Source organism: Paenibacillus sp. J22R232 (assembly GCF_056269165.1).
On record NZ_JBWDNK010000011.1, the window covers coordinates 1 to 57,671 of the forward strand.

Here is a 57,671-nt window from a genome sequence, read left to right on the forward strand (position 1 = left end):
GCCTGTGCCCTCTGGGTGGCCGGACAGCGTCTGGGCAGCATCCACCAACAAGTCTTCCAGATCCGTCGCATCTCCTACCGGAATAATCACGGCTTCGAACGTATCTATTGCTGTTTCCAAATCGGCGACGGCTTCATCCAACTGATCCTGAGTTTGGTTCAGCGCATCGTCGGCGATCGCCTGCGCAGTGTTGATCGCTGCCTGCAAAGCGCTGCGATCGTTCGCTGACGCTTGTCCTACGCCTGTGCCTTCGGGATGGTCCGTCAATGCCTGACCAGCGTTCGTCAACCGCGTATTGAGCATCAATGAATCGCCAACCGGCACAATGGCTTGCTGGAATACCGTGATTGCCGCATTCAATACGCTTGTTGCCGCATCCAGCTGACTTTGCGTGTAATCGCCCGCGTTATCCCGTATTTGCCGTGCCGTATCGATGGCTGTTTCCAGCGCGCCGCGATCGCCACTTGACGTGTGCCCTACTCCCGTGCCCTGCGGATGATCTGTCATCGCCTGTTCCGCAACGGTGATCGCTGCACCAAGCGCCGTCGGATTGCCGGGTCCGATGATCGCGGCATTGAAGGCTTGAATCGCTGAATTTAACGAGCTGACGGCATCATCCAACTGACTGTGCGAGTATTGGCTAGCGTTCTGGAGAATCTGCTGCGCCGTATTGATCTCCGTCTGCAACGCAATGCGCGTTCCTGACGACGTTTGCCCCACGTTTGCGCCTTGCGGATGATCCGTCATCGCCTGTTGTGCATTCACTAGGGCATTGCCGAGTGCCGTAGGATCTCCGGCAGGTATAATCGTAGCCATGAACATATCCATTGCCGCATCTAACTCAGCGACTGCAACGTCCAGTTCATCCTGCCGATAAATGCCGGCCTGATTAAAGATTTGCCGCGCAGCGTCGATCGATGTCTGTAGTGCGCTGCGATTGCCCTCCGATGTTTGTCCCGCGTTCGTGCCCGCTGTATGATCGGAGAGTGCCTGATCCGCCTCAGTCAGCGCCGTCCCCAATGCCGCAGGATTTCCCGCCGGGATAATCTGCCCCTCGAATGCCGTGATCGCCGCGGACAATGGGATTGCGGCGGCAACCAAGTCGGAGGCGACGGTCGCGTTCCCGATTCCGTAGATATATGTCGTGGCGGTGTCATACGCCGCGGTCAAATCGCTATAAGCATTGGCCGGCACTTGTCCTACGCCGGTACCCGGCAAGTAATTTTTCAAAGCTGCCTTAGCAGTCGCGACCGCTTGAAACAACGCCGTTCCGTCAACAAACGTGTGACCGTTATTCGCTGCATAAGTAGCTGCAGGAGAATTCGCGATTCCGAATAGTTTGAGATTCCCTGGATTGCTAGAAAAGACGCCTGTCCCAAAAGTTGTCCCAGCGCCTAACACCGTTACGCTGGTCAAGCTATTATTGTAGAATGAGGAACTGCCGACATTCGTTACACCGGCCGGGATGACCAGTTTCGTAATGTGATTGGTGTCGAAAGCCCCGCCATTAATCGTCTTCAAATTTTCCGATAATTTAATCGATGTCAAACTATTCATATAAAAAGAATAGTTACCGATAGTCGTCACACTGTCCGGGAAAACGACGGTTGTAAGCGGATTGTTCTCGAAGGCGCTGGAGCCGATCGTTAACAAGTTGTCCGGAAGGTCTATTGAAGTGAGTCTAGTATAACGGAAGGCATACGTTTGAATCTCCTTCACGCTATTCGGAATAACGACGCCCGTGAGTTGGGGTTTGCCCGTCCCATTGGTATCGAACGCCGATCTTCCGATCGAAGTTACCGCCACCCCCGATAATGTGGCGGGAATGACCACGTTTAAATCCGTACCCGAGTAACCTGTAACGGTGGCGCCATTGCTGCTCGTGGTGAAAACAAATTCATCTTCGGCTGCGTGCGCGATTTGAATCTGCGATAATGAAGTTCCGAACGCTAATAATGCAATCAATAGGAATAATAGTGAATTTCTCATGTTTTTTCTCCTTTACGATTGAGCTTGTCGAATAAACGGGTAGCACATTTCATTATAGAGACGGCCAATAAATAAATAATGAAAGAATTAGCCGAATCCGCGCAGTATCAAGCTTTGCGAGGATTTGAAGTTTTTGTGAAGTTGATATTCGATTCATATCGGTTTATCTGTGAGGAGATAATGGAGAGTCTCGCATCGATTATTCCAAAACCTTCCTTTATATAACAAACGGCAGCTCATCGTGAACTGCACCCCAATTGTTAGACACCATCTAACAATCTGGAGGTGCAGTTTTTTTGTCTAAGCTTAATATGAATTTGAAAATAGAGGCTATTCATCGTTATTTGTCAGGGAATGAAGGAGTGAAAAGCATTGCGAAAGCAATAGGCATCAATCATGAGGTCTTACGAATGTGGATAAAGCAATACGAATACCACGGTGAGAAAGCTTTCGAAAAATCCTATACAGCTTACAGCATCCCATATAAACTAGACGTACTCAACTTTATGAAAGAGAATGGGACGTCACCAAATGAAGCAGCTGTCATCTTCAATATTTCTTCTCCAGGGGTTATCCGCAGTTGAAGCTCTACAAGCTGAATTAGAACGTTTGCGTATGGAAAACGCCTATTTAAGAAAGTTGAATGCCTTAGTTCAAAACAAGGAAAAATCACCAAACATGACAAAGCTCATATAGTCTATGAATGCCAACAGGTTACATAAAAATATTTGTCTAACTTTAAGGGATCACTTCACAGCAGAGCCTGCTCATCCATATGTATTAATCAACTATCTTTATCCGATAGCGTAATCGTCACTCAATACCCACGTTTTAATTGTCATATATTCAGACGAATTCCTTTAAGTTATTTTTCAAAATTTACGCATCCAAATCCATGAGACCGATGAATTCCCGGATCGACTGTCGTCTATATAAACGAAGGCATAAATGAACACAAACTAATTTGACGAAGAGGTGTTTTGAAAATGGCATTAACGTCCGCATTCACGAGCTTCAACCTGCCTGTAAAAAATGTGGAACAATCGAAAGCGTTTTTCACCGGACTCGGATTCGAGCTCAACCCGCAATTCCCCGAGAACGAGATTTCGGTAGCCATCGTGATCGGCGACAACCTGCAGGTCATGCTGATCAATCAAGCATTCTTTAATACGCTCACGGAGAAGGAATCCGTCGATACGAGCAAGTATGCGCAGATGACGATCGCATTGGCCTTTGAGAGTCGGGAAAAGGTCGATGAAATCGTGAATACCGCAGTCTCCTTAGGCGGGAAATTGCACGCTGAACCTGAAGATCATGGGTCCATGTATCATTGGGGCTTCGTGGACTTGGACGGTCATCTGTGGGCCATTAACTACATGAACATGGATGCTGCACAAGGTTAAGACAAACGGAGATCTCTCCTACTAGGGTTCAAAAAGAAAGACGCCGGGCATCTTCCCCAGCGTCTTCTTCGCGATAATTAATTTTGTTCGGTAAAGGTTTTGAAATTGTCCACGATTGCTTGCCAGCCTGCTTGCTGGATCTCGTCGGGATTTGAGCTTTCCGCGTCGAATGTTTCAATGACCTTCGTCTCATTCCCTTGATCGACGAAAGCAATCTCCACTCTTCTTCCGTCTTCCATGGTGTAGCCGATGCTTTCATGCCGGTTCATGACATCGTTGACGCCGCAAAAATCAAAGCCCATGCTGCCATCCTTTGCTACCATCCGTGTCAGAATCGTGCCGCCGACCCGCAGAGCGTTTTCGGCTCTCGGCGCATGCCAGTCCGTTACATGTTGGTATTCTCGGCAACAACTAGCGGTATTAGCCACTTAAATACAATTAGCGGATATGCAAGCGCAGGTATTGAAATTACCAGTCCATAAAACACATATAGCCATGAAACTCTGCTTTTGCGGAGCTTCATGGCTTTTTTCACAAGAGCCAACCTCCATAAGAGATCTATACGAGGACAGTCCCTCCTTAAGACTCAAAATAAATCCAGCTGCTCCATCACGGGGGAGGCGGCTCATGTAGCTTTAAAATAAATTTTGATAATTTTAAAGCTGCTTACCCTTGGTTTATCGTTAAGGAGATCAAGTGTTATCAAAATAAAGTTTGATAAAAACTGAACTTAACGACGTAGGGCTGCCAATAGGCAGCCCTTTTGTTATTCAACTACCGTTTCCCATTAGGGAGTGTAATCACCTAAAGTGAAAAGGTCATCTTACTGTCTGGTAAACGAGACCAATGGCTCCAGAATCAAAGGTTTTGTTCTCGATTAGCTTAAGATTGGTCTTATCCTTGAGACCTTGGAATAACGGCAAACCCTTACCGATCAGGACGGGAGAAACCGTAATTTTATACTCGTCAATTACATCAAGCTGCATAAGGTGGTGTGCGAACCTAGGACTGCCGAGGATGACCATATCCTTGCCTCGCTGCTGTTTGAGGTTATTGATCTCTTCCTTGACATCTTCTTTCACGAGTCTGGAATTATTCCATTCTACTTTCTCCAGCGTCTTGGAAAAAACGATTTTGGCTGTCTTTTCAATCCACTCGGCGTGATTCCGTTCATGCTGCGAAGCTGATGGGTTCGAAAGCATAGTTGGCCAATAACCGTGCATCATCTGGTAAGTCCCACGTCCCCAAATGACAGTGTCGGCAGTACTCAGAATTTCATTAGCGTGTTTTTCCAAATCAGCATCGTAGGAAACCCAGCCAATGTCCATTTCACCATTCGGACCTTCTACAAAACCGTCAAGCGATGCATGCAGAAATAGAATGAGTTTTCTCATGTACGTTTCTCCTTCGATTTTAAATTTATTTTGTTCCATTTTTTTGGCCGATAGCCCGCGAATCATGCTGCTGTTACATTCATAATAAATCATTACGTTACGTAAGGTTCAAGTGGAAATCCGAATTTTTTTGAATACTACAATGTTGCACAAAACTGCCAGTTAGCTCGACGAGGTTGCCGTTCTATGCCTGCAGCCTCGTTCTGGTTATTATTGTGCTATAGTTCCCATTCCGTTTACTATATTACTAAATTTGAATCAGGTTCTCCACCTACATTACTTCTTCTAATTACCTCAGAAAAAACGAGAGAACGAATGACCGCAAGGATTAAAATAATGTGTTAATCATTTTAGAAGTATGGGAAAATAACTGTTCTCGAAGTTGCGTTAATACGCTAGGTAAGAACTACGACTAACTGAGCTATTCTGCCGGTTAGCGTAATGAAGCAGCCGATCATGTATCGGTTGCTTACGTGTTTTTTTGAAATATCGTTCCTCGTTTGTTTAATCATGAATCTTCACATAACTCTAATGCGTCATAAAAGGCTGCATCTAGAATAGTTCAATAAAATAAAAAAAGAGTTGTCATCATGACAACTCTTTTTACATCGTAACAAGATGGATTACTTCACAGATACTGCAATTCCAATACGTACATCCGGAGTAACTCTGCTTCCTATTCGATTATCACTAGATATACAGTATTGCAATCCGTGTTTATATTCTAGCCCTTTGGTTCCATCTCATCAAAACTACTAGCTACTTTAGAAAAGTAGCCGTCATTAAACATTAACTGATTCTGGTCTCTTGATAAGTAAAGGAGGCGGAACTAGCCAACCTTTATCCTTAAGCATTCTAAGGGTTTTACCACCAAGTACCGTTTTAGCGGCAGCATATTTTGCAAATATTGCACCAATATCTTCGCGTATACACATTGCCATTGCTTGAGTGCTAGCAACAACACCCGTTGCTGTGTCGGCAGATATCGCAGCGGCAATTTCTTGATCCGCTAAACGAGCACCCACGGGGATATCTTCGAGATTGGCTTTTGGTCTATCAGCCATTATTGGAGCAGGAGCGATACCATTCGCATTTAGTATTTCATCCAGTTCTTTTATTTCTTGTTTTGCTTGATCAATGTAGTCCTCAATCAAATTCCTTAGGTCTTTGTCACCAGCATGATTTAAATAGGCTTGATAAAAAGAAACTGCTCCTTTAGCTGTAGTAGAAGCTGCCCAGACACTGGATACTTCACCGAAATGCATTGGCTCATCTTTTGGATTACCGCTTAAAATTCCCACGAAAAAGTTGCCTCCTTTGATGTCAAATCAAATTTATTCTGTCCATCATCCAGCCCAATCTTACATTACAATCGCATACTCATTTTTCCAGATAAGATTAGCTCGAATTAGTTGAGATTGAACAATGATAAGAAATAGCCAATGTCTCTGCCGCAGCAAATCAAATACCGGTTCTGGAATAAAAAGAAGAAAGCAAAAGAACTCTCCTTTGATGAAGAGAGTTCTTTTGCTGTTCCTTGCAATAATATGGTTATGCGTGTTCGCGATCGCGGCTACGGCTTCTCATTCCGGCAAGACCCAATAAGCCAAGCAGACCAAGCCATCCCCAATCGAAACCAGCATCGTCTACAGCATCAGCATTGGCCCGGTAACTATTCGTGCCTACCGTATTACCGTTGTCGATGCGGTTTATGTCAGTGCCCAACGAGCGGTTTGTTGCATTAATTCCTTTATTTATTCCATGTCGCATCTCGCCGCTTGACGTATTATCCATCCTTGTCACGTTATCGGCAAAAGCAGGTACAGCGGAAAACATCATCAAGCATGCTGCAAGGCTAAAAAACACGAACCACTTCTTCATCTTATTACCTCTCTTCAGGTCATAGTAAAAGCCCCTTTATTTTTCATCAAGGACTTACTGATTATTCTCAGAATGGATTTACACCTTCTACTACGACTTTTTCCGTAAATTAATTAGTTTAACGACCATGTTTAATATGGCAGACCTTTAGATAACAAAAACGTCGACATCCCAACCGAATGCCGATATGATGAACAGCACCGAAGACAATTTAGTAGAATAGCTTATACCCTTTGAAGGTACATAAATCTAGGCATAATGGATAAAACCCATTAACGCTGCAAAAAATAAATTATCTTGAACATAAGGAGAATGATTGATTATGTATTACTACAAGGAAGAGCTAATCAACATCATCGAACCGGATGAGCCGGATCCAGCCGCGGCCAGAGTGCTGCAAGAAGCGCTAGGTGGCCAATTCGGCGAGATGCGCACGATGATGCAATACTTTTTTCAATCCTCCAATTTCAGAGGAAAAGAAAAGCAGTTCAGAGACTTGCTTCGAGGTGTGTTTCTAGAAGAAATCGCACATGTGGAACTTGTGCAAAATACGATCAATCAGTTGCTAAATGGCGCTGGCTTATCAACGCCTGGCGATGCTGGAAGAGATGGCGCACCGATCGACGAAGCAATCAAACACGGCAATCCTCATCATTTTATTATGGGCGCCAAAAGCTCGTTGCCGGTCGATGCGGGAGGCAATCCATGGAATGGCTCGTGGGTATACAGTCACGGCAACTTGATCAGCGACATGCTGAACAATGTCGTTCTGGAATCGACGGGCGTTTTGCAGAAAACAAGAATTTATGAAATGAGCTCAAACAAGACATTCCGCGAAACGCTTGGTTTTCTTATCGTACGGGACAACGCCCATCAGAACGCGTTTGCCAAAGCCCTTGAGACCCTCGGCGTGAACTGGGCATCGTTGTTACCTGTGCCGAATTACGATATTAACAAATATCCGGAATGCCGCAAATATATCGATATGGGCTACCACAACAAGCAGTTTAATTTCCGATTGGATCCGACGCGCATTGGCGAGATCTTCCAAGGCGAGAGCCCGAGCCGTAACAGCGGACCATTATCTGTCGTAGATCCGCCAACAGGATTTCCGGTTCCACAGATGCCCGATATGCCTAACGAACATAGTCCAGGACTGAGCGATATGACGAGATAACAATCAAATAAATGTATTCGCCCTCCGCTTCGGAGGGAAGCGCAGGGCGATTTACAATCGAGAGCTCGATATGACGATTAACCTTGTAGACAGGTTCGTAAGTAATTTTGGTTATTCGGACTTCACTTATGGAAGAAGATATTTATTTAGTATGGTTGTAGCTCCTTGGTTTGTTATTGGGATCCTTCAGCAAGCTAGCTTTTTGGACTCCATAACATCATACCAAGTAGTCTTTTTATTTCTCAAACTCCGTAATTCTTCAAAATAGGAATGCTGACCGTTCGCTTAATGAAGTATCGTCAGTCTAATACTTTATTATCTCAGTCTAGAACTTTATTTTCTTCTGACATCCAATGATCCGCATAATCCTCCGAAAACTGCCGGAACGTTGTCGGCTTCCTGCCGAGTAATCGTTCAAGCTCGTCGGTCACTTTGTTCGCCATGCCTATCTTGGTGGTCAAGTACAGCACCGTAATGACGGAGGCGAACTCCTTCGGGATTCCTCTAGCGATCATGGTCTTCTTGAACAAGCCCGATGAAGGATTGGAATACGTAATTCGTCTTTCCAGCACCTCGGCCAAAATATCCGCGGCTTGCTGGTAAGTAATCGCTTCCGAACCGGTCAGCGTGTACCCCCGGTTCAGATGTTTCTGTGAATTCGCCAGCACGTTCGCCGACGCCTCGCCGATATCCCGCGTGTCGATGAAGCTGACCTTCGCTTTTCCAGCCGGAATGAACAAGTCCCCACTCTCCCGGATGTCTTCCCGATGCGTCGTGTTCAGGTTCTGCATGAAGAAGCTTGGTCGCATGAACGTATAGGGAATGCCGGAAGCCTTGATCATCTTCTCGATCTTGTAATGTGGCGGGAACGGATTTCGTTCGATGCCCATCAGCGACAGGAAGACGATATGCCTAACGCCTCTCGCGGTACACCGTTCGATGAACGGCTTCATCGCAGCCGCGTCCGACATGGCCGGGGGACGAATAAGGAAAACTTTGCACGCACCCTCCAGAGCCGAATCGAACGTCGATGAATCCTCGAAGTCGAAGCGTACCAGCTCGACCTCGCTGCCTACGCCTTTGATGGCAGTGTCCGGCCGGCTAGTCGCGCCTTTGACCGGGACGCCGAGCTTCACGAGCTGTTTGGCGACATAGAGCCCCACATTGCCGGTCACACCGGTGACGAGAACTTTGTCCCGCGCCTCTGTCATGCTTGGCGCACTATAAACCATAATCATCCTCCTCGATTGAAATGCTCATCTACTTATTTTCCTCAAAATTCCGGTTCATCATGTGAAGCGTTCGGCGCAATGTCCCGACTTCCTCCGGTGTCAGGCCTGTCAAGGCAACCTGCAGTGACCACTCGCTGAACGGCTCGATCTGCTCGTACAACGATTTCGCTTCATCCGTCAGCGAAACGCGGAATGATCTGCGATCCTTCGGATGAGGATTGGACAGGAGCAAGCCTTTCGCTTTCAGCCTCTCCACGATGCCCGACATCGTCGGCCGGTCCATATGCATGCGCTCCGCAATTTCGGCGGACGTCGCGCGGCGATGCTCCTCCTCCAGATGCTCTTGAGCAAATAAATACCGAATGACCCCCCATTGCGCGACCGTAAGGTTTGCCTCTTGCAATTGTTTGGATAAATGCGTTTTCATCTGCTGCGTAACCAGGTTCAGTAAATAACCGATGTTTTCTTCGTGCGCGCTCACGCTTTCTCCCCTTCAACTCATTTAGTTTCCATACATATGATAAGCATACTAACTATATATTGAAAATTCAATCCCTTATTCGCTGGTTAATAAGGGATTGGATTATCTGAACATTTGCCGGTATTGCGAAGGGGAAAGATTGGTCCAGCGCTTGAATTGCTTGCTGAACTGGGACGTGTCCTTGTAACCCAGCTTATCCGCGACGGCCTCGATCGTGAGCTCTCGATTCAATAGTAGCAGGCGCGCTTCCCTCAGCTTCAGCTTGGACAAATATTGCCTTGGAGATACGCCGAACACTTTGCGGAAGATTCGATTGCAATATGCCGCACTGTAGCCCAGCTCCTGCGCGATGGCGGATATGCGGTAATCGTCGTCGGCTTCGGCATGGCGTTCCGCGAGCAGTCCGTTTAACCGCTCCGCCATCCGGCTCGCGATTCCACTCGATTCCTGCGAATCTCCCCGTAAGCCTTCCGGCGCCTTCGAGAGCAGCTGGCTAAGCGCTGTCAACAATTGAAATAAGAACGGAAGCGCCTCCCACTTCGTCATGGGCTTCACCTCGGCAAGCTGGCCCAGAATCGGCCGAAGCGCGTCCGCGAACGGAGAATCCGCCGAATGGAACGTATGACGCATCCCGCAGAGCGCTTGGCGCAAGGCAGGCTCGTCCACGTCGAAATGGACGCAGCAATAACGCAGCTCCCGCTCCCCCGCAGCCTCGCACTCGTGCTTCGCTTCCGGCTTCAGAAGCACAAAATCCCCCGGTCCCATCTCGAACCGTTCGCCCTCCGCGAGGCAAATTTGATATCCCGAGAGCACCATATTCAGTTCGAACATCGGATGATGATGACTCTGGAACGACCAGCCCGGCATGACCGTACGACTGTGCGCGGCGTAGGACCTTACGGCGACATCCACATCCGTCAGGAAAAATTCCTCTTGCATAATACCGCTTGCATTAGGTAGCTTTCGGTGCATCGATAAACCGCCTTTGAATGAAATCATGTATGCTCTCTATTATAGCCGCTTCACTTTCGATTAGGTACGCTTTGTCCATAAAGAAGCACGTTTTGCCCATCCATATTCCCGCGATCCCTTAGTAACATAAGTAGAATAAGAAAGAAAGGATGGATGACCGAATGAAGACTTCCCGATTTTTTAACGCGCATCATTCCCCGATCGGCGCTTTCTCGAGCTTTACGCTCGGATTTCCCGGCGCAAGCGGAGGCTTTGATATCGAGCGGGGCCAGCCTCCCAAGGAAAACGTGTTCGTATTGCTAGAGGATGCGGCCAGCAGCGGCGCTTATCAAGGTCTCCCCTTCTTCGAAGCAGGTGAAGACGAGAGCAAACGATACGACACGGAGCAGGCCGCGGACGACCCATCGCCCCCGGGGCTACTGCGGGCATTCGGCCAGGACGATATTAGCCGAAACTTCGACGTCGGAAGCGACGTATGGTCGGCCGGCGACTTGACCTTCTCGATTTATACCCAAATGCGCCCCGTTCCCGATCCGGAGCAAGCGGGCGAAGACGAGCTGCGCATGGCGCTTGTACCGGCCGTATTAGCGGAACTGACGGTCGACAATACGAAAGGGAATCTCCCGCGCAAAGCATGGTTCGGCTACCAGGGCGCCGATCCTTACAGCGTCATGAGAAGGCTGAAGCCGGAGCTGTCCGGCGGAATAAGCGGCGTCGGCCAAGGCCGCATTTCCGCAATCGCAACGCTAGACGAAAGCATACGCCCCACGCAGCATTTCTCGATGGAGAAGCTAATGACGAACGTTCACGAGGAAAATTACGATTTCGGCTTAGGCGGAGTCGCCGCGCTGCTTATGGAAACGCCTGCCGGCACCAAACGAACGTACCGGTTCGCGATCTGTTTCTATCGTGGCGGATATGTGACGTCCGGCATCAATGCCGGCTACTGGTATACGAACTGCTTTGCCGATATCGAATCCGCCGCGCGATTCGCCTTGGAGAATTTCGACGAGCTGAAGTCAAGTTCCCTTGAGGCGGACGCCTGGATGACCGGTACCGGATTGTCGGACCAGCAACGGTTCATGACGGCGCACGCTATCCGCAGCTACTACGGCAGCACTCAGTTGCTCGACTGGAACGGCAAGCCGCTCTGGATCGTGAACGAAGGCGAATACCGGATGATCAATACGTTCGATTTGACCGTCGATCAGTTGTTTTACGAAATCCGGATGAACCCCTGGACGGTTAGGAACGAACTGGACCTCTACGCGGAACGTTACAGCTACGGCGACCAAGTCCGGTTCCCGGGCGACAATACACTGCATCCGGGCGGCATTAGCTTCACGCACGACATGGGCGTCGGCAACGCCTTCTCGCGTCCCGGCTATTCGGCATATGAGCTTGCGGGCCTCGAAGACTGCTTCTCCCAGATGACCCACGAGCAGCTGGTCAACTGGGTATTGTGCGCCGCGGTGTACGTTCATCGCACGAACGATGCCCCGTGGCTCGAGAGACGGCTTCCGCTTCTGAAGCAATGTCTGGCTAGCATGCTGAACAGGGATCATCCCGATCCCGCGAAGCGGAACGGCATTATGGGGCTCGACAGCTCCCGCTGCAAGGGCGGCTCGGAAATAACGACCTACGATAGCCTCGACCAGTCGCTCGGACAAGCGCGCAACAACATCTACTTGGCCGGAAAATGCTGGTCGGCCTATGTGGCGATGGAGCGGATCTTCCGCGAGACCGGCAACGAATCCGCCGCCGTCCTAGCCGCGGAGCAGGCGGACCGATGCGCCTCGTCGATCGTCTCCTACGCCAAGGAAGACGGCTATATTCCCGCCATCGTAGGCGAGAACAATGATTCCAAGATTATTCCGGCCATCGAAGGACTCGTATTCCCGTACGCGTTCGGCTGCATGGAGGCGCTCGACGAGAACGGCCGGTTCGCTACTTACATCGCCGCGATGAAACGCCATCTCGAATATGTGCTTCGTCCGGGCGTCTGCCTGTTCGAGGACGGCGGCTGGAAGCTCTCTTCGACCAGCGACAACTCGTGGCTGAGCAAAATTTATTTGTGCCAATTCGTCGCTCGCCGCATTCTCGGCCTGCCTTGGGACGAGCAAGGCCATAAGGCCGACGAAGCGCATGCCGCATGGCTGACGGATCCCCGGAACGCGTTCTGGAGTTGGAGCGATCAAATATTGGCGGGCACCGCGGTCGGCAGCAAATATTATCCGCGCGGCGTTACTTCGATACTGTGGACGGAAGAAACCAGCGAATAGCGCTTCTCGTATTACTCGTTCCTCAGACAATCCAAACTGGAACAGCCTCCCTTCAGGGAGGCTGTTCCAGTTTGCCTTGGCTTCCTCGTGATCCCTCATTTGCGACATTCTCATAATGAAGGCAAGGCAATTGTACAAGAAGCGGGGATTAATCTAAGATTGCAGTTGCACTAATTCCGCTTCCCGGATCCGGAGCTTATCTTCGTACACCTTCTCGATAAGCTCCTGAATTTGCCCGGCCGTCTTATTAAAGCTCTGGAATACGAATCCGAATTCGCTGCCGTTTGCTCAAGGAATTCTTACAGAGAAGTCTCCGCGTCGAAGAATGCGGATTCTTCGGATGAAAAATGCGAATGGGTATCTGAACATGCCGGTAGAGCATGTAGGATGCTCTATAACTGAGAATAAGCAGCAATAATGAGATCAAGCGAGAATGAGCATTAATGAGGTGGACTGCCCGTTTTATATAGAAAACGGTAGAGCCCTTCTCCATCGAAACGGATCTTAAGAAATTGCTTTGAGGATCAAAAGGGAGCGGAGCCATCTCTATTTTGTGGATGGTTCCGCTCCCTTCAACTCTACTCTTTTACTTCTCTGAAATCTTGTTGAACGATAATGGAATGCGGGAATGTTGCCAGCGGAAGATAAGCAAATATTGCCGTCATGGCAAGGGAGAAACAGCATCAGATACAAGGGCTAATTCCGCGTAAGATGCGAATTGCGTACCCCTAATTCAATTGTTAGTGAAGAATTCTACTTCATTCGTCTCGTCTCGTGTACATGGTTATTTGTACTTTTATCTTAAAGAAACAACCATGCGTTAGATACGATAACATTTTAGTTTTTTTGGGGGGAATTCTAGACTTTTTAGTTTATCGATCCCTCGAAATATCATTTTTTATAGTGTCTGCTTCCGACGATATTGAATAGATCAGGCGGTAAAGCTCGGCTCCATGCATTAACGGCATTACCCGAAGCTTGGCGATATCCACGTCCGCGGCCTAGACGCCAGACTTGACGGCGAGTCCGGCGGAGGCACCCGCCGTATGCCTGGTCACCATGCTGCTCGGCATCTGTCAGGTCGTCGCAAGCACCTATTGGAAAGTTGGGAGGAATCGGCCGGCTGTCAGCAAGTTGCCGATCCGCTTTGTACAAATGGGATTATTCCATTTCCGACATAAAGTTATTGGTAATCGTTCCGTTTCGTCGTACTTTTATATTCACAGCCACCGAAATCTTCGCTTTCGCAAACGTCTCATCCCATTTTTTCCCTAGATCACGATAAGCCTCATGATGCTGACGCTCCATCGTTTCCCCGAAGCCAAATATATCGACGCCATACTTCCGTTGAACCGTCGTGATGGTTTCCTCCACTCGTTGTTTAATAGTTTCGTTTACGCGCCGCTCGATGGCATCATAGACTTGCGGCTTCGACAAATCCTCGTCGCATTCGAAGGAATCGATGTATCCTTCGCCTCGAAGATTAATCTCAAAAGCTGGCAGAACTCCATCCACGCCGGCATGAATCTCGGCATGCGGCTCGAGCAAAGAGATGACTGCCACTTTACGTTTACCGCACTTCATCGTTACTTTCGTGTTGATTAATTCGTTCTGCAGCCACAAATAATGGCTCGTATCCTCCGCGTTCAGAAAGCCTAGGAGTCGCAAATGGTTAAATACGCCGATGCCCCGGCTTTCTACCAGTGCAGGCAATATCGTTTTCATGTTGGATTCATTGTCGATTCCTTTAGCAATCAATCCCTCAATCGTAACGGCAGGCAATACGGGCTGACGGCCGCTAGTTAATAGATCTTGTATAAAAGATTTCAAAGAAGTTTCAGGCACGAAACCTCCCTGCTTGTAGCCGCGTTCCAGTTGATCGGATATTTTGAACGCCGATACGGGCTCAAGCGGATGCGTAATGCTCAGCACGTCCCTCGCGGTATGGCCTTGGGCTAATAGGATCGGTGTCCGCGGCCGGACATCCTTGCTGCTCTGCAGGAAATCCAGAAATTCCAGCCACCCGTTCCTAGCGAGTTCTTCTCCAAGCACAATGACTTTCAGTTGCGTGTAGACAACCTTCCGCGAAAGCCCCATGTTCATTTTGCTGCTAATGTCCGCTATCGAATCGCCTTCCATTGAATACGCCACGACGGTCGTTTGTCCCTTTGCCAGCTTGCTGGTAAGCTCGGTCGGATTCAGCATGGCCACAGTAAGCCGATACGTATGCTTTACGCCTTTATCGATGCCGATCCCCACCACGATGCCGAGCTCGTTAAGCTCCATATGGTCCCAACAAGCGGTTTGCGTAGCCAGGAATAATAGCGCAAGCAGCATAGCAAAAAACCGCTTCATGATTGTTGCTCCTCCTCTTGCCGCTCGCTTCGGCTTGCCGTACGCTCGGACGGCGCATCATCGTTGAGATAGCCCGGCTTGCGCTTGTTCCGCCATATAGGGAGACGCAAAAATACATCTTCTTGTTCATTCGGCATAAATGGCGCAATCGGGGTCAAATAGGGCACGCCGAATGAGCGTAAGCCGGCAAGATGCGTCACCATAACGATCGTGACAAGCAGCACGCCGTATAGACCTAGCACCCCGCCGCTCATGATCAAGATGAACCTTAGAATGCGGGACGTCGCGGCGAAGTTATAAATCGGCGACACATAATTGCATATGCCTGTCAAAGCCACGATGATAACCATGACGTTCGACACGATACCCGCCTCGACCGCGGCTTGACCAATGACAAGCGCGCCGACGATGGATATGGTTTGCCCCACCGCGCGAGGCATACGCGCACCCGCTTCGCGCAGCAGCTCAAAGGTTACTTCCATCATGACGGCTTCAAGAATAGCTGGAAACGGCACGCCTTCCCGCTGGGCAATCAGACTGACAAGCAGCGTGGCTGGGATCATTTCATGGTGATAAGTCGTTATGGCTACATAGAGCGCGGGCAGCAATAGCGAGATCAAATAAGCCAAATAGCGAAAGATTCGAACGACCGTGCTTACCAAGAAATGCTGGTAGTAATCTTCCGAAATCTGAAAAAAATCGTTAAATACAGTTGGCACTAGAAGCACGAACGGCGACCCGTCTACCAGAATGGCTACTTTGCCTTCGATAATTCCCGCCGCCGCGCTGTCCGGTCGTTCCGTATTGAACACGGTCGGATACGGCGTCCCGTTCGCCGCCAAAAACTCCTCGATATTTCCCGAGTCCAAAATCTTGCTCGTCCGAATCCTGGCGAGCTTTCGGCGCACCTCATCGACAATCTCTTGACGAACCGTTCCCTCCATATAAGCGATATACACGGCGGTGCGCGTATCCTGACCGATATAAATAGCTTCGAACCGGAGCTTCGGGTTTTTGATTCTGCGGCGAAATAGACTGACATTCGTTCCTATGGATTCGGTAAACGCGTCTTTCGGACCACGAATCACCGTCTGAGTAGATGGCTCCGAAATGGAGCGCCTTTCCATGCCGCCTACATGAACGGCAAGCAGTTGGTCCATTCCCTCGAATAACAAAATGCCGTAGCCGGACAATAAATTCCATACGGCGTCATGCTCGCGGGCCATGATTTGGAAGTTCACGCCGGCGAATCGCTCTTCATAGAACTGTTGCAATTGTTCATGGCTCCGCAGCGCTTCTTTCGGCCGTTCTCCATGCGTCAAGGGCATCATCAGAATATCGCTGACCAACTGAGCATTTGTCATGCTCTCCAAATAAATCAATAGGCCGGGCTGTTCGCCGATTCGAAACCTATTCATTCGGAGATCGGCGGAATCGCCGAAGACGGTTTGAATGCGCTCTCGGTTTTGCGACAGACTGGTCGTGAATACCGCCTCGTTTTTCTCATCCGATACGGGTGGAGGCATGGAAATACCGTCATCCATCCGTTTCTCATTAGGACTGAACCAGTCGAATACCTTCACTGCGGCTTCCCTCCCCGCTTCGCCAAAACCAACATGACTAGCGCGAACGCCGGAATGTATAGCTGAAAAGGCATATGAAAATATAGCGTTAAAGCAGAATATCCTTTTTCAATATGGTCGGCAATCGACTCCGCATTGGCTATTGAACAGAATGCCACCAACAGGCACATAGGCAAGGCAAATGAACGATAAGGCATTCTGAAGGCATGCTCCAGTCCTCTTACTCCCCCAAACATAAAAACAAAAATTTTGATAAAAATCCCGATCATCATAATAAATACGATAACCGGATCGATTCTTTCCAAGAAATCGCCAATGGTTATAAGCTTGGCTACGCTCATAAGCGGGAAGTTGTATTGTTCCCGCAGCTTGTAGCCCGCGGCCAATAATTGAAGCAAAACCGAAAACACGAGGAGCAGGCTGCTGACGATAAATGCGGCCAATACGACCCGTTTAGCATGACGCTTCTCATTGTCGTTGATATTCCCAATCAGCAGCGAGAACAGCAAGGGGACTTCACCAATCGGAAAACCAAGCAAAGTCGGGAACGCCGCTTGCATAACCGGCTTCACCCCCTCCGCCATCACCGGACGAAGATGCTTCCATTCCAAAATTCCCGAAAACACTAGCAATAAGGCAACGCCGAATATAAACATAAAAAAATAAGGAAAAAACACTTCCGTCACCCGAGCGCCCGTTTCAATGCCAAGATGAAGCATATAGGCGACTGCCAGCATCATCGTAATGGCAATTACTTCGGAGGGCGTTCGCGAGTATATCGCCACTCCCATCATTTCCACGAAATCCCTCATGACAAATGCAGCCAAATAAAATAGATAAACGGAATAAAGAACCGCCAGTCCCTTACCGGCTAACAGACCGAACGCTTCGTCAAATACTTCAAAAAGCTGCTTGCCCGAACTTCTGGTCAGCAACAAATGATACATAACGAACATTCCGAATCCGGCAATCATGGCAATCAATAAGGCGAGCCAAGCATCGCGCTTAGCCCCGAGCCCGAGCGACATGACGACGGCGCTCCCAAGCTCAAAGGTCACTATCAACACAAATAACTGCCACAGCGAGATCGTTTCTTTCTTCATTCCGGCGACTCCGCAGAGCCGACATCGATTGCGTTGTTTGCTCGCGCACGGGTGATGTCTCCCGCTATACTAACGGCATACCCCGCAAGTAGGGATAACAAAATCCAGCGCTGCTCAACCATCCCTCGTAGCGCAGTCCATAAGTCCGGCTTGTTTACGGCTATTTCAACGAACGCCATCGAACCTAGAAGCAGGAGAAATACGAGCGAAAAAACGATCGTCCCCATCTTGAACATCCACCTCATCGTTGTAGGGTTTACGGGTGGCGATTTAACGAACATCGCCTATGATTTGCCGGTATCGTTCTTATATCGTTTCCTAATTTTCCATTTCTATCCGACCGGTCTTCTTATATTAGTGAAGTGATGCCATGTGGAAAATTAGGTACGGCGTAGAAAGCATCTTGTAGTCTCGTTGGTTTGTTATTGGATCCGTTCGTTCGCCAGCTCTGGGACTCACTTATATCATCCCAGGAGTCTTTTTATTTCTCAAACTCCGTATTTCTTCATAATAGGAATGCTGCCCTTTAATTTTAAAACATGTTTAAGCATGTACAATAAAAAACCTCCCCGCAGCACCCTGCAGAGAGGTTCCCTCTAATAAAAAATCTTCTCATCCCGCTTTTCTTTAAGGATCTCGACCGCTTCCCTGAAGCGTAGCGAATGCACGATCTCGCGCTCCCGCAGAAACTTCAAACTATCTTGCAGATCCACGTCATCCGTCAGGTCGATCAGCCACTGATATGTAGCGCGTGCTTTTTCCTCTGCCGCAATATCCTCATACAGATCCGCAATCGGATCGCCTTTGGCTTGAATATAGGTAGCCGTAAAGGGTACGCCACCTGCGTTCTCATAGAACAACGCGCTGTCATGGGCAACGTAGTGTGCGCCTAGACCCGCTTTCTTCAATTGCTCAGGCGTTGCGTCTTTCGTTAATTTATATATCATTGTTGCAATCATTTCCAAATGTCCGAATTCTTCCGTTCCGATATCTGTCAGCAGTCCGACTACTTTATCCGGGATCGTGTACCGCTGGTTCAAATAACGCAGCGCTGCCGCCAGCTCCCCATCGGCACCGCCATACTGCTCCATAAGGAACTTGGCCATTAATGGATCGCATTTGCTTACGCGAACGGGATACTGCAATTTTTTTTCATACACCCACATGAATGGCTTCCTCCTCATAAAAAATAATCAATCCGTCTCGTTACACTTGCCACGGCCAGGGTGCTTCGTTCCAAGACCAAGGAGTGCCGGATAAGCTTTGACCAAAATTTTTTAACGGGCCGTATTTAGATTCATAACGATAAGCGATTTGCTGTCTTAGTTTTGCGTACTGGTTATATTGCTGAATGGCATTTGCATCTGCCGGATGTGTATCCAAGTATAAGTTCAACTCCACCAAAACAAAATCCACAGCCTGTAATTCATGCAAGAGCTGGTAATACTCCTCGTTTAATGTAATCGCCATGATTACTCCCCCTCTTCCTGTCTCGCATTCTTCGTATCATAAGGGCTGTATAATGCTGGCCATAAGGTGCCATATTTCAAAGCCTCGAATGGCGAGAATTGGGGAAGATTGGGTGGTTGAAAGGCAATAAACAATTGCGGAGGCGTGCTGTAGCTTTTCACTAAAATCGGCGGGCAAGGATCGAGCGGGCTAATAAACGGCTTATAAGAGCGTACCTGATCATTCACGATAATGTCTCCTCTCACTCTCTTCTTCCAATTAATATATGTAAGAGTACTTGCCCAACATTACACCTAGTTAACTTCGATCAACTACCATGCCAATGGTATTTCTCGAATCACAGTATTCATGGCGTTTATTATGACTCCACTAAATGCCCGATTTTCACGGTAATTTGTGATCAAAAAAACGATGCTAATCAACAAAGAGGTTGACTCAAAAGAGGTACGCTCGCTGTAGAAACAGCTCGCACAATCGAAGATAAGAAGAATATTCCATAAAAAAGCATTGCAGAAGGTTATCCTGTACAGTTTTTTTTGACTTTGGTCTATTGCTTTGCTGATTTCTTCAGCACATGATGGTAAACAGAGCATTTAAATGATTCTGGAGAAGCGACAGCGGTCGTTTTTGTAAAGGGATTAAGGCCACTCCTCGTTGATTCAAAGAAATCCCTGAGCAATGCGATCTGAAGAATATTTAAATGTGGAGAGACAGAATATTTAGAGAATAAGTATACCTTTTTCTCATTGATGCTGGCGAGTAAAGGAGCACCGTTCTTCCGGAGCCGATTCCTTGAATTTCTTATTGAAGAATTCAAAAACGAAGTGGATAACATAAAAAGGGAAAAACGAAGGATTACCTAAAGATCTTGTCGTTCATTTTGTAGCTTCTTCCTATGTAGGAGTAATTGAGTGGTGGTTTACGAACGAAAGGCCAATCACCCATCAATTATTAGCAGAACAGCCGGGAACTATATTGGAGAGAAATTGCGAATAAATAATCATAGATGAAATCTATTATTTTCATAGAAAAAATCATATTGTTCTATCATATTAAATCTCATACAATGAGGCAACAGCAAAGAGATGAGTAAATGATAAGGGAGAGATAAGGAGGAAAACAAAGATAGTACGGCACATCATGGCACGGAAAAGTTGGCATAAAATCAATTGGAAATATGGATACTAAAAAAAATTTCCAGATGATTCATAATTTTCTTTTGGCGTTGCCACGACAACATAGAACGAATGCGCCCCGCATTCGGTAAACAAAAATGGCATAGAAAGTGGTGACTATCCATGCAGACCATGGCTACCCTACAAAAACAAAAAAGCATCGGTTCCGTTCAATTTTTACCCATTAATCTGTTTGCGTCGGTTATGGGCATATCAGGCTTGTCATTGGCTTGGAAACAAGCAAGCATGCTATTCGGCACATCCCCTGTCATTGCTGAATGTATTGGTATTGTTGCATTAGTTGTATTTATCGTGTTAAGCATAAGTTATATCTCAAAATGGGTTCTTTATCCGCAGATCGTGAAAAATGAATTTACGCATCCGATTTTAGGTCATTTTTTTGGCACGATCACAATTTCCATACTATTGCTTTCCTCCGTGATAGGATTCTACAGCCAAATATGGGGGCAATTGATTTGGATACTCGGAACTTTGCTCACCTTAGCGCTTAGCTTTGTTATCGTTACACGCTTGTTCAATGGGAATCACGAGCCGGTTCACGTGGTTCCGCCGATGCTGATTCCTGTGGTAGGAACGCTTAATATTGCTGTTACCGGTGGGTCAATGCCGTTCGCATGGGCTCATGAAATTAATCTGTTATCGCTCGCAATAGGAGGATTTGTTGCTCTCATTTTCGTTTCCTTGCTCTTCTCGAGATTGATTCATCAAGCTCCGCTGCCAACAGGATTAACGCCTTCCCTCCTCATTATGATTGCTCCGTTTGAGGTTGGTTTCCTTGGCTATACGAACTTCGTGCAGCGAATTGATCCGTTTGCCTCGATCCTGTTTTACTTTGGCCTTTTTATGTTCCTTGTGTTGTTCTTCAAAGTATTCAAAAAGTCCATACCGTTTGGCGCTTCCTGGTGGGCAGTAGGATTTCCGATGGCTGCCCTTAGCAATGCCGCATTAAAATACGCGATGTTTGTGGATTCTTGGCTGCTTATCGCGATTTCAGCAATCTGTCTGGCTTTCGTAAGCATTGTATTGGCCGTTCTCTTTATTCGAACAATTACCATGCTATTTAAAGGAAATCTGCTTAAAGGGTAAACACGCTCACTATTACGGACAAATATAAACAACAAATAAAGGAGACACGGGAGCATTCCCGTGGCTCCTTTATTTGTTAAACCTAGATTCCTCCCTCTAGATCCTCTCCAAAATTGGATGCTCGTCAGAAGGCGTAATTCTGCGATCTGAATTCACTTCCCTAAATCCGGGAACCCTATCGTTGACTATATAAGGAGTGATATTGCCTTGACTGATAAGTATTCATATTGGACTAACACAAGAATTCCATTTTCCCGAAATAAACCTCTCCATTTCATGAAAATCGTATTCATCCTATTTTTTGCTCTTATGGCAATATCACCAACGAATCGATCTCAATGGCTCGCGAATAGCTTAGCACTTGTCGTCTTTATTCTTGCCCTTGTGATCACGTTCAAATGGTTTCGTTTTTCAAATCTGTCCTATCTTTTTATGCTTGTTTTCTTTTTGCTTCATAGCTATGCAGCACATTATACATACGAAGGCACACCGATTGACCATTGGCTAAAAGCCTCTTTTCACACAAAAAGAAGCTATTACGATCGAGTCGTACATTTCGCTTTTGGCTTATTGTTTGCTTTCCCGCTTCTTGAGATATTAAAATCCAAAGTCAAGCTAAGTGGAGTCTGGATCTATATGCTGCCCGTTGTGGTTGTGCTCAGTTTTAGCGCACTATTCGAAATCTTGGAAATGGCAGCGGCCTTGGTTGCTGGACCAAATGGTGAAGCCAAATTTGTTGGCATGCAGGGTGATGTCTTCGATACGCATAAAGATATGGCATTAGGCTTGCTTGGCGGTATCGTATTTATGTGTATTTTCGCATGGAAAACCTGGAAAGAGGATCATTGAAGTACTGATTGAACTACTATAATAAACACTATGTCTTATACGATGCTATATATTTCAAATGTCAAAAAAGAAACCAGTCCATCATCTAATTGCAATGACAGACTGATTTCCCAATGGCCCATGCGGCTATTTCAAGCTGCTTGTTGATGGTGCCTTCTTACCCAAGAAGAAGTAAGCCAGCATCGCTGAAACACTTGTCAATAAAATAATGACGCCTAACGGAACCGCGGTGTCCTCGCCTGCGATGCCAACTAGCGGGGACACAATCGCTCCCAGTAAGAAAGGTATGACGCCAAGCAAAGCTGCTGCGCTGCCCGCCATATGGCTCTGGCTCTCCATGGCGAGCGGGAACGCTGCGGTAGACGTAATGCCGATTGCCGCTACGAAGCAAAAGAGCGGAATGACCAATGCGAATAGCGGCCCATGGAACAGGGCTACGACTAAAACGGCGACACTTGCTAAACAGGCAAGCAGCAGTCCGATCAACAGAAAGGTATGTTCGGATACGCGATGCGCCATTCTCCCCACCAGCTGGGAGCCGATGATTAGACTAATCCCATTCGATCCGAACAAAAGCGCGAATACAGTCGGCGAAGCTCCGTAAATATTTTGATAAATGAATGGCGTTCCTGAAACGTAAGCGAATACCCCAGCGATCATAATGCCCTGTGCCAGCATATAACCGACAAACTGGCGATCCCGCAAGAGCATTCCGTAGTTCTGCAACTGCTGCATGAAATTGCTGGGTCTCCGCTGATCTGGTGGCAATGTCTCTTGCAGCCCCCATTTGGTCATGGTCAGCAAGTAAACGCCGAGCACAGCCAGCATGACAAAAACGCCTTTCCAGTTCGTGAAGGTGAGTATCCCGCTGCCGGTTACCGGCGCTACGAGTGGCCCCAAGTTGCCGACAAGCAACAGCATGGAGAAAAATTTAGTTAGCTCGTGGCCGCTATAGAGGTCGCGTGCGATCGCGCGAGAAATAACGATGCCCGCAGAAGCCGCGAAACCTTGTACGAACCTAAAGACGATCAAGAGTGCTATATTCGGCGAGAATGCGCAAGCTAATGAGGCAATCGCATATACGGCCATGGAGATAAGCAGCGGATTACGTCGACCGTAGACGTCGCTCATCGAGCCCATGACCAGCTGTCCGATACCGAGTCCGAGTAGACAAGCGGTCAGGCTAAGCTGCACCAGCGAAGCCGTCGTTTCATATTGCTTTACAATCTCCGGGAAAGCCGGCAGGTACATATCGATCGTAAAAGGGCCGAGTGTCGAGAATAAACCAAGCAGCAAGGCTAGTTTAACCACTTTCAGATTGTTGCTTTTAGTCATAATCCAATGAATCTCCTATTCCACGATTAAGAATGCAAAAGACTGGAAACAAACCGACTTTTGCCTTCTAAGTTTATGTTAATCAATGATGTGTTTTATGGATCAGAATCCCGCGGTATATTGTTTCGGAACCTGCGTTTCCTTCTTCAACTGTGTTGCAGCTTCCAGCACCCAGTAAGGATTTCTGAGGAGCCCTCTACCCACGGCAACCAAATCAGCTTCTTCATTACCGATAACTGCATTCGCCAAAGTAGGTTCATCCAATCTCCCAACAGCGATTACAGGTACCTGAAGCGCTTCTTTGATCTCTTTAGCCAACGGAACTTGATAAGCTGCATGGGATCCCGGTCTTCCAAAAGCAGCGATAGGTCCTTCTCCGCCCGAAGAAATATGAAACATATCTACTCCTGCTTCTTGATATTCTTTGGCAAAAGCAATGCTATCTTGAATACCATATCCCCCTTCGACATATTCCTTCGCCGAAATTCGCATCAGAAGCGGCATGTCAGCAGGCATCACGGCTTTGGCAGCTTTAATAACTTCACGCCCAAAAAGCGTTAGGTCGTTTCCATATTCATCCTCGCGTTTATTCGTTAGCGGAGAATGAAATTGATGAATCAGATAACCATGTGCGCCATGAATTTCGATCGTATCAAACCCAGCCTTCACCGCACGTGCTGCTGCGTTCCCGAATTTCTCTACCATGCCCTTCACCTCTTCGGTTGTGAGCGAACGGGGCAATTTCGAATGCTCATCAAACGCAATTGCAGATGGCGCTACGGGCAACTCCGCATCTTCCGCTTTCCGTCCCGCATGAGCAATTTGGATACCCACTTTAGCGCCATAAGAGTGGCAGGCATCCACGATTCGTTTCAAAGCAGGAATCTGCTCATCAGACCATAAGCCTAAATCATAATCTGAAATACGGCCATCCGGCTCTACATCTGTCATTTCAATGATGATGAGGCCCGTACCGCCAATAGCTCGGCTAACATAATGCAAGTAATGCCACTCCGTTGCAATCCCATCCTTATTTTCTACCGAATACTGACACATAGGTGGCATGACCACGCGATTCTTTAATTCCATTCCTTTAACCGTATAAGGACTTAATATATCTTTCATCAACTAGTCTCCTCGTTTGTTTTAATTTTATTAGCGCCAATAAAATGCATGCGCAAGCATTTATTTTACCACTATTATTTTTACTGTCAACTTCCATGCACAAAATTTACAGCTACCTCTATCGTGCCCGTAGCCGGTTCATCATTCCGAGGAAAAATCTAAAAATGGGTACCGTTAAGGCAATTTTGGTATCAGATGCTGCAGCTTCTTCAATTCATCATATTGGATATCCAATTGTAACACCTCGTTAAACGTGTTAAGTGCGGATTGGAATTTATTTTCACCCAGCTCCGTAATCCTCGTATAAATGCCTCTGCGGTCATCTTCGCATACAAGTCTTTCTAATGCGCCAAAGTTTTTCGCTTCCATTCTCACGACTAGTCTGGAGATCGCGCTTTGGCTTAAACCGATCATTTCCTGCAGCTGCTGCAACCTAAGTTTTTTATTATCCGACTTAGTTATGAAATATAACACATAGAACTCTTTCAAGGACAAATTGTTTTGCTCTTGTAGCGTTCTTTCTAATTTATCATTGACACCGGAATAAAGATCGGTCAAAAATAACCATGAATCTAAGGTATCCTTTTTATTTTCCAAAGCTGATCCACCTATTCTAATTGAAATATTACCTAGCGTATAACCTAGTGTAACAATCTTGATCGAAACGGTCAAAACCTATTCCAACCCTCTTGTCAGTTATCGGTAATAATTTGAATCGCTTTATTAGGTTTTTTACTCCTTAAAATAAAAAACGAGATTACCGCAATTGCCATACATACCCAGTAAACATCACGCAAGCCTACAAACTGAGCAACCATACCGCCACCTAAATTGCCTACTAGCCTTCCTATAATGGACCCATTGTAATAGATCGCTGTGGACATTCCCGGCGAATTTGGAAACAGCTCCGTGAAATAGCTCAGCCCGTTTCCCATGACAATAGCCACGAAGGCTGCCTGTAAAATCTGTGCTGCAATCAGCTGCCAGGAAGCTGTCGCAATACTTAATATCATGCAGTAAATGAAGGCAATAACGCAGGCGCTGATCATTAAAGAATGGTTCGATATCCGTCTGCCCAGGGCACCAAGCACAAACATAATGGGGATCTCCAATCCAGCGCAAATACTAACAACCAGACCGACATCTGTATGTTTGCCATGCAGTTCATTCACAATAAACAACGGCGTGACGATTCCGTTTATCGCATTGACCGAGAATAAGAGGATGAAAGCAATTAATGGAAACCAGAGCTGCCTGCGGTTGAGCAAAGCGGTACCATTATCCGGTCTCTTCTTTTGAGCTGCTCTTTTCTTTGGCAGAAATAGAAATGCAAGCGATGCGATAACAAGAAAAATAGCGGAAGTCCCCAGGAATAGCCCCTCATATCCGACAGCCCCCAAAATAATGGTTCCGATTAATGGGCCTATAAGAAAGCCGAGAGATACAAGTGAACGTAGAGTAGACATGGCGAACGTCTTGTCATCGGAGTTGCTTTCATTTGCCGATTGCTGTGCGTACGCATAAATTTGCGGCATAGCAGCAGACCCTAAACCGCTGAAAAAACTAACAATGATAAGCAAGACCAAGAAATGGTCTAACACTAAATATGAAAGATAGCCAAATGCCGATGAAACCGTCGCTATAATAATAATGAGTTTCCTATCCAGCTTGCGATCTGAATATTTACCAATAAACGAGTTGGCCACTACGCCGCTTAATGAGCTCACAGCTGTGAAAACACCAAAGGCTCCCGCGCTCATTCCCAAATCTTCCGTAAAATAGAGGGCCAAATACGGCATCGTTATTGAAATCCCGACGCCGACCAAAAAAACACAAATGACAAATATTCGGTAACCTTTAATTTCAAACAGATTTTTTAGTCGAGTGTACACGTTATTCTCCTTGCTTCAACGTTGTTTTCCGCTCTTTTGTTATCCCCTGATTATGAATAAAATGTAGCGTATAGTGAGTCCCTGCAATATAGATTCCCATCATAGATAAGTAATCGATAATAAATAGCATGGTTGAATCCTCGCCCCCCCAGCCAAACGGGTTATAAATCATTAGTTTCGTTCCCATGTTTTGCTCAAAAGAAGCTTGCACGCCATACACGACAATCAACACCGCTGCTGCACGGGCTGCAAAGGTTCGCATACCATTTATTCCGGTTATGCCCGTCATTTTCCGAACGGCTTGGATCATTCTTCCCCATGAAATCCCGATATGGACAGCCATGAAGATAAATCCCCAATAAGCAGTGAGAACATGAGTCTGACTCCATATCATTTGATTCTTATTGTTATCAAAGTCAAAAATGTCACGTGATATCGGAATGGAGCTGATAAGCACTATCGCCATTGAACCTAGAAAAAGCAGATTAACCATAAGGCTTAGAGCACGTTGAATACTGTACTTCCCCTTGAAAATCGTCTTATACCACCGTCGATTTAAGAAATTGTGGATTAAAAATAAAAGCAATAAGATCGTTCCGACTACTTCATGCATTGCATTTCCGGTTAAATGGTAAGCAATTGCCACTAACATGAAAACAGTCATCAATAAGTCAATGAACAGCCTGCTCAACAATTCTCGCCTCAATAAGCTCGCCTCTTTCTAGATACTCATTGTTGATTAATCGTAGTCAGATAATTGGCTAGCGATGTCAACTTCCACTCCTCTATTTGAGAGCTTGCTGCATGGCTGTCCGAGCTTTGCTCCGCCGCACCGGTAAAATCCTCCAATTCGTAGCTCTCCATCTCACCAAACGTGTACACGAAATCATCCCGTTCCTCCGTTGCGTGGCAAGAAATGCACCTGCCGATACTTTCCTCCGAATCAACGGTCTTACCGTCAGTAAATGCTTGATAGCGCCAATCTCCGTTTTGCTTTTCCGAAGATGTCCGGCCATCCCAGTCAGTACGCTTTTCCGATACGAAAATTTGGGATAAAACGCCGCTCCGATAGATCTCGAGCGCAAGGACAGCGCCGTTAGGAATGGGTTCCCCACGTTTTACCGCTTCGATCGTTTCGCGACTCGCATATATCTTCTCATCCACATCTCCGCGAGTTACGGTTGCATAAACTTCGCCCTCTTTATAATTCTCCGGGAATTTGACAACCTCACCGCCAACCTCTGGCTGCTCAGAAGACTGAGCGCTGCTGCCCATTTCATCGGAATTGCTCCCACATGCAGACAATATGATTACCAAAACTAATCCTAAAGCACATAAGTACAGTTTTCCCACCCTATTTTCCTCCTTATTGAAAGGCCTGCACTGACGATTAGGCCGCATGATTTCAATGCGTGTAAACTCATTATGCAGGATATGATGAGAGGAACGTTAACTCGATTATCTTAAATGATTGCCTATTTCTCTCGCTTGCCAAATAACCATGTTGTACGATAAATCACTATTTCGTACATAAATAAAGAAAGGCAGCTGAATGACGATGATGATCAGCTGCCTTTCTTTATTTATGGCTTATTTTGTCAGTGCAATGATCTTCGCTCTTCATGGAACGGTTGTCTTAACGAGGCTTTGATCTGCATTTCCGTCAATCTGCTCATAGGTTTCCTTCAGCCGCTTTATGTCCGTCTTCGGAGGATAACCAAACATGCGGGAATACTCACGGCTAAACTGGGATGAACTTTCATAACCAACCCGGTACGCAACCTCTGTGGCATCTGCCGACTCCATTAACAATAGGCTGCGGGCTTCTTGCAGCCGCAATTGTTTTTGAAATTGAAGCGGGCTCATCGCAGTAAATTCTTTAAAGTGCCTGTGGAACGAAGAAACGCTCATGCTCGCGACATCGGCAAGCTCTTCAATTCTCAAAGACTGATCATAATGTTGGATAATTTGGTCAATGGCCTCCCTGATCCGATAGGTGTTGCTTCCTTCCATCGCAATTTGAGCAAGGGTTGCGCCATATTGGCCTTGAAGAAGCCTATATATGATCTCTTTCTTATGAATTGGGGTAAGATAGGATATATCTTGAGGAGTATCGAGCAACAGCACCAAACGGAGTATGGCATCTAATATGGATAACTCGATCTGACCGACAAACATGGCCCGCGCTGCATTATCGTTAGCGTTGAAATGAATTTTGGCATCTTTTAATACCTCTAGCACTTCATTCTGGCTTAAATCAAGTTTCAAGCTTAAGTAAGGCACATCAGGTGAAGCCTTTATTACCTGTCCGATTACCGGGAGGTCCATAGAGGTGATTAGATAATTGGAGGGGCCATATTCTAAGCGCTCTTCTGCAAGGAAAATCTCTTTCAACCCTTGCGTAACAAAACAAAAAGAAGGATTGAATACCCGGTAGGCTGGCACATTCACCATATCAGAACGAATGAGATACAACGAAGGGATTGTTGTCTGTAATACACCCGATTGATGACAGTGACGGTTGATTATTGCCGTAATGTTATCCTGCCTAATTTTTATTTCTTCAATCATTGGCTCCTCCTTGAGGCATCATTTTGTTTTATTATACGCCATTTGTTTGCTAATAAGGAATGCTGCTGAGAGGATTAGGCAATCATTTAAGACGAATGAGATATCCGTGCGTTGTCTAGGCATACATAATGAAGTCATGCCCTACAGTGCTACGTAAACAGATGCATGGAAATGGACGAAGATGTTGAGGATATACTTGATTGCACTCGCGGTTACGCATACGTAACAGGTTATACGACTCATGAACACTCATCTCATTTATAAATAATGGAGGTACTATCATGCAGAAAGTCATTTTGAACAATGGCGTTGAAATGCCTATACTCGGTTTTGGTGTTTTTCAGATTGCTGATCCAAATGTTTGCGAACAAAGCGTTTATGACGCTATTATAGCGGGATATCGGCTGATTGACACCGCTGCCTCTTATATGAATGAAGAAGCGGTTGGCAGAGCGATTAAACGGAGTGGCGTGGCGAGAGAAGAATTATTTGTCACGACGAAACTTTGGGTTCAGGATACTGGCTACGAAAGCACCAAACGAGCATTTGAAAAATCATTGGAAAGATTGCAATTGGATTATTTGGATTTGTATTTAATTCATCAGCCATTTGGCGATGTGTATGGCTCTTGGCGCGCGATGGAGGAACTGAACCGTGAAGGAAAAGCACGAGCAATTGGCGTAAGCAATTTCCATCCGGACCGCCTGATCGATCTGATTCTTCATAATGAAATCGTTCCTGCCGTAAACCAGGTTGAAACGCACCCCTTCAACCAACAAATCGAAAGTGCGAAATTCATGAAAGAAAACAAAGTTCAAATTCAATCCTGGGCGCCTTTCGCCGAAGGAAAAAACAACTTGTTTCAAAATGAGGTATTACGCTCCATTGCAGAAAAACATCATAAATCCGTTGCTCAGGTCGTTTTACGCTGGTTGACACAAAGAGAAGTCGTTGTGATTCCAAAGTCTGTTCGGAAAGAAAGAATTACCGAAAACTTTGGTATCTTTGATTTTGAATTAGGGCAAGAGGATTTAGATACCATTGCTGCATTAGATACGAATCACAGCTTGTTCTTTTCGCATCGCGATCCCGAAATGGTGAAATGGATTGGTACACGTAAACTTGACATTTAGCCAATCGCTATTTTTATTACTCACCGTCTGATCCGTTTTTAGTTAGAACAAGATAGTGTCAATGAATCAAAAAGAATACAAACAAGAACGCCGGTTGTCATTCTGAACGTGACAGCCGGCGTTCTTATTCACCATTCAAGACCATTTGCTATTGCATGGTAGGTCCAATCATGCTGCCGAGCAGTCCTGTAAATACGGCAAATACTCCAGCCAACTCAGGCGACCCACTTAACAATCCAGCAATTTCTATTGCTATTGGGGTCGTAACTGATTTGGGCATAAGGGTCAGCATCATTTGTTCAGATCCCTGAAGGAGACTGAAATTTCCCCATACGGCAAACAGTCCAGATATTGAACCTGCACTGACGGCTGATAGAATAGGTAGGATACTATACTAGCAGCATGTTTCCAATCCTCGTTTATGGCTCTATTTTGAAATCCCAATAGCCAAAAAATAGTTGTGACGGAAGGATTCGTTGTCCGGATCCCGGATAGTCTGGAATTGGACGTCGCAAGTCCATTATTATGTGCAGGCATTACCACGTACTCGCCTTTAAAACATTGGAACGCTGGCCCAGGCAAGAAGGTTGCCATTGTGGGAATGGGCGGACTTGGGCACGTAGCGATCCAATTCGCTCATGCTATGGGTGCTGAAGTCACCGTATTGAGCCGCTCTAATAACAAGCGGGAGGAAGCATCAAAATTTGGCGCCGATCATTATTTTGCGACAAGTGACCCCCATACATTTGCCGAATTAGCAGGTCGTTTCGATCTCATCTTAAACACCGTGTCTGCAAATCTGGATGTCGATGCGTATTTATCGCTCCTTCGCATTAACGGGACGCTCGTAAACGTTGGAGCACCGGCTGAACCTGATAACTATCATGTTTTTTCATTAATTATGGGTCGTCGCAGCATTGCAGGCTCGCTCGTTGGAGGGATTCGTGAAACGCAGGAAATGCTCGATTTCGCAGCCGCACACGGCATCGCCCCTATGATTGAAGTGATCCGTGCGGAACAAGTCGAACAATCGTATGAGCGTGTCCTCAAAAGCGATGTGCGCTATCGATTCGTTATTGACATTTCCACTTTATAATTTGCGATTAAACTAATTCAAAAATGCCATGGGTTGGAGTTAAGCCAAATCAAATGAGCAGGCCACCGAAGCGCCTGCTCATCCCTGTGTCATACCTTTCTTTTTCCGTTAACATTCCTATTCGGTAGCCTGCATCCAATTATTTACCTGAGTATGATTAACGAAAATATCCTGTTAAAATTCCAGCTAATAATTCCTTGTAATCCTGCTTTTTATACGAGGAGTTGTCCACTTTTTCCTTGGCTATTTTTAAGCGATTAAAAATTCCGTTTTCCAGTTCCTTCCTTGCATGAAGAACCTGCAGCGTTCCTTCTAAACCCTTGCAGCCCTGATTTCTCCCATATCCTTGGTTCGTATAATAGTCAATGAATCCCTCTGACCATTCCTTCGGCCTTTCACGTACAGCCTTTCTGAAAGAATGCTCGAGATCGTTCTGTTCGACATAGATCAACAAAGGATTCAACCGCTCCGTGATTGCTGCCAGTTCTAAGACATAACTCATAACGTCTTCCTTATTTGAATCATATTTAATCATTCCCATGGTTACGGGGTTTTGTATAAAACAACAATCAAAAATGAAAGTATCTGTCTCTTTCAGAACACTCTCCGTAAACTTCTTCCATTTTCCGGTTATTAATTTCCTATTTAGATCTAGCGGCAATTCATAAATATCCTTTTGGGCAACTGCGTGCAGCCATTCATCTGGGATGCTTGGCCCATATTCATTATTCATTTTTCGGTAATCTATCAAATAATGGTTGCCGTATTTAATCATATTCTTATTCAACAAGTCGCTAAACTTATCATGGGTCCTCAATAATTCGTCGAATTCATCGTTCTTCAAACAGGCGACTCCATCGTAATCAGCAGGATGTTCCGGATTTCCTTCTAAAAACAGCTGTGATTTAATGTTCATTTCCGCAAGGATTTCATGAACGAGATTGGCAGTTGTTGATTTCCCGAATCCCGGTAACCCCTCAATCATGACTAACTTAGGTCTCATCATAATGTTCCTCCATTCGCTATTGGGAGGATAAACAGGCAAGTATCAATAGAGATGCGGTTTCCCGCGAAATTAAAAGCGGATACCATCAGGTATCCGCAAAGTGGGTTTCTGATACACCTTCCCTGCAAATCCTGTAAGATTAAAGACAAGCATGCCAAATAAAATAGTGAAATCACTATTACAGGCATCATCTCGAATGGTCAATCTTTACAGGGTAATCCACATGATAAGGTATATGCTCCTTTGAATGCATCTCTAGCCATTAGATTAACATTTAGCTTAGCTATTTTCAATCAGGGTTTTACCCTACAAACCTGAGCTTTGTTTAATTTGGAACATTCCTGTACTTCTAAAATCGTTTCCTTCCAAGCTTATAGGAAGCTGTTTTCCTATAAGCAAGCATATAAAATATGCGAATATACTATTCCTTAACGGAGCCTAATGTAATTCCGTGAATAAAAAACCGTTGTAAAAACGGATAAACGATAAGTACGGGTATCATGGCAATAAATATTTTCGCTGCGTTAAGCGTCTGATTGGACAGCTCGTTAAGCCGTTTATACTGATCTTCCGTCATATTCGAAGAATCGATAACAACAACGAATTGTTGAATTAATGTCTGCAGCGGATAATGATCCTGCCCCGAGGTCAAAACAAGGCCGTGAAAAAACTCATTCCAATGATAAACGATGGTGAACAAAGTAACGGTTGCTAAAACCGGCACTGCTAAAGGAATATACAAGGTAAGCAGCATCCGCCATGGACCTGCTCCATCAACCAAAGCCGCTTCATCCAATTCTTTTGGTAGATTGCGGAAGTAGTTTACGATTAAAATAACATTGAACACCGGAACGCCGCCTCCGAGTACGAGTCCCCAGATCGTATCATATAAGCCTAGCGCCTTCACCGTCATATACCAAGGAATTAACCCACCATTAAATAACAGGGTAAAGACGAGAATCCACATAAACACGTTCCGCAAACGAAAATCCCTTGTGCTTTTGGAAAGTGGGTACGCCATTAAAGTTGTGACGACAAAGGTTATGAAGGCACCGATTAAGACTCGCTGAATGGATATCCTAAAGGATATAAAAAATGAGCTGTCGCCAATGATTTGCTTATATGAATTGAAATTGAAGCCAATCGGCCATAGCCACACCTGCCCCGCTGCCGCCGCCGATTTTTCACTTAGAGAGACCGCTAGCGTGTACCATAGCGGAAGTAAACAAAGAAAAGCGATGAGGAGCAGTACGATCAGGAGCATAGAGTCAAACAGCTTAGATCGAAGTGTTGTTTCTCTTATCATGATATTGCTCCTTTATTAGAAAATACGGTAATTCGCAAATTTTGAAGCCAGCATATAGGACACGATGATCATAATAAATGAGACAATCGACTTCAATAATCCTACCGCCGTCGCTAGCCCGTATTGCATGTTCAGCAGTCCTTCGCGATATACCCAAGTATCAATAATGTCACCCGTTGAATAGAGCAGCGGATTGTATAAGTTAAATATTTGGTCAAACCCCGCATTCAATACGTTACCCAGGCTTAACACGGAAAGCAATACGATTGTGGCTCTCAGCCCAGGCAATGTAACATGCCAGATTCTTCGCAGACGGGTCGCTCCATCGATCGACGCAGCCTCGTAGAGGGAAGGATTGATTCCCGTCAATGCCGCTAAATATATAATGGTATTAAAACCGAATTCTTTCCATACATCACTTCCTACCACAATGAACGGAAACAGGTCAGCGCGTGCAAAAAACAGTACGGGATCTATCCCAAACGTATTTAATAGGGCATTTACAGGGCCGGTGTAGGAAAAGATATCGAGCAGTATTCCGGACAAAATAACCCATGACAAAAAATGCGGCAAATACACAATCGTTTGTATCCATCTTTTTGCTGCCATCAGGCGAAGCTCATTGAGCATGATTGCGAACACAAGCGGAATGACCAGGTTGCCTACAATTTTCATGACGGCAATAAATATCGTATTAAAAAAGATCGTTTTCGTATCGTTCAACGAAAACATGTATCTAAAGTTTTCAAGCCCTATCCATTCCGATTTGAAGAAGCCCTGACCGGGATTAAAATCCTGAAATGCGATTACAACCCCAAATAGGGGGATGATGCTGATCAGCAGCAACCAGACAAAACCGGGAAGAAGCATGATGTAGTAATGCTTGGTGAATACTCTGTTTCTCACCTATTCCGTTCCTCCTTCTCTATCCATCGCTGGCATGAAGCGCCGGCCGCCGCCGGCGCGTCTGCATACGTCATTGATTCATATAATCTTTGACTTCTTGAGTAATCTTATCACCGCCTTGACTCTTCCAGTCAGCTACGAATTTATCGAAATCATCTAGAGGAGCAGCGCCCATGATGATTTTCAAGAACGTTTCGTCCTCCAGCTTTTTGAGATTTGACCAACGGCTTTCCATCGTTTTTGTCTGCGAGTAAAGCACGCTGTATACTTTGTTGTAATCCTGCTGCAGGGCAGAAGATCCTACAAGAAGCGAGTACATACGGCTCCATACACCTGTGTCAGCCTGTGGATCCCAATATTGGATATCCATGTTGTCATAAGGCTCTTTTTTAACCTTCTTTACGTTCTGAATATCGGCCGCAAGCAGCTTATAGCCAGGATCTGTAAATTCCTCCGGCGATTTCGTGCCAGCCAAAATGTCTTCCAGCGCTTTGGCGGAATATTCGCTTTCGTCCGTGTAAGACATCGGTACACGTAGTGGATAGTGCCCGACAGGAACTGAAATATCGAATTTGGATTCGTCGCGAACAAGCAAGTTGAGCATTTTGACCACCGCTTCTGGATGCTCGTAGCCTTTCCTTACAACAACGAACAACGTGGATGGCGCTCCCATATGTGCGTTGAATTGCCCATCTGCGTCAAGCGGGAGCAAGTAGGCTTGCCAATTGGCATTCGGATCGTTTTTAATCGCATCCGGCAGCGGACCGTAGCCCATCCACCATGGAGCGAAAAAGATTCCTGCTTTTCCGTTAACCACAGGCTCATAAGCGCTTTTTCGGATCCCGATTTCTTTATCAATCAAGCCATTTACATACAGGTCCCGAAGCTTTGCGAGCGCTTCTTTTGTCTCCGGTAATATAGAGCCGTATTCGGGATTGCCCGCATCATCTTTCAGCCAATAACCGGGAAACGATTTGTAGGCACCAAAGATCGGATCAAGGCCAAACGTATTGTTCGTGGATTCGAGGGCATTCGCATACAACCTCGCTCCATTCTGCTGTCCGGCAATTGCAATGGTATCATTCTGTCCATTGCCGTCCGGATCTTGTTCAACAAACGCCTTCGCGACTTTCTCCAGATCGCCCATCGTTTTCGGAGGCTCGAGCCCAAGCTTATCCAACCAATCCTTGCGAATCCACATCTGATGGACGCCATCGGATTGAACCTGGATGCTCGGAATTGCATACATTTTTCCGTCGAATGTAACTGCCTCATTCGAAACGCCATTCGTCTTCTCCATGAAATTTTTGATAGCCGGAGAAGCATATTGATTGAATGCTTCTGTAAGATCCTCTAGCTGGCCAGCCTTCACCATGGCTCTAAGTTGTGTATCCTTAACGATAAGTGCATCCGGCAAATCGTTGCTGGAAACCGCAAGGTTCACTTTTTGGTTATAATTGGTGCCCGTTGCCGCTTGCCATGATACTTTCGTATCGATGTTCAAATTTTCCATCACATAACGTGAATACTGGTTGTCTTCCGGCGTGTCTCCTGCAGGCAAGCTTTTGTCTGTAGGATCTACTTCCTTGCCATACGTAAGCGTGATGGTCTCACCGTATTTGCCGAAAGGATCAGCGGTTTCGGCACCTCCATTTGCTGATGCAGGAGGAGTGTTAGCAACGTTCCCTTCACTTCCCTTATTGCTGCAAGCGCTTAACAGTACGAGCAGGACAGCCATAACGGTTAACACATATTTCTTGCTCATTTGTTGTCTTTCCCCTTTCTAGTCGCAATCAATGTGGTCAAGCACCATCAATATAACACGGCTTAAATCCATCAAAGGATAGAACCAAGATCGAGACATAGGGGGATACATGGACGAAACTTCAGCTTACCGGTCATTTGTCCCCCTTACGGGAATCATGACTCTACCTTATCTTATGTTGCTGCCGATATTCGCTGGGAAGCATGCCTGTCTGATCGCGAAAAGTCCTGCTGAAATATTTTTCATCCGCATATCCCGTATGTTCGGCAATCCAGACGATCTGCTTGGCCGTTTGGGCAAGATATTCCCTTGCCTTGTCTATACGTACCTTGCGGAGATATTCATTGAAAGAGTGTCCAACAACCTCCTTAAAGCATTGGTTGAAGTAGCTTCGACTTAGATTAACCCGTTTGGCGACATCAATCGCAAATAAAGGAAACGCAAGCTCGTCATGAACAATCTTTACGGCTGACATAATACTGCCACTCACCTCCCGGCTCAGCTGCAGATTGCCTGTCAGCGTCAGAGCCAGCCTCCTGCAGGTCTCCATCCACTTTACGACGTCCCTCCAACTCGCTAGCGTATCTGGAAGCAACATACTGTTTAGCGAAATTGCTCTAAATAGACGGTTCCAATCTAACGTAAATCCGTAGAGCAATTGCATCAGTTTTGGAACAGGCAGCATCAGCTCTTTGAGTCTGTCCTGCATAGCATGAAAACACTGGTCATCATAGACCCATTTGAATGCATGCAGCATCTCCTTCGCGAGTTCAGCTTCGCCTTCACCGGGCTTTGCAATCTCTTCCTGCAGCTCATAGACAGACTTTTTAATCGGAAGGGGATCATAATCGTCATATTCATAAAACAATTTATTCTGCTTGTAATTTCGCAGCAGCTTATACAGATCGGTCCACATTATGCCGTTTGTATCCCGAAGCTGAACTAATCGCCAATTTGCGTTATAGGTTTCGCTTGGCGGGGTCGATAGCAAACCATTACTAACGTCAGTACCAGGCAGCTGCTCCTGACTAGCGATCGGCGACCATATCCGAATCTGCCCGTCCGCCTCAATCCTCCAATCCAATGAAAGAAAATCCTGTTTTTGGCTAGGAACGATCGGCTTGTCTCCAAGCTCCAAAAGCGCGTATACCTCATTCGTAAGGGAAACGTCACTACCGATCGGATGCCGCTCAACGATTTGGCTTCGCTGCTCTTCCAGCATACGTGTATGAATGCGCCTAAGCACCTCTTCGAACTGTTCTTTCTCAAGCTGAACCTTCGCAATATAATCAATGGCGCCTAGGCGCAATGCTTCCTGGATATATTCGAAATCCTGATGCAAGGTCAGTACGGCGATAGCCACCTCTGGATAACGCTTGCGGACGATGCGGATCAACTCGATTCCGGACATGACCGGCATTGCCAGATCGGTCATGATTAGCTCCACCCGATTAACTGCCAGAAATTCGAGCGCCTTTTCTCCGTTCGCTGCCTCTCCGACGACTCTCATTCCGTATGCTTCCCACGGCATGACGGACATGAGCCCCTTTCACACGAGCTTATCGTCATCAACGATGAGCACATCAATCATGACTGTTCATCCTCCTTCGCAATGGGAATCTGAATGACGATAACCGTACCCTTGCCAAGCTCGCTTGTTACCGCAAGACTTGCATGGCCATTATAGTGAGATTCCAGCATCCGCTTCACGTAGTTCATCCCGATTCCCATGCCTACAAGATGGCGTTCGGATTGTTCTTGTTCAAGCAATGCTAGGATGGTTTCTTCGGAGATGCCTCCACCGTTATCCCGAATCTCAATTTCAAGGAAATCGCCCATCGTAACGTCCACTTCAATTCTTCCGTCGTCTTCCAGACCGTGATACAGCGCATTTTCAACCAACGGCTGCAAAATAAATCTTGGAACGGACATATCGAGCAGTTCATCATCTACCTGCAAACGAACATCAAAGTGAAAATTGTACCGAATTTGCTGAAGAATAAGGTATTGCTTGAGCGAGTCGATCTCTTCCCTTATCGTCGAGTTGCTATTTCCTTTGCCTAGGTTGTAATAAAGAAGTTTGTTCAATGATGTGACAAGCCGATCAATTTCATCCTGTCCGTTCATTACGGCAAGCCAATGCGCGGTGTCCAGCGTATTCATTAGAAAATGCGGATTAATCTGATAGAGAAGCTTCTCGATCTCAAGATCCGCCCTGCGTTTTTCCTTGATCTCTACCTCCGAATAGAGATGTGCGATTTGAACCTTCATATGCTGAAATTGGGTTAACAGCGATTCAAATTCCGGTATTCGCGATTGGGTCGTTACGGCATTGAAATTACTGTTTGCCATCCATCTGATCTCCTTGTTGAATTTGGAGAGAGGGCGGTAAACCATCTTCCAAAGCAGCCAACCGATGGCTAAGCTGACTGCAGCAAATAGAACCGCAAGCACTAGCATCTGCATGAGCCAGCGATTCTTCTCCCGGTTATAGTCGGATTTCGCAATGAGTGAGACGACGCTCCATCCTTGATTGCTAGTTTGGCAATACCAGTAATAATCGGAAGTCACTCCGGATTCCAAAGACGGGGATTTCCAGCCTGGAAACCATGTGTTCTCAGGAAATACGCCATTTAACTCGCTATATGAAATTCGTCCGTTATTATCCAAGATCAGATGATCAGTATGTTTGCTGACACCATCAAGATCAAGCACGCTCTGCGTTAATTTAAAACCGGATTCAATATAGACATAAGCATCTTCCCGCTCGGGAAGCTCCACTTTACGCAAAGCGGAAAAAACGTATTGATTATTAAAGCGATCATTGCTTATGTGGGGGCCAAAGTAAGTAATACCGTAATATTCAGCTATGATAGGAAGATTTTTAATATCGAAAGACTCCTTCACCCCGATATTTTCGAAATGGATGCTGCTGTCATTGCGGAAGTAATACATGGTCAGTCCAATGTTCGGATTAGTGAACGTAATCAGATTAAGCTGATATTTGATCTGATCCGTAAGATAGCTGCGATCATAGGGCTTTTCGGCTGTCAGGAACAATTCCAGCTGTTTGCCAATGTTTCCTTCAAAGGCAAGCTGTTGAGAAACGTGATTCAGATTGCTCAGCGTATTCTCAAACGAAAGCCTTACCTGCTTCAAGTTGCTTTGAATGCCGGATTGCAGCTTCGTGTTCAGAATCGACGTAATGGTGTTATAAGAAACATAGCAGGTGAAGATGAATGGAAGTAACGTCGCGGCAGCAAATAGCAAGAGAATCCGATTTTTCAATGTCATGCGATCCATATGTGACTTTCGTTCAATCTCCTTCTTCATGTTCTCATCTCCGTCTTGGAAAACTACCCAAAGATCCCTGGATGGCTCACCCAGGGACCTTCAGCATTTTTTTGCAGAAAAAATCATTATCATTCGTTTTGAAACAAAGCTGTTTGATGAACGTTCTAGTCATTCGAATCTGTCATCAGTAACGCAACCAAACATTCATTTCCCCCGCTTGGCGATTTCCCCATAAATAATAAGGGATCGCCTTGAAACGAACCGGTCTGGTCTGCTTGCGGAGCGGTTGATACGGTTGATTCTCCGTCCACGCGGATTCATCCACCACCTGCCCGTCACCCTCCACTACGATGCAGCCGCCTAACAGGTCGGCAGCTATGGTCTCCGTCAATTTCGGCTCCCCGGCTATTGATAATGAAGCAATCGGCAATCCATTATCCGCTTCTTCGACGCAATATACGAGAGGGCCGCGTTGGATGGCTGCCTTCCCGGCATCCGCCCTGATCTGCGGATTGGCGGCAATAAGCTTCGTCTCCAGCGGTAGCAGCCAAGCAATCGTATCGCCATCCGACCAGCTTCGCGCAACCTTCGCATAACCGTTTTCCACTCGGTAATCCAGCTCGGTTCCGTTCACTTTCAATAACGGGCGTCCGTCTTGGAACCAGTTCGGGATCCGCAGCGCAAGCTCGAATGCGGCGCTGTCGGCAGCGCCTGACAACGTGATGGAAAATTCGATATTGCCGTTCCATGGCAGCTCGGAGCGCTGGCGCAACATCACCTGGCAACCGCTAGACTCAAAGCCGATTTCGCTGCCAATAAAAAGGTGAGTGAATACTTTGCTGCCGTCATCGGTTACATCATAGATATAATCGCTAAGCGAGCTGAGCAGCCGTGCTACATTAGGCGGGCAGCAGGAGCACCCAAACCATGGTTGACGCACTGGCTTCACGTGAAACTTATCGGGATTTTTGGAGCTTGCCTCCGGCCAAACTTCCAGCGGGTTCACATAAAAGAAATGCTTGCCGTCCTTGGACATGCTGCCGAGCACATTGTTGTATAGCGCTCTCTCCATTACGTCCGCGTATTCGCTTTTGGCTTCCAGCTGCAGCATCCGGCGTGCCCAGAAGATCAAGCCGATTGAGGCGCATGTCTCTGCATAGACGGTATCATTAGGCAAATCGTAGTCGAACGAGAACGCTTCTCCAAGATGAGTCGCCCCAATTCCGCCTGTGATATACATCTGCTTTCGTGTCGTATTGTCCCATAAGCGTTCACAAGCTTTGCGCAGCTCATCGTCATCGGTTAGGCGCGCCAGATCAGCCATTGCCGTGTACATGTAGACAGCCCGTACAGAGTGACCGACGGCAACCGATTGCTCGCGAACTGGTAGATGACTTTGATACACTTCAAGATTAGGTGTTCCTTCCGACCAAATACCGGTCTTTCCTCGGCGTTCCCATTCTTCAATAAAATAGCTTGGTTTGCTTCCGCGCTCGTCTATGAAATAACGGCTCAGCGTCAAAAAACGCTCTTCTCCCGTAACCTCATATAGCTTAACCAATGCTAACTCAATCTCTTGATGCCCGCAGTAGCCGCGAATTTGATCCGGTTGGGTGCCAAACATACGGTCAATCAGATCAGTGAAACGGCGTGCAATGTCAAGCAGCTTGCTCTTGCCCGTAGACTGGTAATAAGCGACAGCCGCTTCGATCAGATGGCCTGCGCAATAAAGCTCGTGGGCTTCGTGAAGATTTGTCCACTGCTTTCCCGGCTCCTTAACCGTATAGTAAGTGTTCAAATAGCCATTTCCATGCTGCGCTTGTCCAATTAGATCGATAGCGCCGTCTGCGATTTGCTCTAATTCAGGGTCCGGATGATGCCTGAGCGAAAATGCAACTGCCTCCAACCATTTGTAGAGATCACTGTCCTGAAAGATCCAGCCCCCAAATTCGCCTTCCTCCAAGCCTGCAGCAATCCTGAAGTTACGAATGGCATAACTAGGCGCCGCCCCATCAATCCTATCGTTAAGCGCTTCCCATTGATAAGGGATGACTGTATGTCGAATTAGCCCTGAATAGTCTTGCCAGAAATGATCCTGAATGTCAACTTGCGTTTTCTGCATATTGATTCCTCCTATACAATTTGACTCTTAACGTTTTCAATTATATGCTTTACCTTACTGGTGAAATAGAAATGATTTAACCTTTTTTTTATAAAAAATAACACAGAAAGGAAAGGTTAATTTTGAGCGAAGAGTTAATCGTTGAGTTAAAAACACCGCCGATTCCTTATTATTTGGGATCCGGTTGTTCAGAATTCCAGATCGGAGATCATCACCCGAACAGAAAAAATCTTGGCATTTACGATCTGTTGATCGTGGCGAAGGGAGAACTGCGTATAGGAGAAAACCGTCAGCAATGGACGCTAACGAGAGGAGATGCACTGCTGCTGTTGCCTGAAGGAGAGCATTACTCGGTCAGTCCTTGCTCGCAGGAAACCGTTTTTTATTGGGTCCACTTTGAGCATTCGAAACAACGGGAACCGAACCCGAAAAACAATCAAAAAGGAATTCTGTATTCATCGCGGCCTTTCGGCAATCCTTACGGGCTTCGAATCCCGAAACATTCACGGCTTTCCAATCCTGAGCTGTACTTCGATCTGATTAAACAATTGCTGGCGCTGCCAATCAACGACTCTTTCTGGGAGGAGCAGCGCCTGCTGGCCGAGCTGCTCGCCATGCTCGAAAAAGAAGGCTTGAACAACACACGTTCAGTAGCGGACCGTTTGGCGGAACAAGCGGCAGCATACATACAAAAAAATTACAAAGAAAAAATCACTAATGAAATTTTGGCTTCTGCCTTGCATTTCCATCCGAATTATATTGTTCGGTGCATGAAAGCAAAGTATGAACTTACGCCTAACGAATATTTGCAGGAGTTCCGACTGGAGCGTGCGAAACGGCTGTTGGTCACAACGGAATGGCCGATCGAGCGTATTGCGGAGGAAGTCGGATTCCGTTACTCCCCTTACTTCTCAGCTTGCTTTAAGCGCAGCGTAGGTCTATCTCCGATCCGTTTTCGCAAACAGTTTTTGAAATAACCGTTCGAAAATGTCTCTGTTCATAACTAAAATATAGCGGCTTGCCTGTTCATTATCACGCAACATGACATTTCTTCTATCCCTTTTAAAAAAAGGGGGAATACGGAAACATGTATTGAAAGTCAAAAACCCGCCAAACCAAGCGGTTTGACGGGCGGAATGCTATCCTTAATCCTCGAACGGAATAAAATTTTCAATCATTTCCCATAAAGCGTTAGGAAGCAGCAAATCCAATTGATCGCCGCGGTATAAATTTTTCTTGATAAGTTCCTCTTTGTCATCGCGCACTTTCCGAACCCATTCCGGATCCAAGAGCAGTCCTCTAGCGATCGCGACAAGCTCTACTCCGGTAGTTAGCGCTATTATGGCATCCTCCGGCGTTTTTATTTCGCCTACGCCGATTACGGCCGTACGGTCTCCGACGACTTCTTTAACAATTTCCATCCGGGACCGGGTATCATCCGTCCCTCGACGTGGCTTTGACCAGAATTGATGAAGGGAAACATGAATATAATCCAATCCCTGATCCGCAAGCACATCGACGTTTCGCATAGTATCTGCCATCGTCAATCCGTTCGTTTCTGCTTCCTCCGGCGAGATTCGGTATCCGATGATAAACGGCTTTCCGCTTTCTGCCACTACTCTTTTGACTTCGCTAATAACGGCAAGCGGGAAGATCATTCGTTTTTCTGGCGTGCCTCCCCATCGATCCATACGGCGGTTGTAATGGGGAGAAGTAAACTGCTGAACCAGAAATCCGTTTGCGCCATGAATTTCGACTCCGTCGAAACCAGCTTCAATGGCCCTTCTTGCCGCATCTCCGAATTTCTTGATGATCTCTTCAATTTCAGTATCGGATAACTCGCGCGGCAGCGGAAGTTCGGAATTGTCCGCCACTACGGCGCTCGGCGCTTCACCTGCTCCGTTAGCCCCCTCATGCAGTAATTGCATAACCGCAGCTGCTCCGTGGGATTTCAATACGTCGCTAAGCTTGCGCAGACCCGGAATATGTTCGTCGGTCTCCACGGCGGGCAAGCCCGGATAGTGAGTACCTTCTTTAATCGTCGTAGCGGACGTAATGACCATTCCGACATCTCTAACCCTCTTATCGTAGTAAGCCAATTCCTCCCTCGATATAAACCCTCCCGGCAGTGATCCCAAATGACCCATTGGCGACATGACTATTCTATTTTTCAAATTTTTGCCGCTCCGCAGATGAAGCGGTTCGAAAATCTTTTTGTAAGCCTCTTTCATTGTATGTTCTCTCCTATTTTTCAACCAGACTTCAGTCCGATTGTCGAATTTTTAACGCTTGTCCATCTGATTTATTGTTACGTCTTCCGTAAAAAGCTTTACTAAAGATGGTTATTGTTAGCCAACATTGGTGAACAACCTCTTTTCATTTCGTGAGGTAATGAGGTTTCCGATGCCTCGCGGTCAACTATAACAGGTATTTATTTTTATCATAAGAAGGCAATTTTTTTAAACATGCTTTATAAAAATAAAGTGATAAAATACGGCACCATGGGGAGAACAATGCCTTGTTGTCATGAGTTTTGGTATAGCCTCGTCATTTTGTCCGCGCCTAAATAAAACCACCAGCACAAATCAAGTAACCGCATTTCCTGCTTACTCATTCCAAGCAAAATGAGTCTCTTTGAAAAACAGCATTACTTGAAACTAAACCGGCTACCATGGCTTTATTTTTATAAAGCATGTGTATAAAAATAGCGTTCTTATGGGGAAATCGAATACCTGTTATAGTTGGTTCCGAAACAACAAAAGCTTCGTTAACCATCTTTTTGGAAAGAGGCGAGTCAACTATGTAGGCAAAGAAAAAACCTTCTATGACAACCATGTTAATAGACGAACAAGAAAGCTAAATTAACAGACTCAATACGCTCGAGAAAAAAAACGTAACGGATAGACATGGGTTTAAATACGGGGGAGCAATTCATACTGTGATTGGAAGCCTTGATGGAGCAGGTCCTTCAATTCAACATGGACATATGCCGGAGATTGATTGGAACGATGAACAACTCATGAAGGTCAATTGCGCGAACGAAGATTTAATTCGGATGGATCCTCTCGCTAACTGGAACCCATCCAAACAAATATCTTTGCTTTGATAATAAGCCGTCAAAAGAAAAATCATTGGATTGCTTGGCCATCTTTATTGCGTTGATTTTTGATCAGTTGATTCCCATTCCCGTTTCCAACGATTTATTTCCTGAAATACGCTCGAGAAGGCATCTCCCTTTTCCGTAATCGAATATTCAACTGACACCGGAACGGTGGGAAATACTTCGCGTTTTATCATTTGATGCTCTTCCAAGTTTCGCAGCGTATCGGTTAAACCTTTTGTATTGACATTGCCTAAATTTCGTCGCAATTGATTAAAACGCTGAGGCTCCTTTAAGAGCTGCGTAATGACTAAAAATGTCCATTTTCCTGAAAGAAATTGTAAAACTTCAGAAATCGATTCAATACAAACAGTCTCAAACTTCGGCGTTTCCAAATGGATCATCTCGCATTCATTTCATAGTATTAGACTAAAAATTAATCGTAGTGAATTGAATTGCAGTATAGTCAAAACCATTTGAAAAGTCTACCGGGAAAATGCAATACGTTCATAAAAATCTAAACACGGGGGAAATTTATTTATGAATATCGAGACAAAAAAAGCAGATTTGTTATCCACGTTTTATTTCAGGCACGCAACCAAAGCATTCGATCCGGCGGAAAAAATATCAGATGAGGATTTTCGATTCATTCTTGAGGCGGGCCGCTTATCTCCGAGCTCTGGAGGCAATGAGCCTTGGAAATTCGTGGTCGTGCAAAGTCCGGAATTCAGAAAAGAGCTCGCGCCGCTCGTATCCGGCGCAATGAGGTCGCTGCCAACATCGAGCCACTTCGTTATCATTTTGGCCAGAAAAGGGCTCACTTATGATTCTTCGTACATCTTGGAGCAGCAGACCAAAGTAAAGGGCATGCCTTTGGACGTTTTTAAAAGTATGCGGCAAGCATACGCACAATTCTATGACGACCTTCATCTAGACACCGAGCGGACATTGCTGGACTGGTCTTCGAAGCAAACGTACTTGGCAATGGGCAATATGATGACGGCCGCGGCGCATATCGGCATCGATTCATGTCCTATCGAAGGCTTCGATATGGATGCCGTTAATAAACTTCTTGACAGTAAAGGGTTGCTTGAAAACGGCCAATTCGGCTTGAGCGTGATGACCGCATTCGGCTATCGCTCCAAAGAACCGGTGCGTGCCAAATCAAGAAGGACCATGGAAGAAATCGTTCAATTCGTATAATCCCAAGTAATCAAAGGCTTTCCCGCTTTCGAGTACAATCATACAAAGGATGTGTTCGCATGTTTAAGAACATGAAGTATATAAACAGTATTATTATTGGCGTAGTTATTCTAATTTTCATACTCTCGGGATGCTCCGGGCAAAATAATGAAACAAAACAAGGAGCTCAAACAGAGCAAGATATTATGGCGCTGCAAGCAGCGAAAATCGCTGAACTTGAAGACAAATATGTACGCATGGAAGATATTGAGCAAATCAAACAACTAAAAGCCCGTTATTTCCGTTTTGTCGATGAGAAAAAATGGACTGAATTTGGGGAGCTGTTTACAACGGATGCCAAATTGGTTTCCGATGGCCAAGATTACTCCAAAGGCGGGCCAGCCGCTTATGGGAAAATGATCGGGGACCTTGTAGGTAAAGCACCGACGGTTCACCACGGATATATGCCTGAGATTGAGATCTTAGACAAGGATAACGCCAAAGGTATTTGGGCTATGGAGGATTTGCTGACCTTCCCTAACGCAGAAGGCGCTTATCCCGGACATCACGGGTACGGCCAATACCACGAATCGTATAAAAAAGTAGATGGCGTCTGGAAAATAAGCAGCACGGAACTAACACGATTCCGCGTGGATCCTCTTGATAACTGGGACCCGAATACAGATCCCGTAACTGGACAACCTATAACCGGAAAATAATCTGGTTACCAAATTGATAAATATAAAAATACCCCGATAGACGCTCAACAGAGCTCTAAAGGGGTATTTTACTGACTTCTTATCCGATTACCTCGACACCTGATGGCACCTCATATTCGGTTCTTACGCTTCCGTCTTCTTTCCGTTCATGCCTCACATGAATGATGCCGTGCGGCGTCGGATACGTTCCCTCTGCCCAATCCAAATCATTCAAATGCGGACGGATCGTTACCTTGCGGAAACCCGGTTCCGCCGGCGCAATGCCGAGCACGTATTCCGACAACCAAGCGGTAGGGCCGGATGCCCAGCCGTGGCATAAGCTATGGCGATAACCTTTATAGCAATAACCGCCATATGTGCCGTGAACGTCGATTTTCCCAGGCGGTGTCAATTCATCGATTCGAGCGGCATTCTCCATCCAATCGATATCGAAATCTTCCCAGAACGTCGTCGCACCGAGCTCCAGCATCCCTCCCCAATAAGCGCGGATGCTGTCCATGCAGCCGGCGATGTCGCCAGCTTCGGCGCGGGCCCGCAACATATAATAGCCATAAAAGGTCGAATAGCCTCTCGGGGCATTCGGGGCAATAACCTCGCTGTTTGCTTCGGTTAACTCCAATAGTCCGGCAAGCCCTTGCAGCGCAGCCGCTTGTTTGCTAAAAGCGTGATGAGGCGCATCTTTGCACAGCCTCTGCTCAAGAGACTCGCAAACCTCGAGCGTCTCCTGCTCACCGAGCAGTTTACAGAGCCGCGCCCCTGCCTGCATCGCTAGAACGAACAGCGCATGAACGCCAGCCGTTACGCCTCCTGGATTCGATGATGCAGGCCAATCGAGGAACGGCCGGTACACATCAATCGTTCCGTCATGCCTGACCTTTCCTGCCAACTCATGCAGCAGCCCGGTCAAATAGATGCGCTGTTCCCGCAAATACGCCTCGTTCCCATGCTGCATATACCAATCGTGTTGAACGAGCAGCCACCAGATCGAGTAAGTAGGCATATCCATGAACATCGGCAATGGCGACCGATCCCGTTTGAAATCCAAACTGGAGGGCACGATCTCATGCTCGCCAAAAACAGCGCTGATCGTTGCGACTTCCGGATGCATGTCGCCGGTCCATACCATCCGATCCCGTTTGATCCCGTCCCAAAGATAATCCTGCATATTCAAATGAACCGTATAGGCGCCAGTTTCCCATATCTTATCCAAGAGAGCATCACTGCTTCTAAAACTACCTTTGTACGTAATGTCCCGGTATACATGCACGGCTTGTACACTTTGGAGCTCAAGCGTTCCTTCGTCCAATAGATCAATCCGCGCAAAACGAAATCCCGTCGTGCCGAACTCGGTTGTCCCAAGCAGACTGACATTCACCACACTGTCGCGTGCCACATGATCATTGGTAGCGTTGCCCGGACCTCCCAGCTCACTCATCGCCTCCATGGCAGATTCGCCAAACCGGATACGAATCCGAACGCTCCGCGACGGGAATCGCCCCTCCACAACCGAAATGCGAATGCCGCCATGCAGCTCCAATCCGAAATCCAGCAGTAATCCCGGCGCTTCCCCTTTATGGATAAGCACACACGCATTTGGTGCTTCTTTTGTCACCTGGCCCCCGTTCGAGCCGAGCAGCCCTTCCGGATTGCGCAGCTCAGATGCAGCTCCGCTTTCGGTCATCCAGACAATTCGCGTTGGCTCGACATATGCTCTGGTTCGTCGGTCGATGGCTATGCCTCTCTCAAGCAGCGATCGCATGCTCATTTCAATATCCCCCTTCTACCGATTCATCATTTTGGATGCAAAACATATTGGTTAACAAATGGAGTTATCCATTCATGCCCAACTGATGATAATTAATAATCGGAGACGGTGCTAGCGGTTAAGAAAAATGCTTTAAGCTGTTGTGCCAGCTCATCATCTGAAAGCGGATTGCGGTGGGTATTTTCCAAATAAATATATTTCTCCGTTTCCGGCATCAAATACTCCTTGTACCACAGGAAAAAATCAGGACTGTCCCCTTGCATGCGAATAAACCGCCGCAGCGTATCTACATGATTTACTGTACTCTGAATATTCGTAAGCCAATCGGCATGATAGAAACGATCCCATCTCCCATGCTCGGAGCCGCGCAATATGTCAAGGCCTTTCTCGTAACGCCACTTGGATTCCGACGCGTAGACGAAGGCAATCGGGTAATTCTGCTCGTTGAACGCGCTATAGGAACGGCACAGCCAATAAAATCCTTCGCAGCCCGATAAATGGATTGCGCCGTGGAACCGCAGCTGGTCAATTGCCCTGCGCTTATCGGTCGGACTAAGATTCTCCATAACAATGTCGCAGCGATTAAGCCAAGCACCCCAAGTTTGCATGCCCTTCTCCAACTTATTTTCAAACCGTTTGACTTGCTCTACAAACGGAACTTCGCCCACAGCCCAGAACAATCTCGAATCCGGCTGTTCTTCTTTGCCTTGCAGCCAATGTCCGATTATTTGTCTGGCTGGATGATGATAATATTCATCCCCGGCCAAGTCGTCTTCATGCGGTCCGTATGCAATCGTTGCTTCTGCATAGCTTCGGTACAATTCCTCTAACGCTTCGTGTTCAGAAGAATAATAGCTGTTAACAAATTCAGACAAATGTTTTTTGACGTCAATCGTGCCTGTATGCCACAGCTCCCGGATCACATCCAGCGCATACGCATGAGGCCTGATATTGCCGCAGTTAAGCAGCAAATACTCATTGGCCCCTGCACGGAAGGACGCCTCAATCTCCTGCTTTAAGAACGTCGCCGCTCCTGGGTACATCGTCAAATGATTAGAAGCCTGCAGATCATGGAACGTCACATGGTAATACAATCCATGCTTGCCTCCGTCATCCTCTGCCGGAAGCGAACAGACGCGATGATTTTGATTGTTATGTCTACGTGAAACCATTTTGCCGTAACCGTTATCCGCCCATACCTTGATCACGTCTTCAGGCAGATTTATATACCCGCCTTTGTATAATTCAGCTATTTCACCGTACAAGGCTACGCAGAATACCGGACTCGAAACGGCACGGCCAATCATATCATACTGCTTCCGTATTACTTTGCTTATCATCGCACCGCGTTTTTCCGATGTGTCGAAAGCAGGATCGTTCATCCAGAATGGCGCGTCTCCTTGACCACGGAACGACAGCACCCATAACACCTTTTTATCCTTTTGCTCATCGATGGCTTCCTGCCACAAGCTCTCAAACAACTCGGGCGCCTCCTGATAGCTCGCCGTTCTTCCAGGGAAAGCACGCAAAAACATCTCCGCGCCAAGCGGCTCCGCATGATGATGCGTCACCCATAAGCCCATCTCAGCGGCAAGCTCGTAATGGATTCCAGTTCTCGGCAAGTCGGTGCCCGGAATAACCATATTGCCCCCGCAGCGCAGAAGCGCTTCGAATACAGGCTCCCAAACCTCCCTTGATGGCGGGTATGCTTCTTTCCAGCCGATTAAGCACACTTCGTCATTAATGAACCACCCGCGATACCGTACCTTAGATGCGGGGGCATCATAGTCATGGCATGGGATGACGATTTCATTCCTTTGGATAATGGATTGATCGGCCCAATACCAGAACGGTTGAATGCCAAGGATGGTTCGACTAAATTCCAATATGCCGTACACGAGTCCCAGCTCATCTTGACCGATAATGCTCATTTGGGGGATGTTTCCATTCATGCGAAAACGAAAACAAAACGCTTCGGGGCGCTGTATACCACTATCTTGTCCTTCTGCCAGGCGGATAGAGAGCTCAGCCATTTCCGTCATATCCGTTACCAGCTCTGGCTTCTCGCCTAATACCGCTTCGAAGTCCCTGACTAACATCTTGAGCGCATGCTCCACCGGTGACGTCCGAGAGGAAGGGACTTGTATTTGCACCTTCCCCGTCAGCCGCAGCTGGCTATTTGCTAGATGATTCATTTGTCTGCCACCCTTTCTGCTTATACTCTAACTTGACTCGATGCTTTTCGTTTGGGTCTCCCGGTATTGTCCGGGGGACATTCCGACGATTTTTTTGAATACTCTTATAAACGAAGTAGCATTCGCGTAACCCATCATATCCGAGATCTCCTGCACGGTAACGTCCGAATCGCGAAGCAGGCGTTTAGCATAATCGATCCGCAGCCCGATAAGAAGATCACTAAAGTTCTGACCAATGTTCTCTTTAAAAAGCTGGCTTAAATATTTGGAGCTAATCTGGAATCGATCGCTAAGCAACGTTAAAGAAAGGTTTGGATCCATAAAATGTTCCGAAACAAAATCGCGGATTTGTCTCATGAGCGCATTGTGCCGACGGCTCTGAGAAAGCTCCGCGATATGCTGCGAGAGCTGTGCCAATGTCTCCAGAAAACGGTCTTCTAGCTGATGGAGCGTATCTGACTGCGCAACAGCGGCGATTAGTGCCGGCTTGACTTCCTGAAGCCAAAGCTTGACTGCTTCCGGCAGCGACCCTTCTATCTCGTATTCCAGATGAAAAATAAAATAATCCAACAGACGATTGACATCATCCTTGCGAAGTCGCTGAATGGACATTTCGTTAAAAAGACCCTTTAATTCATTGAGCCATTCGTTTTCCGACATGCGGAGCTCACGGACGATCGTACGAATCATTTCCAAATAAGAAAACCATTCGCTGTCCGATCTCCCCTTTACCTCGACCGAGTCAATAATTTGATTGACGCCAAATGACACTTTGCGGCTGACGGCCGCCATTGCATCATTAAACGAGCAACCGATTTCCGATTCGTCCTCCGCATGCGTTCCAACCCCGATCGTGACCGTAAAGTCAAGATGACTCTCCACCCACGACCTTATTTGTTCAGAGAGCTGCAGCATGTGATGCTCCAATGTTCCGCTTTCATTCGATATAAGAAGGATGACGAGTTGATTTTTCGATAACCATTCAACCACAATTCGAAGGGAGTTCTGCTCAGCGATCTCAACCGAGACGCTGCTGACGATAAACTTGAACAAGGATTGATCATTGGGACTATATTTCAAGGCAAATTGCCCGTAATGGTCTAGCTCTACCAACGCTACGATAAACTGTCCTCCTGACATCCCGAAGTACTCCCATTCCTGTTCCCATGCTCCCCGGTCTCCTTCATATTCGCCTTTCAACAACAATTGGAGGAACTGCTGTCTGCGAATGACCAGATGCTCCTGCTGCTGCTCTTGAAAAGCCATATTATTCGTGATTAAGCGTTCAATCGCCTGATCGATGAAGGAAAATTCAGTTTCCTTTTCTTTCGGATCGGATGCTTTAACGGATGATGAAAAGCGCTCGATTCGATGCATAATGGTTTCAATCGGTTTATAATTTCTTCTAGTGACGTAAAGGGTCGATCCTATGGCAAAAACGATGGCGCTAAGGCCGAGCAAGATCCAAACCGTACTCCCGTGAAACAGAAAATCAAATAGCTGACCGCCCTTGATGCTGATCCGATAGGTCCAGCCCGTATAATCCGAAACAATATCAGCACTTAATCGGTTCGTAGACATTGCCGAACGGTCATCTTTGAAGAATGAATGCCCTTGGGCGTCGTACAGCTCCGATTCCGTAATGTCAGGGTCGATCATTTGACCAATAAACGAATGCAAAGAAGAAAGCTTGACGTTAACAACCAAGTATCCAAGACTTCCGGAATCCCTTGGAATTTTAAACCCGAGAGAAGTGACTCTAGCCGCTGAATTCGTACCTATCGCTTCCCGCGGAGAGGACCAGACACCCATATATGGCTGTTTCAACGAGCTGCGGACATAGCTTTGGTCAGGAAACTGATCAAGCGGACGAATCGTGCTTTGATCGAGTACCCTGCTATCATTGGCACGATATAAATAGACGGAATCGATAAGTCCGTATCGAACGATTAGATTGCTAAGCAAGTTGGAAGCATCGAAGTCCGATGCCCGATCAGATGGACCGTCGAGAAATCGCTCCATATCCCCACCGCTCTCAATCATCTTCTGCGCATCAAAGGAAATGCCTTTGAGGGAGCTATCCACCATATTCGCAATATATTCTGCAGTCAGATCATTCGCCTGAATGGCATTGCGGACATGCAGCTGATTGATTATGGAGAAAAAAATAAAAATCAGCATGCTGACAGTCACGAACAGAATGGGGAGATATGAGAGCAGCATCCGTTTGATATAGTTGTTATTGACCTTCATTTTCCCCATCCTTTATGCATATTTACAAATACGGACAAACCCCATCCATGCAATGGGGTTTGTCTCTTGCAACGTTTTAGTTCTTCATATCCTTATAAGCCGCTCTGCGTTCATCAATAACCTCTTGGCCGCCCAGCTTTAAATATTCCTCGACATTGGAATCAAAAACCTTGTCGAATTGATCAGGTTTAGCTAGAATGCTCTTTACCACAGTTTCCTCGCCTTTGTCTTTCAACGTCTTGGCGTACTTGATCTCGGATTCAATCGGTCGGTCGAAACGAGGCAATGTAAAGCCGTCCTTTAATCCGTTAATAATCGTTTGCTTGGCAAGCTCGGTATAGCCAGGGAACGACAACGCCACTGCTTCTATATTTTTTTCCTGGGATCCGAAATCTTTGCCGTTAATAACGAGCGCAATATCGGCGTTATTATAGAACGTTTGCTTTGCTTCATCTGTTGTAATGGCTTTTGGCAGATCATTCTCCAGCGTATAATGCTGCCCTTCAAGCCCGTTTGTGAGCGTGAACAATACGTCGGGCTGCGACATCCAATCCAAATATTTAATCGCTTCCGCGGCATGCTTGCTCGTCTTCGGAATCATCATATGGATACCTGTCGGATCATAAATGCTTTTTGGTGTCTTGCCGTCTTGATTGGTGAATGGATCTATCGCGACGTATTCTGCGCCTGGAACGTTCTTCTTCATCGTATCGAATACGTTGCCGCCCTGCATTAAGCTAGGGTGGGCAGCCAATGCAGTGAAGGCTCCAACATAGCCGTTCGATACATCGCTTTCTAATTGCTTGCCGTCTTTGTCAAGCGCAAAATCCGGATTGATGAGGCCCTCTGTATATAACTTGTTTAGGAACTGCACGCCTTCTTTATAGCCTGGTTTGGCGAGTTCAGGGATATAGTTCGCCGATGACAGGGCATAGAAGTCTTCTTCTTCCATATTTTTAACGAACGAGCTAATCAGAACGCCGGGGCTAGTAATCGTCGTACCGTTTATCGCGCTGAAAGAGTAAGGAATGACTTTGCCAGCTGTTTGCCCCGGGTCCTTCTCCTTAAACGCTTTCATTGTATTGTAGAATGCCTCTGTCGTCGTTGGTACCGGCAGACCCAACTTGTCCAACCAGTCTTTTCGTATATAGGTGGATTGGGTAAACTGCAGCGTTCTCTTGGCGGGAATCGTATATTGCTTGCCGCTGAATACGCCATAACCGAGAACCACTTCGCCAAGAAACGTTTTCAAATTCGGGCCATTATCCTCAATGAGCTGATTAAGCTCGGTCAATCCCCCGTCATTGACATAATTGTATATGGTATTCATGTCGTAAGTAAATACAAGATCCGGTGCATCGCCAGTTGACATAAGCACGTTGAGTTTATCTACCTCTTGATTCCGAGGCACCGGCACGAATTCCAGCTTTATGTTGTTCGGATCGCCGAAGTTTTTCTGAATCCATTGCGTCCAAAAGTTATTGGTGACCGGACCGGCGCCCGCAGGTGCATTGCCCCGATCGAATACTTCTACCTTCAACGTTACTGGTTTTTGACTAGCGCCGTTGCCTTCAGCGCCAGAAGACTCTGAAGATCCATCATTATTAAACTTGGAGCACGCGGACAGCATGCTCGCCAGCAGCAATGCTACCGTAAATAACAATATCCATCTTCTTTGCTTTGCCTTCATGTTCAAACTCCCCTTTTCGTATCTTTTTGACTTTCCTCTATGTTAATCATCTCTGCAGATGCAGAGGGATAACCAATGGGTAGATTTAATTTGGTTATAGCATTGTCTATCATTGGAGCAACGGCCTTGTCCCCACGTTCATTAACCTTTTACAGCTCCGATCATAATACCCGAAACAAAATACCGCTGCAGCCAAGGATAGACGATTAGAATCGGTGCGGTTGCGAACATAATGCTTGCCGCTTTAATTCCCTCTGGTACGACATCGAGCTGCGCCGCCCCTTCCTGAGCCGTCAAATCCGTCACCATGCTGTTCATGACAATCTGGTACAGCTTCAGTTGAATGGGGTATAAATCCGCGTCAGTAATGTAGAAAAGGGCATCCATGTAGCCGTTCCATCTGGAGACTGCATAAAACAGGCTGAGCGTCGCAAGCACCGGTAATGAAAGCGGCAAAATGATTCGGAGCAGTGTTCCGATGTGCGAGCATCCGTCCAATTGCGCTGACTCCTCCAAGCTTGCTGGAATTGAAGTGAAAAACGTTCTTAAAATAATCAAATTAAAAGCGCTGATCATACCCGGTACAATAAGCGAGAACAAACTATCTAGCAGACCGAGCTCCTTAACGAGCAAATAATCGGGAATTAAGCCGCCACTGAAAAACATCGTGAATACGATGAGCAGCATGAAAAACGCTCTTCCCTTCAGACGCTCCTTTGTTAACGGATACGCTGCGCAAATGCTCATTACCATGCTGATTACCGCATAAACCACCGTAAGAAGGATGGTTAGTCCCATAGACCAAAGCATTCTCGAATCCGTGAATACGATCTCATACGCATGGAAGTCCCAGCCTCGAGGGAAAATCGTAACCTGGTTGGATAAAACCGCATGCTTTGAACTAAGTGAAATCGCAATGATATGCAAAAAAGGAAGAAGACAAATCAATAAAGCCACACTGACGATTAACATTATGACGATATCTGAAAGCCGTAATTTAGGGACTTTTCGCTTCATTGTAGTGATCATATCGCACCTCCTACCATAATCCTTGTTCGCCAGAACGCTTGGCAATCATGTTTGCCATTACGACGAAGAAAAGCCCTACCAATGCCTGGAACAACCCCATCGCCGTAGCCAATGAAAATTGTGCCGATTGCAGACCCACCTTATACACGAAGGTACTGATCACTTCCGCATAATCCATCACGAGCGGATTGCTCATAACGAATGGCCTCTCGAATCCAATGGTCATAATATGACCGAGCTGCATAATGAGCATGACAACGATTGTAGAACGAATGCCTGGCAATGTGATGTGCCAAATTTTCTTCAATCTGCCTGCCCCGTCAACCTCAGCCGCTTCGTATAAATCCTTATTAATGCCGGTTAGTGCAGCCAAATATATGATCGTTCCCCAGCCTGCGCTTTGCCAAATGCCAGTACCAAGATAAACAAGCAGCCAATTGTTTTTTTCCGTCAAGAACGGAATCGGGTCGATTCCAAGCGCGCCAATTAGATTGTTGACCAAGCCGCCGTTAGTGGAAAACATTTGATACACAAGCCCGCCAATAATAATCCATGATATAAAATGAGGCAAATACAATATGGTTTGAGCGGCTTTTTTGAACCAAACCACCCTAAGCTCATGCAGTAGAATAGCCAGCAGGATCGGTGCAGGAAATGAAAATATTAAATCGAGCAGGTTCAACAGCAGCGTATTCCTGACAACCTGATAGAACTGGCTCATTCCGAACAACTGCTTAAAGTTTTCGAACCCAACCCAAGCACTGCCAGTGACGCCTTTAAAAATGCTGTAATCCTGAAATGCGATCGCTGCACCGTACATCGGCACATACTTAAATAAAATAAAATACGAAATAGGGAGAATTAGCAGCAAATACAGCTGGTAGTCTTTCCAAGTCCCGGTTGCCATTCGACGACTCATATTTGCCCGTATCAATCTTGTCTTCCTTTGTGTCGAACTTTGATTCATGTGCATCCCTTCTCTCTATGACTTGCATATGTGATCGCATCTTCTCCTCGCATAGCTTTCTGGTGGAGAACGACTAACCACACTATACTTGGACACCATCGAGAGGCACAATAGACTAATTTCCGACTGCTATCCGAATTCCGAAACCCTTGCTGTGACTGGCGTTATCAGAATTCGGCTCGTCAGCGGAATGAAGTCGGGAGCAAGCAAAAGAGGGCATCCCATAAGCCATAGGCTGTAAGGAAACCCTCTCTATCCTATAAATTGATACCTACCAGCTAATCTCTTCCTTACGGCTTTTCCCCAATTAATCCCAACAAAAACATTTGAGAATAGGCGTATTCCTTGTACGTTTTCGATACACAGGAAGGAATTGTCAACTCAAGAATTATATTTTTCCATAAAACGTTTCGCGATAAATTGATTGGTCTCAAACAAATCGGCGGTCGGCTCGCCAGAGAATGGAATGCGAGGCATGTAATTGACCGGTCCAAACTCGGGAGTTACGGTTGTCACAGGCATGCCTGCTCGGGAACGATGCTGCCAAATCTCATCCCACCAGCCTTCGAATCTGGCAAGCTCCTCTGTATACTCAGGCGCAGCCGGATGCGGTACCTGAGGACCTTGCGTATATCCCACTCTTCCATGCGTGTGCAGCGTTCTCTTTATCATTAGGGCTAAATCTGCTTCTTGATCATGCAGCAGCGATTCGCAAACACAAGTAAAATGGCTGAAATCTGCCGTTATTTTTAATGCGGGAAATTGCC

The 57,671-nt window shown here is 46.4% G+C and carries 48 protein-coding genes and 2 pseudogenes (1 of these 50 running past the window's edge); 11 read left to right on the forward strand and 39 right to left on the reverse strand.

Features of this window, described 5'->3' with window-relative positions; translation table 11 throughout:
• The coding region (locus AC0YN3_RS24595; RefSeq protein WP_475777575.1) for a leucine-rich repeat protein at positions 1-1,989 on the reverse strand (1,989 nt) is incomplete at its 3' end.
• Between the two features lie 311 nt (positions 1,990-2,300).
• Here AC0YN3_RS24595 and AC0YN3_RS24600 point away from each other — a divergent pair.
• Together AC0YN3_RS24600 and AC0YN3_RS24605 are read left to right on the forward strand one after the other, a co-directional pair.
• A pseudogene (locus AC0YN3_RS24600) lies at positions 2,301-2,693 on the forward strand (transposase); the annotation flags it as partial.
• A 282-nt stretch (positions 2,694-2,975) separates the two neighbouring features.
• Positions 2,976-3,392 carry a VOC family protein gene (locus tag AC0YN3_RS24605; protein ID WP_475777576.1) on the forward strand — a complete coding sequence of 139 codons (417 nt, stop codon included), beginning with the start codon at positions 2,976-2,978 and terminating at the stop codon, positions 3,390-3,392.
• A 77-nt stretch (positions 3,393-3,469) separates the two neighbouring features.
• Here the strand turns inward: AC0YN3_RS24605 and AC0YN3_RS24610 are convergent, their stop codons facing one another.
• The 4 genes from AC0YN3_RS24610 to AC0YN3_RS24625 form a co-directional block, all read right to left on the reverse strand.
• A complete protein-coding gene (locus tag AC0YN3_RS24610; protein ID WP_475777577.1) occupies positions 3,470-3,820 on the reverse strand; it encodes an SRPBCC domain-containing protein in 351 nt (116 codons plus the stop codon).
• 390 nt (positions 3,821-4,210) lie between these two features.
• The gene (locus AC0YN3_RS24615; RefSeq protein WP_475777578.1) at positions 4,211-4,786 is read right to left on the reverse strand and encodes a dihydrofolate reductase family protein; all 576 of its coding nucleotides are present in this window, start codon (positions 4,784-4,786) and stop codon (positions 4,211-4,213) included.
• 782 nt (positions 4,787-5,568) lie between these two features.
• On the reverse strand, positions 5,569-6,087 hold the full coding sequence (locus tag AC0YN3_RS24620; protein WP_475777579.1) for a DUF3231 family protein: 519 nt from the start codon (positions 6,085-6,087) through the stop codon (positions 5,569-5,571).
• Between the two features lie 250 nt (positions 6,088-6,337).
• Complete coding sequence (locus tag AC0YN3_RS24625) at positions 6,338-6,667, reverse strand: WGxxGxxG family protein (RefSeq protein WP_475777580.1); 330 nt, start codon at positions 6,665-6,667, stop codon at positions 6,338-6,340.
• Positions 6,668-6,989: 322 nt separating this feature from the next.
• On the opposite strand from AC0YN3_RS24625, the gene AC0YN3_RS24630 reads away from it, so the two are divergent.
• Positions 6,990-7,844: a manganese catalase family protein gene (locus AC0YN3_RS24630; RefSeq protein WP_475777581.1), complete on the forward strand. Its 855-nt coding sequence runs from the start codon at positions 6,990-6,992 to the stop codon at positions 7,842-7,844.
• Positions 7,845-8,164: 320 nt separating this feature from the next.
• Here the strand turns inward: AC0YN3_RS24630 and AC0YN3_RS24635 are convergent, their stop codons facing one another.
• From AC0YN3_RS24635 to AC0YN3_RS24645, 3 genes are all read right to left on the reverse strand, one after another.
• On the reverse strand, positions 8,165-9,076 hold the full coding sequence (locus AC0YN3_RS24635) for an SDR family oxidoreductase (RefSeq protein WP_475777582.1): 912 nt from the start codon (positions 9,074-9,076) through the stop codon (positions 8,165-8,167).
• Between the two features lie 28 nt (positions 9,077-9,104).
• Complete coding sequence (locus tag AC0YN3_RS24640; protein ID WP_475777583.1) at positions 9,105-9,557, reverse strand: MarR family winged helix-turn-helix transcriptional regulator; 453 nt, start codon at positions 9,555-9,557, stop codon at positions 9,105-9,107.
• 102 nt (positions 9,558-9,659) lie between these two features.
• Positions 9,660-10,529, reverse strand: a complete 870-nt coding sequence (locus AC0YN3_RS24645; protein ID WP_475777584.1) for a helix-turn-helix transcriptional regulator — start codon at positions 10,527-10,529, stop codon at positions 9,660-9,662.
• 161 nt (positions 10,530-10,690) lie between these two features.
• On the opposite strand from AC0YN3_RS24645, the gene AC0YN3_RS24650 reads away from it, so the two are divergent.
• Positions 10,691-12,811 (forward strand): glycoside hydrolase family 52 protein, encoded by a 2,121-nt coding sequence (locus AC0YN3_RS24650; RefSeq protein ID WP_475777585.1) that lies wholly within the window; start codon positions 10,691-10,693, stop codon positions 12,809-12,811.
• A 1,161-nt stretch (positions 12,812-13,972) separates the two neighbouring features.
• Here the strand turns inward: AC0YN3_RS24650 and AC0YN3_RS24655 are convergent.
• The 7 genes from AC0YN3_RS24655 to AC0YN3_RS24685 all read right to left on the reverse strand — a co-directional run bounded on the left by AC0YN3_RS24655 (position 13,973) and on the right by AC0YN3_RS24685 (position 19,549).
• Positions 13,973-15,166: a Ger(x)C family spore germination protein gene (locus tag AC0YN3_RS24655; RefSeq protein WP_475777586.1), complete on the reverse strand. Its 1,194-nt coding sequence runs from the start codon at positions 15,164-15,166 to the stop codon at positions 13,973-13,975.
• Positions 15,163-16,749, reverse strand: a complete 1,587-nt coding sequence (locus AC0YN3_RS24660) for a spore germination protein (RefSeq protein WP_475777587.1) — start codon at positions 16,747-16,749, stop codon at positions 15,163-15,165. Before AC0YN3_RS24660 ends, AC0YN3_RS24655 begins: the two co-directional genes overlap by 4 nt.
• A complete protein-coding gene (locus AC0YN3_RS24665; RefSeq protein WP_475777588.1) occupies positions 16,746-17,852 on the reverse strand; it encodes a GerAB/ArcD/ProY family transporter in 1,107 nt (368 codons plus the stop codon). The genes AC0YN3_RS24660 and AC0YN3_RS24665 overlap by 4 nt, the downstream gene beginning before the upstream one ends.
• Positions 17,849-18,079, reverse strand: a complete 231-nt coding sequence (locus AC0YN3_RS24670) for a hypothetical protein (protein WP_475777589.1) — start codon at positions 18,077-18,079, stop codon at positions 17,849-17,851. The genes AC0YN3_RS24665 and AC0YN3_RS24670 overlap by 4 nt, the downstream gene beginning before the upstream one ends.
• Before the next feature lie 369 nt (positions 18,080-18,448).
• Positions 18,449-19,018 carry a manganese catalase family protein gene (locus AC0YN3_RS24675; RefSeq protein WP_475777590.1) on the reverse strand — a complete coding sequence of 190 codons (570 nt, stop codon included), beginning with the start codon at positions 19,016-19,018 and terminating at the stop codon, positions 18,449-18,451.
• A 40-nt stretch (positions 19,019-19,058) separates the two neighbouring features.
• Positions 19,059-19,322 (reverse strand): spore coat protein CotJB, encoded by a 264-nt coding sequence (locus tag AC0YN3_RS24680; RefSeq protein ID WP_475777591.1) that lies wholly within the window; start codon positions 19,320-19,322, stop codon positions 19,059-19,061.
• A 2-nt stretch (positions 19,323-19,324) separates the two neighbouring features.
• Positions 19,325-19,549: a spore coat associated protein CotJA gene (locus AC0YN3_RS24685; RefSeq protein WP_475777592.1), complete on the reverse strand. Its 225-nt coding sequence runs from the start codon at positions 19,547-19,549 to the stop codon at positions 19,325-19,327.
• Positions 19,550-20,620: 1,071 nt separating this feature from the next.
• Between AC0YN3_RS24685 and AC0YN3_RS24690 the strand changes: the two genes are divergently transcribed.
• Positions 20,621-21,604: an SLAC1 anion channel family protein gene (locus AC0YN3_RS24690; RefSeq protein WP_475777593.1), complete on the forward strand. Its 984-nt coding sequence runs from the start codon at positions 20,621-20,623 to the stop codon at positions 21,602-21,604.
• A gap of 207 nt (positions 21,605-21,811) precedes the next feature.
• Positions 21,812-22,453 carry a DUF2238 domain-containing protein gene (locus AC0YN3_RS24695; RefSeq protein ID WP_475777594.1) on the forward strand — a complete coding sequence of 214 codons (642 nt, stop codon included), beginning with the start codon at positions 21,812-21,814 and terminating at the stop codon, positions 22,451-22,453.
• 126 nt (positions 22,454-22,579) lie between these two features.
• Here the strand turns inward: AC0YN3_RS24695 and AC0YN3_RS24700 are convergent, their stop codons facing one another.
• The 7 genes from AC0YN3_RS24700 to AC0YN3_RS24730 all read right to left on the reverse strand — a co-directional run bounded on the left by AC0YN3_RS24700 (position 22,580) and on the right by AC0YN3_RS24730 (position 29,376).
• Positions 22,580-23,788 carry a Bcr/CflA family multidrug efflux MFS transporter gene (locus AC0YN3_RS24700; protein WP_475777595.1) on the reverse strand — a complete coding sequence of 403 codons (1,209 nt, stop codon included), beginning with the start codon at positions 23,786-23,788 and terminating at the stop codon, positions 22,580-22,582.
• Positions 23,789-23,890: 102 nt separating this feature from the next.
• The gene (locus AC0YN3_RS24705; protein WP_475777596.1) at positions 23,891-24,913 is read right to left on the reverse strand and encodes an NADH:flavin oxidoreductase/NADH oxidase; all 1,023 of its coding nucleotides are present in this window, start codon (positions 24,911-24,913) and stop codon (positions 23,891-23,893) included.
• Between the two features lie 174 nt (positions 24,914-25,087).
• Entirely contained in the window at positions 25,088-25,510 is a 423-nt protein-coding gene (locus tag AC0YN3_RS24710) for a MarR family winged helix-turn-helix transcriptional regulator (protein ID WP_475777597.1), read from the reverse strand.
• Positions 25,511-25,605: 95 nt separating this feature from the next.
• Positions 25,606-26,805: a sugar efflux transporter gene (locus AC0YN3_RS24715; RefSeq protein WP_475777598.1), complete on the reverse strand. Its 1,200-nt coding sequence runs from the start codon at positions 26,803-26,805 to the stop codon at positions 25,606-25,608.
• 1 nt (position 26,806) lies between these two features.
• Entirely contained in the window at positions 26,807-27,496 is a 690-nt protein-coding gene (locus AC0YN3_RS24720) for a DUF4405 domain-containing protein (protein ID WP_475777599.1), read from the reverse strand.
• A 38-nt stretch (positions 27,497-27,534) separates the two neighbouring features.
• Positions 27,535-28,158, reverse strand: a complete 624-nt coding sequence (locus AC0YN3_RS24725) for a cytochrome P460 family protein (protein ID WP_475777600.1) — start codon at positions 28,156-28,158, stop codon at positions 27,535-27,537.
• 267 nt (positions 28,159-28,425) lie between these two features.
• The gene (locus AC0YN3_RS24730; protein WP_475777601.1) at positions 28,426-29,376 is read right to left on the reverse strand and encodes an AraC family transcriptional regulator; all 951 of its coding nucleotides are present in this window, start codon (positions 29,374-29,376) and stop codon (positions 28,426-28,428) included.
• 281 nt (positions 29,377-29,657) lie between these two features.
• Here AC0YN3_RS24730 and AC0YN3_RS24735 point away from each other — a divergent pair, with 281 nt between their 5' ends.
• Positions 29,658-30,509 (forward strand): aldo/keto reductase, encoded by an 852-nt coding sequence (locus AC0YN3_RS24735; RefSeq protein ID WP_475777602.1) that lies wholly within the window; start codon positions 29,658-29,660, stop codon positions 30,507-30,509.
• A 148-nt stretch (positions 30,510-30,657) separates the two neighbouring features.
• Here AC0YN3_RS24735 and AC0YN3_RS24740 read toward each other — a convergent pair whose 3' ends face one another.
• The gene (locus tag AC0YN3_RS24740; protein ID WP_475777700.1) at positions 30,658-30,897 is read right to left on the reverse strand and encodes an LrgB family protein; all 240 of its coding nucleotides are present in this window, start codon (positions 30,895-30,897) and stop codon (positions 30,658-30,660) included.
• Positions 30,898-30,954: 57 nt separating this feature from the next.
• On the opposite strand from AC0YN3_RS24740, the pseudogene AC0YN3_RS24745 reads away from it, so the two are divergent.
• A pseudogene (locus AC0YN3_RS24745) lies at positions 30,955-31,605 on the forward strand (NAD(P)-dependent alcohol dehydrogenase); the annotation flags it as partial.
• A gap of 157 nt (positions 31,606-31,762) precedes the next feature.
• On the opposite strand, the gene AC0YN3_RS24750 reads toward AC0YN3_RS24745, so the two are convergent.
• From AC0YN3_RS24750 to AC0YN3_RS24780, 7 genes are all read right to left on the reverse strand, one after another.
• Positions 31,763-32,608, reverse strand: coding sequence for a P-loop NTPase family protein (locus AC0YN3_RS24750; protein ID WP_475777701.1), 846 nt, complete (start codon positions 32,606-32,608; stop codon positions 31,763-31,765).
• Between the two features lie 424 nt (positions 32,609-33,032).
• Positions 33,033-33,917 carry a carbohydrate ABC transporter permease gene (locus AC0YN3_RS24755; protein ID WP_475777603.1) on the reverse strand — a complete coding sequence of 295 codons (885 nt, stop codon included), beginning with the start codon at positions 33,915-33,917 and terminating at the stop codon, positions 33,033-33,035.
• 15 nt (positions 33,918-33,932) lie between these two features.
• Complete coding sequence (locus AC0YN3_RS24760; protein ID WP_475777702.1) at positions 33,933-34,787, reverse strand: ABC transporter permease; 855 nt, start codon at positions 34,785-34,787, stop codon at positions 33,933-33,935.
• Between the two features lie 106 nt (positions 34,788-34,893).
• On the reverse strand, positions 34,894-36,588 hold the full coding sequence (locus tag AC0YN3_RS24765; protein WP_475777604.1) for an extracellular solute-binding protein: 1,695 nt from the start codon (positions 36,586-36,588) through the stop codon (positions 34,894-34,896).
• A 163-nt stretch (positions 36,589-36,751) separates the two neighbouring features.
• Positions 36,752-38,128, reverse strand: coding sequence for a response regulator transcription factor (locus tag AC0YN3_RS24770; protein WP_475777605.1), 1,377 nt, complete (start codon positions 38,126-38,128; stop codon positions 36,752-36,754).
• Between the two features lie 47 nt (positions 38,129-38,175).
• Positions 38,176-39,921 (reverse strand): sensor histidine kinase, encoded by a 1,746-nt coding sequence (locus AC0YN3_RS24775; protein ID WP_475777606.1) that lies wholly within the window; start codon positions 39,919-39,921, stop codon positions 38,176-38,178.
• Positions 39,922-40,066: 145 nt separating this feature from the next.
• Positions 40,067-42,004 carry a glycoside hydrolase family 127 protein gene (locus AC0YN3_RS24780; RefSeq protein WP_475777607.1) on the reverse strand — a complete coding sequence of 646 codons (1,938 nt, stop codon included), beginning with the start codon at positions 42,002-42,004 and terminating at the stop codon, positions 40,067-40,069.
• A 122-nt stretch (positions 42,005-42,126) separates the two neighbouring features.
• Here AC0YN3_RS24780 and AC0YN3_RS24785 point away from each other — a divergent pair, with 122 nt between their 5' ends.
• Positions 42,127-42,981 (forward strand): AraC family transcriptional regulator, encoded by an 855-nt coding sequence (locus AC0YN3_RS24785; RefSeq protein WP_475777608.1) that lies wholly within the window; start codon positions 42,127-42,129, stop codon positions 42,979-42,981.
• A 168-nt stretch (positions 42,982-43,149) separates the two neighbouring features.
• Here AC0YN3_RS24785 and AC0YN3_RS24790 read toward each other — a convergent pair whose 3' ends face one another.
• Both AC0YN3_RS24790 and AC0YN3_RS24795 read right to left on the reverse strand, forming a co-directional pair.
• The gene (locus AC0YN3_RS24790) at positions 43,150-44,235 is read right to left on the reverse strand and encodes an NADH-dependent flavin oxidoreductase (protein WP_475777609.1); all 1,086 of its coding nucleotides are present in this window, start codon (positions 44,233-44,235) and stop codon (positions 43,150-43,152) included.
• A 919-nt stretch (positions 44,236-45,154) separates the two neighbouring features.
• Entirely contained in the window at positions 45,155-45,499 is a 345-nt protein-coding gene (locus AC0YN3_RS24795; protein WP_475777610.1) for a winged helix-turn-helix transcriptional regulator, read from the reverse strand.
• A gap of 151 nt (positions 45,500-45,650) precedes the next feature.
• On the opposite strand from AC0YN3_RS24795, the gene AC0YN3_RS24800 reads away from it, so the two are divergent.
• Together AC0YN3_RS24800 and AC0YN3_RS24805 are read left to right on the forward strand one after the other, a co-directional pair.
• The gene (locus AC0YN3_RS24800) at positions 45,651-46,307 is read left to right on the forward strand and encodes an NAD(P)H-dependent oxidoreductase (protein ID WP_475777703.1); all 657 of its coding nucleotides are present in this window, start codon (positions 45,651-45,653) and stop codon (positions 46,305-46,307) included.
• A 59-nt stretch (positions 46,308-46,366) separates the two neighbouring features.
• Positions 46,367-47,005 (forward strand): nuclear transport factor 2 family protein, encoded by a 639-nt coding sequence (locus AC0YN3_RS24805; RefSeq protein WP_475777611.1) that lies wholly within the window; start codon positions 46,367-46,369, stop codon positions 47,003-47,005.
• Positions 47,006-47,084: 79 nt separating this feature from the next.
• On the opposite strand, the gene AC0YN3_RS24810 is transcribed toward AC0YN3_RS24805, so the two are convergent.
• The 7 genes from AC0YN3_RS24810 to AC0YN3_RS24840 all read right to left on the reverse strand — a co-directional run.
• Positions 47,085-48,770 carry an alpha-L-rhamnosidase-related protein gene (locus tag AC0YN3_RS24810; protein WP_475777612.1) on the reverse strand — a complete coding sequence of 562 codons (1,686 nt, stop codon included), beginning with the start codon at positions 48,768-48,770 and terminating at the stop codon, positions 47,085-47,087.
• Between the two features lie 92 nt (positions 48,771-48,862).
• Entirely contained in the window at positions 48,863-50,965 is a 2,103-nt protein-coding gene (locus AC0YN3_RS24815; protein ID WP_475777613.1) for a glycosyl hydrolase 115 family protein, read from the reverse strand.
• A 27-nt stretch (positions 50,966-50,992) separates the two neighbouring features.
• On the reverse strand, positions 50,993-53,218 hold the full coding sequence (locus tag AC0YN3_RS24820) for a helix-turn-helix domain-containing protein (protein WP_475777614.1): 2,226 nt from the start codon (positions 53,216-53,218) through the stop codon (positions 50,993-50,995).
• Positions 53,219-53,294: 76 nt separating this feature from the next.
• Positions 53,295-54,908, reverse strand: coding sequence for an extracellular solute-binding protein (locus tag AC0YN3_RS24825; RefSeq protein ID WP_475777615.1), 1,614 nt, complete (start codon positions 54,906-54,908; stop codon positions 53,295-53,297).
• A 141-nt stretch (positions 54,909-55,049) separates the two neighbouring features.
• Positions 55,050-55,937: a carbohydrate ABC transporter permease gene (locus AC0YN3_RS24830; RefSeq protein WP_475777616.1), complete on the reverse strand. Its 888-nt coding sequence runs from the start codon at positions 55,935-55,937 to the stop codon at positions 55,050-55,052.
• A 10-nt stretch (positions 55,938-55,947) separates the two neighbouring features.
• Positions 55,948-56,904: an ABC transporter permease gene (locus tag AC0YN3_RS24835; RefSeq protein WP_475777617.1), complete on the reverse strand. Its 957-nt coding sequence runs from the start codon at positions 56,902-56,904 to the stop codon at positions 55,948-55,950.
• A gap of 381 nt (positions 56,905-57,285) precedes the next feature.
• Positions 57,286-57,671, reverse strand: the end of a protein-coding gene (locus AC0YN3_RS24840; RefSeq protein ID WP_475777618.1) for a sugar phosphate isomerase/epimerase family protein. Its footprint extends 409 nt past the window's final position; the window shows 386 of its 795 coding nt (coding positions 410-795); its start codon lies off the right edge, out of view; its stop codon occupies positions 57,286-57,288.

What these genes read in the sequence shown, in the direction of transcription:
- AC0YN3_RS24670 (WP_475777589.1), bottom strand. Translation starts at nt 18,079, where the DNA reads ATGGGGACGATCGTTTTTTCGCTCGTATTTCTCCTGCTTCTAGGTTCG.
- AC0YN3_RS24650 (WP_475777585.1), top strand. Translation starts at nt 10,691, where the DNA reads ATGAAGACTTCCCGATTTTTTAACGCGCATCATTCCCCGATCGGCGCT.
- AC0YN3_RS24635 (WP_475777582.1), bottom strand. Translation starts at nt 9,076, where the DNA reads ATGGTTTATAGTGCGCCAAGCATGACAGAGGCGCGGGACAAAGTTCTC.
- AC0YN3_RS24730 (WP_475777601.1), bottom strand. Translation starts at nt 29,376, where the DNA reads ATGATTGAAGAAATAAAAATTAGGCAGGATAACATTACGGCAATAATC.
- AC0YN3_RS24625 (WP_475777580.1), bottom strand. Translation starts at nt 6,667, where the DNA reads ATGAAGAAGTGGTTCGTGTTTTTTAGCCTTGCAGCATGCTTGATGATG.
- AC0YN3_RS24755 (WP_475777603.1), bottom strand. Translation starts at nt 33,917, where the DNA reads ATGATAAGAGAAACAACACTTCGATCTAAGCTGTTTGACTCTATGCTC.
- AC0YN3_RS24770 (WP_475777605.1), bottom strand. Translation starts at nt 38,128, where the DNA reads ATGTCCGTCATGCCGTGGGAAGCATACGGAATGAGAGTCGTCGGAGAG.
- AC0YN3_RS24630 (WP_475777581.1), top strand. Translation starts at nt 6,990, where the DNA reads ATGTATTACTACAAGGAAGAGCTAATCAACATCATCGAACCGGATGAG.
- AC0YN3_RS24835 (WP_475777617.1), bottom strand. Translation starts at nt 56,904, where the DNA reads ATGAATCAAAGTTCGACACAAAGGAAGACAAGATTGATACGGGCAAAT.
- AC0YN3_RS24780 (WP_475777607.1), bottom strand. Translation starts at nt 42,004, where the DNA reads ATGCAGAAAACGCAAGTTGACATTCAGGATCATTTCTGGCAAGACTAT.
- AC0YN3_RS24700 (WP_475777595.1), bottom strand. Translation starts at nt 23,788, where the DNA reads ATGACTAAAAGCAACAATCTGAAAGTGGTTAAACTAGCCTTGCTGCTT.
- AC0YN3_RS24615 (WP_475777578.1), bottom strand. Translation starts at nt 4,786, where the DNA reads ATGAGAAAACTCATTCTATTTCTGCATGCATCGCTTGACGGTTTTGTA.
- AC0YN3_RS24675 (WP_475777590.1), bottom strand. Translation starts at nt 19,018, where the DNA reads ATGTGGGTGTATGAAAAAAAATTGCAGTATCCCGTTCGCGTAAGCAAA.
- AC0YN3_RS24775 (WP_475777606.1), bottom strand. Translation starts at nt 39,921, where the DNA reads ATGAAGAAGGAGATTGAACGAAAGTCACATATGGATCGCATGACATTG.
- AC0YN3_RS24690 (WP_475777593.1), top strand. Translation starts at nt 20,621, where the DNA reads ATGCAGACCATGGCTACCCTACAAAAACAAAAAAGCATCGGTTCCGTT.
- AC0YN3_RS24680 (WP_475777591.1), bottom strand. Translation starts at nt 19,322, where the DNA reads ATGGCGATTACATTAAACGAGGAGTATTACCAGCTCTTGCATGAATTA.
- AC0YN3_RS24810 (WP_475777612.1), bottom strand. Translation starts at nt 48,770, where the DNA reads ATGAGCATGCGATCGCTGCTTGAGAGAGGCATAGCCATCGACCGACGA.
- AC0YN3_RS24760 (WP_475777702.1), bottom strand. Translation starts at nt 34,787, where the DNA reads ATGCTTCTTCCCGGTTTTGTCTGGTTGCTGCTGATCAGCATCATCCCC.
- AC0YN3_RS24790 (WP_475777609.1), bottom strand. Translation starts at nt 44,235, where the DNA reads ATGAAAGAGGCTTACAAAAAGATTTTCGAACCGCTTCATCTGCGGAGC.
- AC0YN3_RS24655 (WP_475777586.1), bottom strand. Translation starts at nt 15,166, where the DNA reads ATGAAGCGGTTTTTTGCTATGCTGCTTGCGCTATTATTCCTGGCTACG.
- AC0YN3_RS24830 (WP_475777616.1), bottom strand. Translation starts at nt 55,937, where the DNA reads ATGATCACTACAATGAAGCGAAAAGTCCCTAAATTACGGCTTTCAGAT.
- AC0YN3_RS24605 (WP_475777576.1), top strand. Translation starts at nt 2,976, where the DNA reads ATGGCATTAACGTCCGCATTCACGAGCTTCAACCTGCCTGTAAAAAAT.
- AC0YN3_RS24765 (WP_475777604.1), bottom strand. Translation starts at nt 36,588, where the DNA reads ATGAGCAAGAAATATGTGTTAACCGTTATGGCTGTCCTGCTCGTACTG.
- AC0YN3_RS24825 (WP_475777615.1), bottom strand. Translation starts at nt 54,908, where the DNA reads ATGAAGGCAAAGCAAAGAAGATGGATATTGTTATTTACGGTAGCATTG.
- AC0YN3_RS24645 (WP_475777584.1), bottom strand. Translation starts at nt 10,529, where the DNA reads ATGCACCGAAAGCTACCTAATGCAAGCGGTATTATGCAAGAGGAATTT.
- AC0YN3_RS24705 (WP_475777596.1), bottom strand. Translation starts at nt 24,913, where the DNA reads ATGAAAGATATATTAAGTCCTTATACGGTTAAAGGAATGGAATTAAAG.
- AC0YN3_RS24820 (WP_475777614.1), bottom strand. Translation starts at nt 53,218, where the DNA reads ATGAAGGTCAATAACAACTATATCAAACGGATGCTGCTCTCATATCTC.
- AC0YN3_RS24735 (WP_475777602.1), top strand. Translation starts at nt 29,658, where the DNA reads ATGCAGAAAGTCATTTTGAACAATGGCGTTGAAATGCCTATACTCGGT.
- AC0YN3_RS24805 (WP_475777611.1), top strand. Translation starts at nt 46,367, where the DNA reads ATGTTTAAGAACATGAAGTATATAAACAGTATTATTATTGGCGTAGTT.
- AC0YN3_RS24815 (WP_475777613.1), bottom strand. Translation starts at nt 50,965, where the DNA reads ATGAATCATCTAGCAAATAGCCAGCTGCGGCTGACGGGGAAGGTGCAA.
- AC0YN3_RS24665 (WP_475777588.1), bottom strand. Translation starts at nt 17,852, where the DNA reads ATGAAGAAAGAAACGATCTCGCTGTGGCAGTTATTTGTGTTGATAGTG.
- AC0YN3_RS24750 (WP_475777701.1), bottom strand. Translation starts at nt 32,608, where the DNA reads ATGAGACCTAAGTTAGTCATGATTGAGGGGTTACCGGGATTCGGGAAA.